The following is a 57671-nucleotide window of genomic DNA, read 5'->3' on the forward strand; positions in this document are numbered from 1 at the left end:
GATAGCTGATAGCTGATAGTTAAATATTAAAACCAAAAAAGCCAAGCGTTTCGCAACGGTTGGCTTTTTCAGATTTAGTTTAAGGCTAGCCAATTAGGCTAGCGTGCTGTAATTAGGTCAGGTTCATTTCCTGAATGATTTCGTGGGCAATTTCCGGAGTTGTACTGACCGGCTTTTCGTGTAGTTTGGCTTTCATTTGCCCTTTACGATGTTTCAGTGATGCATCAAGTTTTTTTGCAGCATTTGCAATTGCTGGGTACATCACCTCGTCTTCACCTTTTACTGATAAACGCGCGCCTTCATAGGTTGTGCTGATCTCAGCTTGGTGTTTGTGATGTTCTTTTGAAAGAATAATATCAAGTGATATTAATGATGGAAAATGGCTAGCAATTTTCGAGAATTTCTCGTTGATATGAGCTCTAACAGCCTCAGTAACGTCAACATGATGACCAGAAATATTAATCTTCATAGGGTATCCTTTTTTCTTGTTACCTCATAATCAGTATTGGGGGCGAATTGAATTAACACAAGCAAAAATTGCAGATATTTAGTAATTGATTGTAACCATAGATGATTTAGATCATGCGTTGCGGATAAAATATGCAAAAGCCCGCAGAACACGGGCTTTTTAGAGAGGTTAACAACTGTTCACTAACTGTACGAACAACAGTAATCTGCAAACTCGCTCACTTTTACTTGAAAGCTCACATTCGCATCAACTGTAAATGACTCCCCTGCTTGCATCGTTTGCCATTCGCTCTCACCGGGTAATAGCACTTGCCAACTGCCACTGTTAAGCTCCATCAACTCTTTTTGGCTTGTTGCAAACTCAAACTCACCCGGTTGCATAAAGCCTAAGGTTTTCGTGCTGCCATCAGCAAATACCACAGTACGGCTAGACACTTTACCGTCAAAATACACATTGGCTTTTTTCAGCACACTTACATTATCAAACTGAGACATCCTCACTCCTGTTGTTTTGTTATTAAGCTACAGACAGTGCCAGTTGTCGGTTTAGCATTCAAGGGGGACTGAGTGAGAAATAATCAAGTCGGGTTAGCTGTAAGCCGTAAGCTGTCAGTTTTGAGCTGCTCGTGCAATTGTGGTAGGTCGTGCTTTAGCGCGTCAATGAAGCTTTAAACTTTGCTAATGTGCCAACAAAAACCGTTCGGTTACCATTAACATCAACACTTATTGCTTTATGCAAGCAGATTCAGGGTAACGTCCAACTATATAGCCAAGTTTTGGCAATTTCACATAAGTTGTTTGTTAGAGCTATAAATTTTCTGCCATAGCCCCAAAACTATTCCATTTTTCCAAAACAACTGAATGTAATAAGTTAGAAACTGAATCTATAGATTGACCAACTAAAATCGAAGCAGAATTAAATCCCTGTAGGCTGGAGCTTACTTCAATTTGCATACTTCCTTGCCCAAATACATGAGCAATGCCATCAACCTGATTAGAGTATCCCTGAAATAGTCCTCTCAGCATACCTCCAAAGCCTGAATTTGTTTCCAACACATTTAGGTGAGATATAGCTAAAACAGTCAACTCGTTAAGTAATCCAAAGGTTGTATTAAGCTCATTAATTATGCTCAATTTAATAAAGCCAGAAGGAAACTTACTTGAGAGGTATGTTTGACTTTCTACTTCAGAGAAACCAGATTGTAATAATAAAAAATGAGCGTTATCCCTTAAAACATGCTCAATCTCATTAAGAACTTTATGAATTTCTATTTGGACTTGGGGAACATCTAGAGCAATGATAGCTCTCAATGATGCTTTTCTATCACCATTAGGGTTAGATATGATTGGCGCTATATCGCTTAAAAATAATGTATTGAATTTTGAAATTAGAGAGCCTAAGTTTTCTCGAAATTTCAGAGCAGACCAAACCTGATTAGAATTCATGCACAAACTATCCTTGTATCCCTAACATGTTTATATAGAACCAATCACTTGTTTTATAACAATAATTTACTACAAAGTAGATAACAATGCTTACAGTAATTACTAAAGCCAATGAGGGCAGGCCAAGGGGTATTACTTCTGCTCTTGCATCACCAAAATCACACGCCCCCCAATGTGTTAAGCTGCCACTTAACTCTAGGCATCTATCACGTCTTAGAAAGTCCAATAGCTTGAACCCGACAAGCAAACCTATTAACGAAGAGATTGAAGAGATTATTCTTTTATGTGATTTTTTCATGATGAAACACACCAACCTAACTATTGGGGGTTAACCTTGATTCGTTGTTTGTACGCCTAAGCCATACAAGGTTTAGCGGATATTACATTTAAGCAATACCACGAATGATATCCAGTTTATTTTCTGGTGCATCAACAGACATAAAATTAGGAATAGTCGATTCGGTTCTTCTTGGCCGTTCAAGAAATTGTACTGGCCATTCAGTGATCCTTTCTTCTTTCACATGCTTATACTGGCCTGTTGATGGCTCATCTATATATTCACGCTGGAGAATTAATGCTAGTGGCTCTTCAGCTCCAGGTATGTCATTACTACATTCCAGTGCTTCTTCGTAAGTGTCGAAAGCATAGTAATAATCGCTCCCCTCTTCTAAATCAGGAGCATCGTTATGAGAGTGGCACCAAACTCGATATTCTAGTACCTCATCCCACACGTAACCACCACCAGATTTTGCCAAACCAGCATATTCGCCGACTTTATTAGGGTCCAACACTTTTGGATAACTTTTCATAACCATCCTTGAGCAGAAAATATAAGTAAAAAACAAATAGGCGTTTTATCGCGGCTTTTTTTGCTTGTTTTATAGCCTATTAATATCAAAGCTATTAGTTAATAGCTAGACACAATTTCCGCGCGAAATAAATTTCACGCCTACGGTGAGGGGTTTTTAAAGCTGATGGCTGACGGCTGAGAGCTAAAACCGTTGGGTTTCACTCCGTTCTACCCAACCTACGGGGCATAAAAAAGCCCGCGCTGTGGTTTTACAGGGCGGGCTTTTAAATTTTAGCGGCTAAAGCTTAGAACAAAGCGTTTGCTTTGTTTACGATGTTTTCAACAGTGAAACCAAAGTGCTTGAATAGCTCATCAGCAGGAGCAGACTCACCGAAGGTCGTCATACCTACTACTGCGCCATTTAGGCCTACATACTTGTACCAGTAGTCTGCGATACCCGCTTCGATTGCTACGCGGCGCGTTACGCTTGCAGGTAGTACGCTTTCTTTATAGGCAGCGTCTTGCTCATCAAATAAATCAGTTGAAGGCATAGATACCACGCGTACTTTTTTACCTTGTGAACGAAGTTCTGCAGCGGCATCTTGTGCAAGCTGTACTTCAGAACCTGTTGCAATAAGGATAAGCTCTGGCTCACCGTCACAGCTAAGTACGTAACCACCTTTTTTCACATCGGCTAACTGCTGTGCAGTACGCGCTTGTTGCTCAAGGCCTTGACGAGTGAAAATCAGTGACGTTGGGCCATCTTTACGCTCAATTGCTTGTTGCCATGCAATCGCTGACTCAACTTGGTCACATGGACGCCAGTTCACTAGGTTAGGCGTTAAACGCATACTTGCGATTTGCTCTACCGGTTGGTGCGTTGGACCATCTTCACCTAGACCAATTGAGTCGTGCGTGTATACAAAGATGCTTGGCTGCTTCATTAATGCGGCCATACGTACTGCATTGCGTGCGTATTCCATAAACATTAAGAATGTAGCACCGTAAGGAATAAAGCCTTTATGCAGTGCAATACCATTCATAATCGCTGACATACCAAATTCACGTACGCCGTAGAAAATGTAGTTACCACTTGCATCGTTTGCTTCTAAGCCTTTTGAACCATCCCAAAGCGTTAAGTTAGAACCAGCAAGGTCAGCAGAGCCACCCATGAATTCTGGTAGTAACGGACCAAACGCGTTTAATGCATTTTGTGATGCTTTACGTGTTGCTGGGTTTGCTGGGTTTGCTTGTAGCTCTTCGATGTAAGCTTGTGACTTTTCAGCCCAATCAGCTGGTAATTCACCATTGGTACGGCGAGTAAACTCAGCAGCAAGTTCAGGGTATGCACTTGCGTAAGCGGCAAACTTTTCGTCCCAGCTAGCTTCTAGTTGCTTACCTTTTTCTTTGCCATCCCACTCACTGTAGATATCAGCTGGAATTTCAAATGCATCACCTGTCCAACCTAGGAACTCACGAGATGCTTTGATTTCGTCTTCACCTAGTGGTGCACCGTGACAGTCATGGCTACCTGATTTGTTAGGTGAACCGTAACCAATGATTGTTTTACAGCAAATTAATGATGGCTTATCGGTGATGCTACGCGCTTCTTCGATAGCGGCGCGAATTGCATCTGGGTTATGACCATCTACATCGCTTACTACGTGCCAGCCGTATGCTTTAAAGCGCGCTGGCGTGTCATCGCTGAACCAACCTTCTACTTCACCATCAATTGAGATGCCGTTGTCATCCCAAAACGCAACTAGTTTACCTAGGCCTAATGTACCCGCTAATGAACAGGCTTCGTGTGAAATACCTTCCATTAAACAGCCATCGCCCATGAATGCATACGTGAAGTGGTCAACAATATCGTGACCTTCACGGTTAAACTGTGCAGCAAGCGCTTTTTCGGCAATTGCCATGCCCACAGCATTTGTGATCCCTTGACCTAATGGGCCCGTAGTAGTCTCAATACCCGGTGCATAACCATATTCTGGGTGACCCGGTGTTTTTGAGTGCATTTGACGGAAGTTTTTAATTTCCTCTAGTGGTAAGTCATAGCCACTTAAGTGCAGTAGAGAATAGATCAGCATTGAACCGTGGCCGTTAGAAAGAATAAATCGATCTCGGTCTGCCCACTCTGGATTTGTTGGATTATGCTTTAGATAATCGCGCCATAGTACTTCTGCGATATCTGCCATGCCCATAGGGGCCCCAGGGTGACCAGATTTGGCCTGTTGTACTGCGTCCATTGATAAGACGCGAATAGCATTTGCAAGTTCTTTGCGTGATGGCATGAATTCTCCTACCTTTATGTATTTGCGCTGGTTGTTTATGAAGCCCCATTCTTACTTATTGTAAGGGTACAGTGCAATTAAAAATCCGCATTAAATGCACCAATTATGGGCGTTTATTAAGAACAATACGTTATTAGTAATTTTAAATGGACGTCTAGGCGTAAAATTACTATGCAAACATATTTGTTTTAGATAAAATACGCCCCTTAATTTTTTAGCGCTATTACCGACGTTTGTGAAGCGCAATATTTGTGAGCAGAAATACAATGGCAAAACATTTATTTACTTCTGAATCTGTTTCTGAAGGTCATCCGGATAAAATCGCGGACCAAATCTCTGACGCGGTTCTAGATGCTATCTTAGAGCAAGATTCTCATGCCCGTGTTGCATGTGAGACTTACGTTAAGACTGGTATGGTTATGGTTGGTGGTGAAATCACTACTAGCGCTTGGGTTGATATCGAAGAAATCACACGTAAAACAGTACGTGAAATCGGTTACACACACTCAGATATGGGTTTCGATGCTGACTCTTGTGCAATCCTAAACACTATCGGTAAACAATCTCCAGACATCAACCAAGGTGTTGACCGTGCTCGTCCAGAAGACCAAGGCGCTGGTGACCAAGGTTTAATGTTCGGTTATGCATGTAACGAAACTGATGTTTTAATGCCTGCACCAATCACTTATTCACACCGTCTAGTTCAGCGTCAAGCTGAAGTTCGTAAGAGCGGTGAGCTTAACTGGTTACGCCCAGATGCTAAATCTCAAGTAACATTTGCTTACGAAAATGGTAAGCCTGTTGGTATTGATGCAGTTGTTCTTTCAACTCAACACTGTGATTCAATCTCACAAAACGACTTAGTTGAAGCGGTAATGGAAACGATCATTAAGCCAGTTCTTCCAGCTGAGCTTATCTCTAGCGCAACTAAGTTCTTCATCAACCCAACTGGCCGTTTCGTAATCGGTGGTCCTATGGGTGACTGTGGTCTTACAGGTCGTAAAATCATCGTTGATACATACGGCGGTATGGCTCGTCACGGTGGTGGTGCTTTCTCTGGTAAAGATCCATCAAAAGTTGACCGCTCAGCTGCATACGCTGCACGTTACGTTGCTAAAAACGTGGTTGCTGCTGGCCTTGCTGACAAGTGTGAGCTACAAGTTTCTTACGCTATCGGTGTTGCAGAGCCAACATCTATCAGCATCGAGACATTTGGTACTGGTAAATTAGAAGAAGCACGTCTAATCGAATTAGTACGTGAGCACTTCGACCTACGCCCTTACGGCTTAATCCAAATGCTTGATCTTGAGCGTCCTATCTATCAACCGACTGCGGCTTACGGTCACTTCGGTCGTGATGAGTTCCCTTGGGAGCGTACAGACAAAGCAGACGCACTTCGCGCAGCTGCTGGCCTGTAATAGGTTAGATAAAATGAAAGAAGCGCCTTTCGGCGCTTTTTTTATGTCTGATTTAAAGGTAGGTTACTATTTTTTCGTAAACAGCCACACCCCATACCAAAGCAAGAATAAGCAGTGACAATGTTACTGCCGCAGAGGCCATATCTTTAGCACGACCCGATAACACATGGTACTCAATCCCTACTCGGTCAGTCAGCGCTTCTATCGACGAGTTAAGTAACTCGACAATTAACAATAATAAATAAGGAATAAACAGTACTAGCCAATGATTTAATGACTGCGCAAGTACGACAGATAAGGGTAATAAACACACGCCTAGATAAATTTCAGAACGAAATGCAGACTCTTCTTTAAATGCCGCTTTAAAACCTTTAATAGAACATTTTGTTGCTTTTAAAATACGCCCAAAGCCCATGCCATTTGGCTTATTAACTAAGGGAATTTTTGGCTCTTTCATGGTAACCCTTCAAAATCGCAATTACAGCGATGATATGTGTAAATCTAAGCGATGTCACCCGATGATGAGCTAATTTAACGGCTGACACGTGCCGGGAATGCTGCGTGTATTCGCTCTAGAAAACTGATTGTTGGTTAATTGTTCTCTCAGTGCTTGCAGAGTTTTATAAACACTTTTTAACGACACTTTGTTACTTAACCAATGCGGAATGGAACCGCTTGGATCAGCATAGGCTTGATGGCTCACTAACAAGTTACTTTGTTGCTGTTCTAAGCGCCAATAAGCGGTGAGATCTTTGATGCGTACAAGCCCTGCAACTTCGGCTTTTGCATAAGGCTGACTTTTGATTTGTAACTCGGTTTTGTGCTCATCTAAAGCGTGATAACAAGAATAACTCACCAAGTCACGGTCTGACACCGGCCAAGGTGAATTAAAATGAGTATAAACAAGGGTTTCTGAGGGACTTAAGCGCTCCATTAGCGTCACGCTTTTGACATTCTCAAGCCAGTTAGCAGCGTTGTCGGTATCACTGAGCAATGCCATAAAGTCACTGGCTTTGGCATTTTTCACCAGCACAGAAGCTTTAATTTCAATAATACCGGTTTCATGCTTTTTATAGCTTACGGTGATGTCGTCTTGCTGTTTGTAGGTTTGCCATTCAATAGGGTTAGCCCAGGCTGATATACTCAACCAAGCTAACCCCATCCATAGGCAAAAGCGCATTTACTTACAGCCAATAGGGATCAGTATTAAATGAAGCGTGACGGCTTTGCTCCATTGCACTGACTAAAAACTCTGACTTTTGATCAAGCCATGCTTGAATTTTTGCCAGCTCTAAATCGTCTTGTCCTGCGCATAACTGCTTTAGATACTCAAGCGTACTTAACTCGTAAATACCATGAGAGATATCGACCCATGGCATACGAAACTCGTTTCTGTCTTCTTTATCGAACAAAGCACCTAAACAGTTGCCACTAAGCAATGAGTTTTCTAAGCGAGTGCGCAGTGATAAATAGTCTTTATCGGTAAATACTTGCTGCTCAGGGATAAGCTCATGCATGTCGTGCCAATCTTTGGCAAATAAACGCTTAGCAATATCGGCAACCGGTTTTTCTGCTGCCTGAAACTCAGCTTGCCCCCATGATTTACGCCATTGCTTTTCAATTAACCACGTTGTTAATTGCAATAGTAAGCGGTTATATCGGGTGCTATGGAACAGAGTTTCGATATCTTCAATGCTTGGCTGTAACTCTTTTAAGTCATTAATAACTTGCGTGAGCTCAGGCGCACTGTTGATTTTTTTGTAGTATGCGTGACGCTTTGATGTATAGGTTTTTAGTTGAATTGCGTTTTCAACCCACGCTAATTCGCTCAATAACCACTTTAACTCTGTGCGCAATGAGTCGGTGTCGTCTTTACTGACAATGTCATCAAACAGCCAAAACGTATGGCGAATTAAACGAATACCGTCTGTGACACGCTTAAGAGTTTTTAGACTAGGTTTAATGAAGTAACAGGCCTCATGTTTTTGCACAAATCGAATCGCGTAGTTGATACTTTCTACCAGCGCTTGCTCTTGTGTGGCATCGCTTTTTAGCGGCACAAAACCAATTGATTTACTTGCTTTTAATGGTTTGTCATCCGCAAGGCGATAGCCCCGTGCTGCTTTAGAATAAAGCCCTAAGCGAACATGGCTTTCACTAACCAATTTATCAGCCAGTGCAAACAACTCACTACGACTACCTTCGATTAGTTCGATTTCAAGTTCAGAAATTGGCTCAACCTGACCCGATGCCGCAACTTCACCTTTATCTAACACCACTTCAATTTTTGCACCGTTATTAGTTTCAATTAACCAAGTACGGCGAATAAAGTTAGTGCTAAAAATTGGGTATAAATTCTCTGCAATAGCACCCACTTGCATACCATGAGGCCAAATAGCAGCATCAAATGCGAGTAAATCTGGGCGGTTACCTGTTAGTGGTAAGTTGTATTCTGGGCGTTGATGTAAGCCACCAACGACTTCGCCAGCAAGCTTAATCGTTTGCTCACACTGGTTGTCACAACAGCGAGTACGTAAGCCAATATCTAAAGCACGTAATTCTCGGCTTGGCGTATCGTAATAAGCATTTTGTAAGCTGCGCGACGGTTTGTTGGTAACGGTTTTTGCAAATTGGGTAATTAATGCGGGGATCAGTGGAACAACGGCATCTGACACCAAAAACTTCAGTTCTATCTCAGTATCCATTCGTTTTGCGGAGTACATTTAAAATAAATAAGTGATCAAAATAAACAAAGCAGCTACTTAATGCAAATTTTTTCCTGATTTTTGCGACCAAGCTCATCCATGGATTACAATATCAGCCTTGCTATTAATAGTTGAAATCCCTACTATCTCTATACATAAAGAAATTATAAATTTAGCCACTTCTAGGCAAGATCACATTAACAAGGCAGATTGATGTTAAAACAGTGTATTTTTGGGTTGCTCCTTGCGGCCACCTCTTTTATTAGCTACGCAGAAGAAGCGCCAAGCAGCGACAGCCAAAACACCGCCTACATAGTCGATAACCTGTACACCTTTATGCATTCAGGTCCGAGCAAAAACTACCGCATTTTGGGTTCAGTTGATGCGGGTACTCAAATTGTGTTGTTATCAGGTGAAGATAACGGCTACTTTAAAATTCGTGACGATAAAGATCGCGAAGGCTGGGTTGAATCAAAATTCATCACTGAAAACGCCGGTATCCAGCAACAATTTCAGGCATTGAATAACGACATGACGGTAATGCAAGAGCAACTTCGTCAGGCTGAAATTGAACTGCCACAACTTCAAGAACAGAACAAATTACTAACAGAGCAAAACGCAGCCCTGAGTGAGCAAATCGAAACGCTAAAAAATACCATTGAATCTGAGCGTAACGCTAAGCAAACAGCAAGTGCAAAAGAGAAACGCCAGCTACTTACTTATGGCGGTGCAATTGCATTTATAGGCTTACTGATAGGTATTATCTTAACGGTGGTGTTATCTCGTCGTAAACGTTACGACGGCTGGGCATAAGCTACTAAATAGTCATTAAAAAAGCACCTGTTGGTGCTTTTTTTGTATCTATATATCGAATCTTAATCCGGTATCTTGTTTAATTTTTTCGATCACCATATAGGTGTGGTGTGTCCCCACCCCCGGAATATCCACTAAATCACCCAATACTTGGCGATATTCATCCATATCTGAGACTCGTACTTTTAATAAGTAGTCATAGCCACCAGCCACCATGTCGCATTCAACAACTTGAGGAATATTTAAAATATATTCGCGAAACACTTTAAATACTGATGTATTCGAAGTCACTAACGATACCTGCACATGTGCTAACAAGCTCTGGTTAAGTTTTGCTTCGCTAAGCTTTGCGTAATAGCCTTCGATGTAGCCTTCTTGCTCTAAACGTTTTACGCGATCGAGACACGGGCTTGGGCTCAGGTTAACCTGTTTTGCGAGGTTTACGTTCGATATTCTGCCATTTTTTTGCAGAGCGTCTAAAATTGCTAAATCGATGCGATCTAACATGCGTAATCTATTCGGACTGGTCATAACAGAATTTTATGCGGCTAAGTTAACGGTATGCCCTGTAAATTATCGTAAATCGAAAAATTTAACCAGCATATTCTGCTGAATTTTAATTAGAATGCACGAATTATATCAATGGTAAGAAATGCAATAAGTTCATTTCTAGACTCCACATACCAGAGGGTTACTTATGCTATTTAATGGCGATTTGACAACTGAATGTCCAATCAGACAAAAGATCCGTGATTTCTACCGTATTGATGAAAATGCGGTGATTGATCACATTTTGCCTTTGGCTGAAGTAGGCGTGAAAGCGCGTAGCCGAGCGTGGGAACGTGCTCGTCAAATGGTTTTAAATATCCGTCGCGATCAGGATGGTCAAAGCGGTGTAGATGCACTACTAAACGAGTTCTCACTTTCAAGTGAAGAAGGTGTGGTATTAATGTGTTTAGCAGAAGCACTACTACGTGTACCAGACAAAGCAACGCAAGACTCACTAATTCGTGACAAACTTGCTAAAGGTGACTGGAGCTCGCACTTAGGTAGCAGTGACTCTCTATTTGTAAATGCATCGTCTTGGGGCCTGTTAGTAACCGGTAAAATGGTTAACTACAGCGACAAATCTAAAGAACAGCAATTCGGTGTTCTGAAGAAAACAATTGGTCGTCTAGGTGAGCCTGTTATTCGTAAATCTGTGAACTTCGCAATGAAGATCATGGGTAAGCAATTCGTTATGGGTCGTACTATTAACGAAGCGATTGAACGTGCTGCTGATAAAGAGCAAAAAGGCTACGTATACTCATACGATATGCTAGGTGAAGGCGCGCGCACCATGAAAGATGCTGAGCGTTACTTCCAAAGCTACATGACGGCAATCCACGCGATTGGTAAAGCAGCAAATGGCCGTGGCCCAATCAAGAGCCCTGGTATCTCAGTTAAAATTTCTGCGATTCACCCACGTTATGAGTTTACTCATCGTGAGCGTGTGATGGCTGAAATCGTACCTAAGCTAAAAGAGCTTGCACTTGCAGCTAAAAGCTACGACATCGGCTTCACTGTTGATGCTGAAGAAGCTGACCGTTTAGACATCTCATTAGATATCATTGAAGCGGTATTCAGCGATGACGATTTAGGTAACTGGAATGGCTTTGGTTTAGCCGTTCAAGCATACCAAAAACGCGCTATTTTTGTGGTTGAATGGGTTGCAGAACTTGCCCGCCGCGTTGGTCGTAAATTAATGGTTCGTCTTGTTAAAGGCGCATACTGGGATACAGAAATCAAAACCACTCAACAAGATGGTTTAGATCACTACCCGGTATTTACACGTAAAGCGACGACTGACGTTTCGTACAAAGCATGTGCTATCAAACTACTTGAAGCGCGCGATGTACTTTACCCGCAATTTGCTACACACAACGCCTACACTGCGGCAACTATTTTAGAAGTTGCTAAAGGTGACCATGAAGGTTTCGAATTCCAACGCCTACACGGTATGGGTGAGTCATTATTCGACCAAATCGTTGAGCAAGAAAAAATTCAATGTCGTGTTTACGCACCTGTAGGTCAACACGAAGACTTACTTGCATACTTAGTACGTCGTTTATTAGAAAACGGTGCTAACTCTTCATTCGTAAATGCGATTGTTGATACCACTAAACCAGTTGAATCACTATTACCAGACCCTGTAGAAACGCTGCAAGGTTTACGTAACAAGTACAACACGCAAATTAAGATGCCAATTGATTTATATGGTGATGAGCGTCCAAACTCGAAAGGCATGGACTTAACTGACATCAATGTTATTACACCATTTAAAGAAAACCTTGATACTTGGTTTGCTGAGCACCGCATTGAATTAAGCGCAGTTCCAGAAGGCTCTATCCCAGTTAAGAACCCTGCAAACCATAAAGAAATCATTGGTCATGTGAAATTACAATCATCAGAAGAGATGACTGCACTTTTAGAAAATGCAGAAAAAGCATTTGAATCATGGTCACAAACACCTGTTAAAGAGCGCGCAAACTTACTACGCCGCGTTGCTGATATCCTAGAGCGTCACCACGATGAGCTAGTGGCTCTGTGTATCAAAGAAGCGGGTAAAGTAACTCAAGACGGTATCGATGAAGTACGTGAAGCTGTGGATTTCTGCCGCTACTACGCTGCACGCGCTGAAGAATTATCACAAGACGAGCGTTTTGAAGCGCGTGGTGTGATCTTATGTATCAGCCCATGGAACTTCCCTCTTGCTATCTTCTTAGGCCAAGTTGCTGCAGCTATCGTGACAGGTAACACTGTTATTGCAAAACCTGCTGAGCAAACAAGTTTAATCGCCCTTCGTACGATTGAGCTTATGCTATCTGTAGGTTTACCAGAGCACGTTGTACAGCCTGTTATTGCTCGTGGTAGCGAAGTAGGTAAAACAATCGTTCCTGATGAGCGTATTCAAGCAGTTATGTTCACAGGTTCAACTGAAACCGGTACTGTTATTTCGCAAACGCTTGCTGCGCGTAATGATATCCAAGTACCGCTTATCGCTGAAACTGGTGGTCAAAACTGTATGATCGTTGACTCAACCGCTCTACCAGAGCAAGTTGTTGACGATGTGATCAGCTCAGGTTTCCAAAGTGCTGGTCAACGTTGTTCTGCACTACGTGTGTTGTTCTTACAAGAAGACGTTGCAGACGGCATCATTGATATGATCAAAGGCGCTTTAAAAGAGCTTCACGTTGGCGATCCTTCACTACTTTCAACGGATATCGGTCCAGTTATCGACGAGAAAGCACTGAAGAACCTAAACGAGCACGTTGAGTACTTAAAAGGTAACGCAACACTTCATTACGAATGTGCGATCCCTGATAACAACGAAAATGGTGCTTACTTCTTTGCGCCTCGTTTATACGAAATCAAAGATTTATCTGTACTTAAGCGCGAAGTATTTGGCCCATGTGTACACATAATCCGTTTCAAAGGCTCAGAGCTTGATAACGTAATTGACCAAGTAAATGGCACTGGCTTCGGTCTAACGATGGGTGTTCATTCACGTATCGAAGAACGTTGTGAATACTTAGCGAAGATGTCACGTGCAGGTAACGTTTACATCAACCGTAATATGATCGGTGCGATTGTAGGCGTACAACCTTTCGGTGGCCGTGGTCTTTCTGGTACTGGTCCTAAAGCCGGTGGTCCAAACTACTTACAACGTCTAGTGAAAGAAAAAGCATCACCAGATAACGTACAAATGACAAACCTAACACCTGATGAGTTAGATACACATAACTTCTCTGGTGCAGCTGAGCAAGTTGCTAAGCTGATGGAAAATTCATTACGCGACGAGAAAATCTGGCGTGCGACACCGCTAAACGACCGTGTTTCTGCTGTACGTCAATTACTTGCGAAAGTAGCAACGGTAGAGATCATCGACGAGCTAGCTGATGACTTAGCATTAACACTAGCTGATGCACGTGCGCAGCTTAACCGCCTTGAAAAACACATGCGTAAGCACACTGTATTACCGGGACCAACGGGTGAATCAAACACGCTTCACTTAGAGCCTCGTGGCTGTGTGGTTTGTTATGCTGATAAGAGTACGTCATTTAACTTCTGGGCAATTTCGATTATCACAGCACTTGCGGCAGGTAACACCGTAATTACTGTTGCATCAGAGTTATTCTACGAAGAAGCGGTTGCGTTCAGAGACAAGTTTATCTCTACAGGTATTGCTGAAGGTGTATTCCAAGTTGCTAAACCTAATCAGTTACAAGCAATTTTAGCGCACCCTCACCTTGCTGGTGCAGTTGTTGCTGCACGTTCATCACGCTTAGGCTACTTCAGCCAGCAGCTAGCACAACGTAAAGGTGCGATTCTGCCAGTGATCAGCTCTGAGTACTACGACACGCTAATTAAACGTTTATTAACTGAGAAAACAATCAGTATTGATACAACGGCATCAGGTGGTAATACATCTCTAATGACCTTAGTTGAAGACGACGAATAATCGTATTCAGTAAGGGAGTTACCATTCCCTGAGTAAATTAAAAGCCCTCGCATTTTGCGGGGGCTTTTTAGTATTAAAGATACCTTTTCATTATTCTTATTTACCGAGGTACAAATTTTCTGCTAGTTTTATAGTATTGTATTTGACTAGAAGTAAAGGCCTTGAAAACACTCCCTATCAATCAACTTAAGCCGGGCATGTTTGTACAAAGCGTGACAAAACAAACAGGCAAGATCCGTATAAAAAACCAAGGTTGGGTAAAAACGCAGGGAAGTATAGATAAACTGATCAAGGCAGGTATATTAGAAATTTCAATCGATCCGGATAAAACACTGACTTTAGACAGTGATAATAAAGTGGTCGAGCAACAAGATATTGCGAAACCTGCGACCAATTCAGAGACCTTTAATCCTTGGCACACCAGCCATAGCGTGTCAGCAGAAATGAGCAAAGCAAACAGCTTATACAACGAAGCAAGAACACTGCAAAGCAAAGCATTTGATGATATCCGCGATGGCAACAAAATTGATATCGCCCCTTTTAAAGACCTCGCAAGTGGTTTTATTGATTCGGTTTTTCGTAACCAAGATGCGCTTGCTTGTATCACACGTATGCGCGAAAAAGATGCCTATCTGCTTGAACATTCAATCAATGTTTCGATTTTAATCAGTATTTTTGCCAAACATTTAGGAATAGAAAAATCGATAATCCAAGAAATTGCCACCGGCGCATTACTACACGATATCGGCAAAATAAACATTCCTGATGAAATACTTAATAAACCAGGCAAGTTAACCGATGACGAATATAAAACCATTCAAGACCACGCTCGCTTTAGCAAAGAAATTTTAGAGCAGTCAGGTTTAAGTGGAATTGCGGTGGATATTGCAGGATTCCATCACGAGCGCTTAGACGGTAGTGGCTATCCGTTTGGTAAAAGTGGTGAAGAGATCAGCTTGTATGTGCGCATGGCTTCGATTGTCGATGTGTATGATGCACTAACCGCTGAGCGGGTCTACAAAGCAGGCATGGAGCCAATTAAGGCATTTAAAATTCTCAAAGAAGGCTGCCCAGATAGCTTTGATGGAGACCTAGTCACTAAGTTTATTCAATGTATTGGTATTCACCCGGTTGGCACCTTAGTGAAACTTGAAAGTCAAAAGTTAGGTGTGGTCACTCACAGTAACCCAACCAGCCCTTTAAAACCTCAAGTTAAAGTGTTTTATCACGCTAAACATGCGCGTTATACCGAAGTGCAGGATATTGATTTGGCAAACAGCCGCTGTCATGACAGTTTAGAATCAGCAGTCAGGCCTGCTGAATTTAATATCGATCTGATCCGCTTTTTTAAGAACGCGATTTTACCTTAATCCCTTAAAGTAAAGACTGGCTATTCAGGCCAGTCTTGTAATGCTTTTAGGGTAAACTCATAGCCATCGTAGCTTAATAAGCTTTGCTCAGGGGTAATTTCAACCACAGATAGCACACCAATGTTATCGCCTTCGTATAATTCTCTACCGTTTAACTTAATCCAACGCTTTGATGATTCAGACGCATAGATATGCGCTTGATATTTAATGGTAGGAATTAGGCTTTGCAGCGCATCGGGTAATAGCTCAATCGGCTCAGCATACGAGGTATTTTTAGTGCTTCGAGTAATATCAACACTGTGTGCGTTATCAACATCTTCAACCGCTTTAGCAAAGGCATCCTTTAAGGTATCTGGCACATCTCTTAACTCATCATTGGTTGATGATTGCGATGCGGGTTGAGTTGGTTGACCATCAAGTGGCTTACCCAGCACCTTATACTTACTTAGATCAATGCCATTGCTGCTCATTTGTTGCGGGTTAATCTGCTGCATTTGCATTGGTTGAGAAAATTGTGGCTGCGATTGATATACAGGCTGATTTTGATACACAGCTTGCTGCTGATATTGCGGCAGTACTTGATAACCTTGATTCGCGTACACAGGTGCTGAATTTACCGGAACTTGCACCCACTGGTATTGCTGTCCTTGCACTGGCACCTGCTGCATCATTTGTTGCTGCCCCATGGCTGGTTGCATCAACTGCCCTTGTGGCGACATTGTGGTTACTTGAGCTGGGTTATTAGCAGCTTGCTGAGTGTGTGGTTGGGCAACTTGATCTTGCTTAGCGGGTTGTTGCGATTCAGGGCTTACTTGAGCCTCAGTCGTAGCGTTTTCTGTGGCTTCATTGCTGTTATTCACAACTTTTGGCTGCTCAGCAAATGGTTTATTTTGTTGTAACCATTTACCAATTGAAAAGCCTGCCATCAAGGTTAAAGTGGCCGCCAATAATAAGCCAAATGAAAAAGCTAAGCGGCGATAGCGTGTAAGTTCTTGTTGTTGTTTGAGCGCAAGCGCTGCTTGGTCGTGGTCAACCGCGGTTTGTTCGTGCTGACCAGACTGTTTAATTGCATCTAATAATAATGACATAAATGAACACTCGTTATATTAGGTAGGATAAACCAATACCCATTCCTAATACGGCTAAAAATGAAACTGGGTAGAGCCAAACATAACTCGGCTCTTTATTTGCTACTGTGGCCATTGGTGTACTCGTGGGTGGCAATGCTTCAGCAGCTGAGCGCATCACAAGCTCACTATCAATACTCAATTTTTGCTGCGAAAAAGCCCCTACTAAACAACGCTCACACAATAAATTGATTAATCTTGGTACACCTTGAGTCACTTGATAAATTGCTTTTAACGCATCACCTGAGAACAAGGCTTGCTCTGTACCCGCTTTAAACAAGCGATGCTTAACATAGGCAAATACTTGCCCTTCCGTTAATGGTAATAAGTGATAACGTGCCGTTATACGCTGAGCTAGTTGTCTTAATTCAGTACGTTTTAATAACTCTTGTAACTCTGGTTGCCCAACTAACACAATTTGCAGTAGCTTTTTGTGATCCGTTTCGATATTCGTCAATAAGCGCAATTGCTCTAGCACATCTGGCGCGAGTAATTGTGCTTCATCAATAATTAAGATGGTATGACCGCCTGCTTGATTATTTGCCTCTAGATGTTTTTTAATAACATCAGTAAGCGTTTTTAATGTCGCATTCGCGCTGTCATACTCAATTTTCAACTCATCACAAATACTGGCAAGCAGTTCGAGCTGTGACAAAGCTGGGTTATGAATTTGTGCCACTTGGGTGTTTTCAGGTAACTGCTCTTGCAGGCTTCTTGTTAGTGTTGTTTTACCTGTACCCACTTCGCCTGTTAACAGAACAAAGCCACCCGCTTCACCTAATCCGTAGGTAAGATGTGCTAATGCCTCTTTATGGCGCTCACTAAGAAATAAATACTCAGGATTAGGGGCAATCGAAAAGGGTTTTTCTGACAAGCCAAAATAGCTTAAATACACCGTGTTATTCCTTGCGTTTAAAATCACGGTCTATAATGGCAAAAAACATCGCTACTTAAAACCTTGTTTACATTTTATTGGTTAAATAACGTAAAATAGCGAAAAGGCAAAATTTTAGGTGTTTTATGCAGGTTTATTTAGTCGGTGGCGCAGTGAGAGATGCCCTACTTGGTCGTGACGTTAAAGAGCGCGATTATGTGGTGGTTGGTGCAACGCCCGAGCAACTGATCAGCCAAGGCTATCAACAAGTTGGAAAAGATTTTCCAGTATTTTTACACCCTAAAAGTAAAGAAGAATATGCGCTAGCCCGTACCGAGCGAAAACAAGGCCAAGGTTACACGGGGTTCATTTGTGATTTCGCGCCTGATGTCACTTTAGAGCAAGACTTAATTCGTCGAGATCTCACCGTAAACGCCATTGCGCAAGCCCAAGATGGCAGCTTAGTTGATCCATTTTCTGGCCAGCAAGATCTTGAAAATCGTGTATTACGTCATGTCTCCGATGCCTTTAGTGAAGACCCTCTACGCATATTGCGAGTAGCGCGTTTTGCTGCTCGTTATCATTACCTAGGCTTTACTATCGCCCCAGAAACCCTATCACTATTAACCGAGATGGTTAAAGCCGGTGAACTGAGTACCCTCACCGCTGAGCGCGTTTGGTTGGAATGCGAAAAATCCCTCAGTGATGGCGCATTTAGCGAGTTTCTAAATGTACTTGCCAGCATCAACGGCCTGCATGTGATTAGCTCTGAGCTTGAAAGTAAATGGTGTGATGAGCTTTACCATACGTTTCAAGCGCGTTTTGATTATGCTAACAAACTACATATTAATGATACTGCGTTGTTATTTAGCCAAGTTACTTTATCGCTTTCAAGCGATGAGATAAAAACGATAGCTAGCAACATTCGCTTACCTAATGAAGTACGTGATTTAGCGCTATTTAGCCAAACTCATCAAACAACGTTAAGTGCAGAAAAACCGACTAGCGAAGCCGTTTTTGCTTGCTTTAATCAACTTGATTTATGGCGTCGCCCTGAGCGTTTTGAGCAAGTCTTGAAGTTGTTAGAAATAAGTCAGCAACAACCTGTTAGCTGTTTTGAGTCGCTCACAAAGTCAGCTAAGCAAGCACGAGCAGTTAGTCCGCAGCAATTTATTGCTCAAGGTATCAAAGGCGCAGAAATAAAAACCGCGCTTGAGCAAGCGCGGTTAGAAGTTATTAACAGTTACTTTTCGTAGCGCACCAAACGCAAATAAACATCGGACGTTTTTGCGTGCAGGCTGTTTATGCCTTTATCAAATTGGTACACCCAAGCAAGATCGGTACGACTGATCCCTGAAGTACTGCTCCAATAGTTTTGCAGCTTAGTCGATAAAAATGCCGTTTCGTTGATACTAGGCTGTACACAACTATGCTCTAAGATACTTGCTAACTCTTTTACATTTGGCACATGCCAATCAGTGTAATCAGCAAACGTTGCGTTTTCGGCCCCGCGTAAAGCTTCGCCCCATGTAAGCTGCTGGCTCGTGCCCTCGCAAGTATCCGTGTCACTATCATAACTTTGGCCAAACGTACAACGTTGCCACATAAGACCCGTTTCGCTGTCACTTACTGTACCATCCTCATTGATAGTAAAGCGGCTATCAGGCGTCGTCTCTGTGACAGCGCTATAACATACTTGCGCAGCGGCATAACTCGATTGCAGAGCGATTACGGTAAGTGCTGTGATTAAAGATAAGTTTCGCATATTACTCTCCCGGCGTTCTAACTAAGCGCACAAAGGCAGTGTTACTTTTTGGATACGCTAAATCATTCGCACTACTCATATCAATAATATAAGCTTGCGACAAACTTGTTCCATCTGCCGCGGTTTGCGAAGTCCAATAAGGCATAAACGAGCTGCCATCTGTACTTAGTTGCGTGTCGCTCGGTTGATTTGGAAAAAAGTCACTGTTAAGTATCGAAGACTCACCTTGCTTGGCATAATCTAATAACCCTAATAATTCGGTGTAAGTTGGCACACGCCAATTTGTACCACCGCAAAAATCGCTGCTGTTTACATCATTAATGTAAGTTTGCAGGCCACAGTCACTGGTGCTTGGGCAAGTAGAGCTCGCAGCCCCTTGTGCACTGCCCGTTTGCACACCACTTGAACCATTTAAATACCAGGTATAATGGTTTGTTGCTGCACGATCGGTTGTTGACGGCGGTAATGTTGAACTTGCTTCTTTTACTTCCCAAATAAGGCCCGTCACGTTATCGCGTACACAACTAAAGCTAGTCGCATCATCAGGAAGTTCGTCGGCATATTCATTCATTTTGGTAAAATCAAACGCCAAGTCACCCTGACCGACTTTATCTAGTTGATTAGCGACACTGTCACGGCCTATGTCTGCGTCTTGGCTTGGGAAGTCTTCGCTGCCGCAATTAATTTTTTGCGAGTTGTTATAGCAATCGCTCATACCGGTATCGTTAATTAATCCCAACGGTTTTGGACTTATATCGATAATTACCGTATCTGTGTCGCTACGTGATTTACTGTCTGTCACGGTAACTTCAAAGCTAAGCTCTGAATCAGTATCGACATCAGGGGCTACAAACGTCGTGATACATTGGTTCTGGTTTGCCAACGTCACTGTTTCGCCTGTTAACTGCTCCCAAAAACATGATTTTGTTGCCGTCACTATTTCACTATTGCTGGCATCAAGGGTTACGGTATCAAACTCGATAACCTGCTGATCTTCCCCTGCATCAGCAATAATTACCTCAACCGTTTTGTTTAAGGTGAACGACGCCTCAGTACTCGCCGAGCCACCTTCATCATCGGTTACAGTCAAGCGCCATGTCATTGCTGTATTTGATTCAAGTAATGGGTGAGTAAAACTAATTGTTTGATTTGTATAACTATCAGCGGTTAAATCCGGGCCATCTAGTTGCGTCCACAAATAACTGTCAACCGAGCCATTTTCATCGATATCAGCAGATTCTTCGCCGCTTAATGTGATCACATCATTGTATTGTGATGGCAACTCTTCTGGCGCAGTTTGGGTAATAACAGCAACCGGGAGTTGGTTATTGGAAGTGATAAAAATACTGACTTGATCGGAAACAAGTTGCCCATCATCGGTTTGATAATTCACTTTCAACACAAGCTCTGAATCGAGCTTAATATCAGGAGCGGTAACCGTTTGTTCAGCACCCTCAGCAGGAAAACCTTCTAATGCTGGGCCACTGACTCGCTCCCAAGTGAAGGTTCCATCGCTTGGAGAGCCTTTTGCAGATACAGTAAACTCACTTTTTTCAATGATTTGCTGATCTGTGCCCGCATTAACGGTTGCAGCGGTTGTGCTCGAGTCACTCGAACCGCCACCGCCACCACAGGCTGTTAATGTCGTTAATGCAACGAGGGCAAGAGGCACTAATCTCATGTTTACCACCTTAAAATGAAAAGTCGGTTAAGGCCGACTGCCAAATAAGCTAATAACAAGCAATTAAAGTGCCAGACTAGGAGTTATAAATAACTTTCTTGGTGGATACGAACGAAAAGCTTTGTGCCGATTTTACTGTAGTCGACTTTATACTCTCGACCATCTAGGGCTTGGATAAACAGTAAACGTTTTTCTTCTGCGAACACATCTGGACTGGTTACATAAACCATCTCTAGATAGCGCTCTTTCGCTTCACGACGGTTTTTTGGCAGATCTTCTTTGAAAGGCTCAAGGCCATTTTGGGTCACTTTAATACGTGGATGGTTTTCACCATTCACTATCACTAAATCAAGTTTTTTATCTTTATGTATAATTGTGTTTCGACCGCTTTTAATAAAAGAACGTTCTTGACTCATAGCCTTTTCCTACTACTTTCTGCCACCTAAAGCTTACATTTTCTGCAAGCGAGTCTCTATAAACTCATTAGGATTCAGTTTCCAACGATTCAAATCAGCACTAAATTGCCAAATATCAACATCAAGTACATTGGCAGGCAGTAATAAATCGTATCCTGTCAATTGCCTTAAATGCTGCGTACGATTGGCAAACATGGCAATCAATCCTTTGTAAAGCTGACCACTTGGGGCAGTGTAGTCCGTCTCTTCTATTAACCATTCTGATGGGCAATCACCATTTTTGCAATATTTTTGAATAACTTGCATAAATAAATGACGTTGCTCTATTAGTAATCGTCCGGCAATTCTTGGGTGAATCTGTGTTAAAAATTCATCTATGTTATTGAGTTTAATACCAACTGCGTTTAACTCAAGGTATTCTAAGCCCTGTTCCACTTTTGGTATACCACTATGATGAAAATTAGCACGCTTTAGCTGCCAATTCCCAACTTTGTGATGATAAATAAGTAAATTCTGAGTAAATGTTAGGCTAAAGTATGGCTCTTGCGTTTTTAAAAAGCCAATAAACAGTGCAGCAATACAGCTTGTTGCTAAAAAGATTTCAACAAGGCTAATTTCGCCAGGTCTCAATATGTTAACCAGCATAATAATGATCAGCCCAATACCACCTACAACCAAAAACTCACTGCCATGGCGAGATGCTTGAGCGCGCACACTAAGTGCAGGACATTTCTTATCCATAAACAGAAAAATAAAAAATAAACATCACAATTGTGACCAAAACTATCTTTCTAAGCGTTAAACAATAATTACACTTTGGCTCTTTACTCATACTAAAACCTCTTTTTTAGTCACAATAAAGGAACAAACTAGCCGAACTTTTAACTTTTACGCTAAATGCACAAATATATGAGATACCTGACATACGGTGCACGTACTAATTTTGTACACTACACTCAACTAATTTTCTGGTAACACAATGATGTATTCTACACAATCTGGCAAAGCTCTTTTTCCATTTATTATTACCCTTTTGCTAGGGTTATGTATTTATTTGTATTTACCTTCAAGCCAAGGTGAGCAGAGCAACTTTGGTAATAGCGCAACTCAAGTGACAGCACATACGGTTGTCGCCGAAGAAAATGCAGTGCTGATTGAAGCAATTGGTAGTGCTCGTGCTAACCAAGCGATTTACTTGCGTAGTGCACAAAACGATTATGTTACCGATATTTTTTTTAACGATGGCGATTTAGTAAATAAAGGCCAAAAGCTTGTTCAACTGCAGTCGCAAGAAGAAGAATTAGCAGTAAAAGAATTAAGCATTAATTTACGAGAAGAACGCCGCCAACTTGAGCGCCTCACTGAGTTATCTCGCTCACAAGCCACTGCTAAGTCGTTACTAGAAGAGCAGCTATCACGTGTTGACGCAACCGAAGCACAACTTGAAAGTGCAAAAACAAAATTGGCCGAGATGACGATTAAAGCGCCTTTTTCAGGTTTGCTTGGTAAGCGTGAAATTTCAATTGGTACCTATGTAAATAGCACAACCAACATTACGACACTTGATGATATCAGCATTATCAAAGTTGATTTTAAAGTGCCAGAAAAATACTTAGCGCAACTGCAACTCGGTATGAAAGTGATGACGCAAAATGATGCTTACCCAGAAAAAACTTTTACCGGTAAAGTCACTCACATTAGCTCGCGCATAGACTCAATTACCCGTAGCGTTGAAGTGACTGCCAGCTTTATCAATAAGAGCGGTTTATTACGCCCTGGTATGCTGTTAAACACTGCCTTAGAGTTAAGCTCAAGCCAAGCACTTATGGTGCCTGAGAAAGCCGTGATCCCGCAACAAGACAAACACTATGTGTTCCAAATTGAAGATGGCGTTGCAAACAAAGTCGAAGTGCATGTGGCTGGTCGTCACAATGGCTGGGTAGCCATTGATAAAGGCCTTGAAAATGGCCAACAAGTTGTGACTGAAGGCATCATTAAGATCCGTACTGGCAGCAAAGTAAGTATCAAGGGCTAAACCATGAAAATTACTGATACTAGCGTTAAGCGCCCGGTCTTCGCGATCGTAATAAACCTATTATTACTCACCTTTGGCTTGGTGGCATTTTCTATGCTGCCACTGCGCGAGTACCCAGATATTGAAACACCGATTGTTAGTGTTAGCACTGAATACACAGGTGCTAGCGCAGAGATCATTGAAACGAAAATAACCCAAGTCCTCGAAAACCGTATTTCGGGTATCGAAGGCATTAAAAGTATTAACTCATCGAGCCGAAATGGCCGCTCAAATATCACCATTGAATTTAATATTAGCCGCGATATTGATGCCGCATCAAACGATGTACGTGAGCGTGTAGCCCGTGCCCTTGATAGCTTACCTGAGCAGGTTCGCCCGCCAGAGGTGTCTAAATCAAACAGTGATGAAAGCCCAATTGCTTGGTTCGTACTAAACAGTACCACCATGGATTCATTGCAGTTATCTGATTACGCGCAGCGTTTTATTGTTGACCGATTAGCCGTTGTTGATGGTGTCTCAAACGTGCGCGTGGGTGGCGAGCGTAAATACGCAATGAAAATCTGGTTAAACCGTAAAGCAATGGCTGCGCGCGGTATTACCAGTAGTGATATTGAAACCACTTTACGTACTGAAAACGTTGAATTACCTGCCGGTGAAATCGAATCTATCGACCGCGATTTTACAGTGCGTACTGCGCGTAGTTATAAAGATCAACAAGACTTTCGAAACCTAGTGATCAAACGGGGTGAAGACGGCTATTTAGTGCGTTTAGGTGAAGTGGCTGATGTGCACTTAGAAGCCGCGGACGACGAAAGCTTATTCCGTGGTAATGGCCGTAACATGATTGGTTTGGGTATCGTCAAACAAGCCAAAGCTAATACCCTAACCGTGGTTGATAATGCCCGCGCAGAGCTTGAAAAAATTAAGCGTAACCTGCCAGAAGGCACCACCATTCAAGACAGCTATGACTCTTCAATTTTCATCAAAGAATCGATTGACGAAGTTTATCGCACACTCGTTATTTCAATGGCGCTAGTTGTCTTAGTTATTTACCTGTTTTTAGGCAATATCCGCGCAACGCTAGTGCCTGCTGTAACCGTACCTGTGGCGCTAGTGGGTAGCTTTATGTTCTTGCTCGCTATGGGTTATTCAATCAACTTACTGACTCTTCTAGCCCTTGTGCTGGCAATTGGTTTAGTGGTGGATGATGCGATTGTTATGCTCGAGAACATTCACCGCCGTATCGAATTAGGCGAACCACCACTACTTGCTGCATTTCGTGGTGCCCGTGAAGTTGGCTTTGCGATTATAGCAACGACCCTCGTATTGATTGCGGTATTCGTACCACTGGTGTTTATGGATGGCCGAATCGGTGCCCTCTTTACCGAATTTGCTATGGCAGTAAGCGCTGCGGTGTTCTTCTCTAGTATTACTGCGTTAACGCTTTCTCCAGCGCTTTGCTCAAAAGTGTTGAAGTCATCAGAAAAAGAAAGCAAGTTTAGCCAGTGGATGGATAGAAGCTTTAACAAAATCGAAAACGCTTACCGTAACTCACTCACCTCAAATATGAGCCGTAAGTGGAGCTTACTACTGACTATGATTTTGGCCGGTGTTGCCAGCTTTATGCTATTTCAAAAAGTGCCATCAGAGCTTACGCCAAAAGAAGACCGCGGTACTTTCTTTATCATGATGAGTGGCCCTGAAGGCGCAAGCTATGAAAATAACGCTGCAAACATGGCTAAAATTGAAGAACGTTTAATGCCTTACTCTGAGTCTGGTGAATTGAGCCGAGTGCTTGTTCGTGTGCCGGGCTGGGGTGGTCAAGGTGGTGTTGCTATCATAGGTATGGCTGACTGGGATAAGCGTAAGCGCTCAACCTGGGAAGTGATGGACGAAATCAGCGGTAAAATGACTGAAGTGACTGATGTGCGTGCGTTTGCCATTATGCGCCGTGGTATTGGTGGCGGCGGTTCATCTCGTCCGATTGAATTTGTACTGCAAGGTAACGATTACGACCAGCTAGCCGATTGGCGAGACCGTATTATTAAGCGTGCTGAGAAAAACCCAGGCTTGGTAAGAATCGATCATGATTATAAAGAAACGTTCCCGCAGTTTTTAATCAACATTGATAAAAACAAAGCCGCTGATTTAGGGGTTTCTGTATCGGATGTGGGTCGCACGCTAGAAACCATGTTAGGCCAACGCCGCGTAACGACCTTTATCGACCGCGGTGAAGAATACGATGTGATTTTAAAAGGCACCAAAGAAGACTTTGCTAACCCGACTGATATCTCAAATATCTATTTAAAATCACGTAGTGGCGAATTAGTACCGCTAGATAGCTTAATTAGCTTAAAAGAAGAAGCCACTGCATCGCGTTTAAACCGTTATAACCGTATGCGCGCAATTACTTTAAGTGCGAACTTAGCAGATGGTTATACCCTAGAAGAAGCACTTAACTTCTTAAATCAAGTTGCAGCAGAAGAAAACGACATCGACGGTGCAATTGACTACAAGGGTGAATCACAGCTGTTCTATGAAGGTGCATCGGCGATGACCTATGTATTCATACTGGCACTGACTGTAACCTTCTTAGTACTTGCAGCCCAGTTTGAAAGCTTTATTCACCCATTTGTGATCATGCTTACAGTACCGCTTGGTTTAGTGGGTGCATTATTTGGTTTGTGGTACACCGGACTTACTCTGAATATTTACAGCCAAATTGGTATCGTAATGCTGATAGGTTTGAGTGCGAAAAACGGTATCTTGATTGTTGAGTTTGCGAACCAACTGCGCGATAAAGGTGTGGAGTTTAACGAAGCGATTACCCAAGCTGCGACACAACGTTTACGCCCAATTATTATGACCTCATTGACCACCGTGATGAGCTCAGTACCGCTGGTACTTGCAAGTGGCCCAGGTGCAGAAAGCCGTATGGTAATTGGTGTGGTGGTATTTACTGGTGTTATTGTTGCAACCTTACTGACCTTATTCGTCGTACCTGCTGCATACAGCGCACTTGCCCGAAATACCCAGTCGCCTGAGTACTTACAGAGCAAGTTAGAGCAGCAAGCAAAAGACAAGCCGTTAGAAGAAATTTAAACGAGCTTGAGCTTTAACAAAACGCCGTCTTTACGGCGTTTTGTTTTTTCGGCTATAGTCAGCAAAACGGTAAGGAAGTGAAATATGGATAACAACATACAAATAGCCACTTTTGGCGGCGGCTGCTTTTGGTGTATTGATGCCGCATTTAGACGCGTAAAAGGCGTGCTTAATGTCAGCTCTGGCTATGCCGGTGGTGAGATTGAAAACCCAAGTTATCAACAAATTTGTACCGGCTTAACGGGTCACGCTGAAGTGGTTCAGCTCGATTTTGACAGCAGTATTGTAAGCTATAACACCCTGCTTGAAATGTTCTTCACTTTACACGATGCCACACAGTTAAACCGCCAAGGTAATGATGTCGGCACCCAGTATCGAAGTGTTATTTATTATCATGATGAAAAGCAAAAAGCAGAATCTCAAGCCATGATTGATGCTTTACAAAAGCAAATTCGAGAGCCGATAGTCACCGAGCTGAGCCCTCTTACAAACTTTTACCCTGCAGAGCAGTACCATCAAGACTATTACAATGAAAACCCAAATCAAGGTTATTGCAGTATTCTGATTGCCCCTAAGCTTGCTAAGTTCGAACAGTATTACGCAGATAAACTAAAATGAAAAAAGCCCGCTAAGTAGGTAGCGAGCTTTTAGACGCAGAACTAATAATAACGCTGAGCGTGTTTTAACTTAAAAACGAATGACATCAACGGGCAAATTAATGTCAATTACTCGCTTTAAGCAAACAGCTCAGTTGACCTTAATGGCTATTAGAACTGATAACGGGCACCTACAAACAGGCGACGCTCGGCCGTGTTGTAGTAATAAAATTCGTCGTTGATGTGATCACCATCTAGGTCTGTACCATAGGCATCAACGGCGTTGTACTCTTTATCGAATAGGTTTTCTACACGTAGTGACACAGTTAAGTTATCAGTCGCTTGGTAGTGACCAACTAAATTCCATAACGTATAAGAAGGTAAGTGCGTTAACTTGCCATCACGATCACCACGGTATTGCATATCGATACCAGCATCAAAATCACCCCATGCTTTGTTTAATGACCAATTCACAGTGTGGTTTGACACATAGGTTAGAGACTGACCTGTCTCAGTATCTTCCGCTGAAAGGTAGGTAAAGTTAAAGCTGTGATCAAAGCCAAACACTTGGTTTTTAAAGCTAAACTCAACACCTTCGTGGCGAGCTTCGTTTATATTAGTTGGGATCCACTGCCCTGATGCATTTGGTGCCCAAGCGATTTTGTTGTCGATTTCGCTGCGGAAAATCGCAATATCAAGGCTGATATCATTCACATTGAGTGATAAGCCAAGCTCTTGGTTATCTGATGTTTCAGGGTTTAACTCTGGGTTACCTGAGCCTGGGTAATATAGGTCATTAAATGTTGGAGATTTAAAACCTGTGCTTTGACTTACGCGGAATGTCGCGATGTCATTTAAGTGATAGCCAACAGCTGCAGTGTAAGTTGTTTCATCACCAAACTGCTGATCATCATCTTGGCGAACGGTTAGGTTTGCCAGCACGTGTTCGTCGTCATAATAAGCGCCAACAAACGCAGCGAACACTTCACGGCTGTCTTTTAAGTAAGTACCCGAGTTAGTGTTCACTTCATCTTTATACCAATTAAAACCGCCACTAAGAGTCAGTGCTTGATTGAAAAAGTATTGGCCATTGTAATCGATTTGCTCACGCTCAGTTTCAAACTTATCAACCACCGTTGCACCAGTGTAATCAATACGTGAGTCATCTGAACTATCACTTGATATAGCGATATCAATGGCGTGGCTGTGTTTTTCGAAAGCCTTTTTCCAACCTAGTGAAGCTTGGTAATTTTCGAACTCGCCTTTTTCTACGTTGCTGTCTGCAGGGCTATAAGCGCTATCGTATTTTGCTTCGCCTTCTGAGTATTGTGCTTGCGCTAAAAACTCACCTAACTGCTCATTTTGATAACCAAGATTAAAGCCAAGGTTTTTGTTCTCGTAGCCGTCTTCATCAGGGGCTAAGCCTTGCAAAACATCAAAACCATCTGTTTTTTCATAACCGGCATTAACGGCAACATCAACACCCGCAAACTGACCACCTGTCGCTACTTGATACTCTTGATAAGAGTCTGAGCCAAAAGTAACATCTAAGGTCGTATTTTGTGCTTTGCGCGTAATGATATTAATCACACCAGCTAGCGCATCTGACCCATATACAGCAGCACGTGAGCCTTTGATTACTTCAACACGCTCAATACTGTTTAAAGGAATATTGCTAATACTTTTATAGCCAAGTGTTGCAGAGCCTGTACGTACACCATCAATTAAAATAAGTGTATGACGAGAACTTGCACCACGTAATGAAACACCTGAGCTTTGCCCAAAACCACCATTGGCATTAATTTGAAAGCCTGCTTGCGTTGCCAGTAAGCTTGGTAAGTCACGCACATAACTTGCTTCAATATCAGCGCGGTCAATGACAGTAACACTGGCTAATACATCATTAATTGATTGTTCGAATTTATTGGCAGAAACTGTGATGTGCTCGATTGATTGCTCGTCAGCAGATACAGAAAAAGACAACGTAGCAGCAACCGCTACGCCTAACGCAGATTTATTTAGCATGATATCCCCTAGCCTGTGCCCACCGCACACGCGAATAGTAAGTTACTTCAAGGCCGGTCTCCGGACTCTGTACATGCATGGCATCTACATTACCGTTGCGGGGGCAGTGTTGGCATTGTTTTCTCCCTGAAAACGCACCGACTTCCCGATTATCTTGCGACTATTTCACCCTTTGAAATAAAACGTATCTGAAGATACAGCAAGCACCTCGAAAATAGGCCGTTATTGTGATGATTTTGGGGAAGAAAGTCAATGGACGGCTATACCGCTAAAGACAAGTTTTAAGTCTAAAGCTTCAAGCTGTAAGTGGAGACAGATCAAAAAAGCCAATCAGCATGGTGATTGGCTTTTATAAAACAATAATTACCAGAAGTACTCATGAGGTTTTGAGTTTCCTAACGGAAAAACAATTCCTTCTGGGTCAGCACCATTCAGCACAAGCTTACAAAGAGCTTTATTTAAGCGTCTTCTTGGCTTAGTCATTGTCATTTTCACCCACCAACTTGGTGTTTGTTGGTAAAAATAAGTACTGTGTGGACCTGTGTATTTTCTGTTTATTTTACCGTGTTTATTACGGTCAATTGTTTTGTTTTTTACTGACATAAATATCCTCTAGCTGAAAATAGCTAGAAGATATCTTTTTCTCTGTAACCTAATATTCGTCTCAAAATACGCTCCTTGTAAAGTTCAGAAACTTGCAGGCTTATAGCTTAAAGCTATAAACACAGTGTATTAATCGCGGAAGTTTTTGAACTGGAATGGTTGACCTAAATCAGCAGTACGAACAACTTGCATTGCTTCTTGTAAATCATCACGTTTTTTACCAGTTACACGTAATTCTTCACCTTGAATCGCGGCTTGTACTTTAATTTTTGAGTCTTTGATTAACTTAACGATTTTCTTCGCTACGTCTTTTTCGATACCTTGCTTAAGAGCAACATCACGCATTACGTATTTACCGCTACGCGACTCATCTCTTAATTCTAGGCTAGATACATCTAAGCCACGCTTTGAAATTTTCGCAGCAAGAATGTCAAAAAGTTGCATTACTTGTTGTGGTGCTTCAGCTTTTAACTTAATTACTTTGTCACTTAGTTCGATTGATGCATCAACACCACGAAAATCAAAACGCGTCTCTAGTTCACGCTTTGCATTATCTACTGCATTCTGCGCTTCGTTCATTTCTACTTCAGAAACAATATCAAATGAAGGCATGGGGTTCTCCTAACATAGTCTTTTTTAAATTCATTTATGGTTGGCAATTATAACGCTTATTTGTCGATTCTTTCTATTTTTATCCGATTTGTTCAGGTGCGATGCAAAAATTGTTTGATATACTGGCCATTCAATTTCGGCATTTTTAGGGTTTATTGTGACAAGGCGTGTTTACCAAGTTATCTTTTTAGCCAGCATTATTGGCTTTACGATTTTGTTTGCCAAAGAAATTAAAGGGGTGAGCAACCTCTTCCCACACGTAGATAAAGTGGCGCATTTTGGTATTTTCTTCATATTAGCCATGGTGATGGATAAAGCCTTTAAATTACCACTCATGGTGCAAATTTTACTGTTAGCTGGATATGGAGCCGCCATTGAATTTATGCAAGATATGCTGCCTTACCGTCAAGCCTCGGTTGGTGACTTTATCGCTGACTTTATTGGTGCCATCAGCTATTTTGCTATAAAACTTGGTTTTCATTTAGGTAGTAAGCAACGTAATGGCTAATGTTTTAATAGTTGGAGATGGTGCAATTGGCTTATTGTTTAGCCATTTTTTATCTGCACAACATGACATCACATTACTGACCCGTAAGCCAACCCTGACCACACGTTTTTATCAAGCAAGTAATGGTAAATCACACCCTATCAAAGCCCGTCTCATTAATCATAAAGAGCTTGGTCATTCAGCGCCCTTTGATTTAGTGTTAATCACCGTTAAAGCATTTCAAGTTCAAGCGGCCTTTAAGCAAATAAAACCTTATCTCAATGAAAACTGCCAAATCGTTATTTCTCATAATGGTATGGGTAATGTTGATGAACTTAATGCCCAGCTTTTGAACACGCAAGGATTAGCGTTTTTAACAACGCGTCTAGCTGGTTTTAAAACAACACCTTATAGCGTAAACCACACTGGAAATGGTGAAAGTGTGCTAGGCGCATGTAATGCGGCTGCAAGCGAAAAGCTCAACGAACTTAAGCAGCAGTTTAGTTACTTACCGCATTTTTCTGTGAGCGATGATATTCACTCGCTGCGCTGGCAAAAACTACTAGTGAACATTGCCATTAATCCCTTAACGGCAATTCATAACGTTAAAAATGGCCAGTTACGCGCGCCACAATTTAGCACGCGCATTATTAATTTACTTAGTGAGGCGTGTTTGGTAGCCAATAAACAAGGTGTTGATGTAAAACTCAGCGAGGCGTTGGACCAAGCCTATTCTGTGATGACAGCCACCGCTGAAAACTTTTCTTCTATGCAACAAGACATCAGCCATAATCGAGAATCTGAAATTGATGCAATTTGTGGCTATGTGTGTGAGCAAGGTGCTAAGTTAGGGATAAAAACCCCCTATAATCAAGCAATGCTAAGCATGATAAAAATTAAAAGTTAATGGGCTGCTAGCTACTAAGAGAAAGAGTAAAGAATAAAGCTACAAGGGGAAAGGGGAAAGTTTCAAGGGGAAAGTGGAAAGTTCTCGTAATGATTTCAGGCATTAAAAAAGCGCGAACATGTCGCGCTTTTCTCACTATCCCTTACGGGCGATACACTTTTACGTTGCTAAAGCCTTCTTCGTGAAGGATCAGTGCTTGTAGCTGGCTCATCACACCTTTAGCACAATATAAGTAATATTCTTTATCTTTTGGTAAGTCACCAAATTTAGTCGCTAAACGGAAGAAAGGTAAATGTACAACTTCAATACCTTCAAGCTCAAGTGGGTTTGCGTCTTCTTCTTCAGGTGAGCGAATATCAACAACAACCGCTCCTTCAGGTAAATCAGATACAGACTCTGCTTCTTTCACTTCTTGCTTAGCTTCGGTGTCGATATCGCGAATATCCATCACTCGTGCATTTTCAACAACTGTATTTAGCACGTCGAAATCAAACTTAGCTTCTTCGGCAAGAATGGTTTTGATTTTAGCTTTAACCGTTGGCTTTTTAGAAATTACACCACAGTATTCAGGCATACTTTCTGCCATCTCAGCCGTACCAATTTTACGCGCAATATCAATAATATCTTGCTTATCGTGTTGGATTAACGGGCGAATGATTAAAGTTTCCGTCACACGGTCAATTACACTTAGATTAGCCAGCGTTTGGCTTGATACCTGACCAATACTTTCGCCAGTTACTAGCGCTTGTACACCTAGTTTTTCTGCAACTTGGCTACCGGCACGCATCATCATACGTTTAAGTACAACACCCATTTGGCTGTTTTCAACGTTCTCTAAAATCTCAGCAACAACAGGTTCAAAATCAACAGTAACGAACTTCACTTTGTGAGTAGAGCTGAACTGTTTCCAGATATAATAACTCGCCTGCTTAACACCGATTTCGTGCGCAGCACCACCTAAGTTAAAGAATAAGAAGTGAGTACGTGCACCTTTACGGATCATTTGATAGCTGGCAACACCAGAGTCAAAACCGCCCGACATAAGCGATAATACATCTTCTTGTGTTGGTAACGGGAAGCCCGCCATACCTAAGTGAGTTTCAGTAACGATATACGCTTTATCATCACGCACTTCTAAACGTACTGTTACTTCAGGGTGAGATAATTTAACGCGCGCACCTTCAACATGCTGGTTTAAACCACCACCTACGTAGCGCTCTACGTCGCTCGATGTGAAGTCATGCTTACCAGAACGTTTACAACGTACACAGAATGTTTTACCCGCAATCGTATGGCCAATTAGCTCAAGTGCTTTTTGATAAATATCGTCGATTGAATCGAAGTCTGTTTCAGTAACTTCAATAAACTGTACGATACCTGGAATACGCTTTAAGCCATCGATAATATCTAAACGAACTTGCTCAGAGTCGAGTAAGCTAACAACAGAGATATTATCCCAGTTGTTTCTTACCTGAACTTTTTCGTCAACACGACGCAAAACGATCTTAATGTTATTTTCTAATAACTTGGTAAAACGTTTACGAACAGATTTACTCTTGATCGCGATTTCAGGGTGTAATTTGACGATAAATTTAAGCATAGTTCACTCTTAGACTGTGGATTTCACACGCCCCAAGGTTAAGCAACCTCAAGGGCGCGCGATTATAACAAAAATTATAGCGTCTAGGAAATAAACTGCTTTGTAGGATTAGTGGTCGTTTTGCTCAGATTCAGCAAGGGCTAAATACTTTGCCCTTAATTGATTTACTTGTTCTAAGTGTTGCTCGGTGCAGTGGGCTTTTAATAGCAGCAATACCTTTAAAATACCGTTATAAATATCTGCTCTGGCAAGTTCACCACTTAAGCGACGAGCTTTGATATAAGGCGTCCAAAAACTCACGGTCATTTTTAGCATATGCGCAAGTTCTGTGACATCTTCGTCTTCAATGCAAATGATACCGCCTTCACGCAATGCAAACAGCACATCTTTGACTTGCTCTAAAAGCTCAGCTTGAAACGCAATGTAGCCTTTTTTCAGCTCTTCATCACGAGATAAAATATCGCCTAAGTTGTCGTAGAAAAACTGAAAACGCCACATAAGTTCAAATAGCGAATCAAGATAGCCCGCTAGGTTTTCTAGTGCGTCGTCACCGGGAGTCAGTGGCTTAAAGTGAGTGTGTAAATGATCGCTATACAAAGCAAATATGTGACGAATAATATCTTCTTTATTTTTAAAGTGATAATACAAGTTACCTGGGCTTATCCCCATATGCGAAGCAATATGGTTAGTTGTTATGGCACGCTCACCATGGCGATTAAATAACTCGATGCTGGTGTGTATGATTTTGTCCTTTGTGCTCATAGCTTATTTACTCTGTTTTTTATGATTATTACGGTCCCCAGCCGAGCAGTATAAACAAATGCGCAGCAATTAAATACTACCTTGAAAAATATTAACCTCAATCGGTTTAGTACCTTATATAGGTGAAGGATTCTAATCCGATACGCGTATTTTCGAAGCTGCATCGTCGAGAAAACACTGTTAATATAGCAAGCAAATTTATAAATCGCTGAATGTTATGAACGTTACTGCAATCTATCCGGGCACTTTCGACCCACTTACAAATGGCCATACAGACTTAATTCATCGCGCGGCAAAAATGTTCGATAAAGTGATTGTTGCCATTGCGCATAATCCAAGTAAACAACCCTGCTTTACCCTTGATGAGCGCGTAGAACTTGCTAATAAGATTTTGGCGCACCTTGATAATGTGAGTGTGATTGGTTTTTCTGGCTTATTGGCTGATTTAGCTCGCGACCACAAAGCCGAAGTGCTTATTCGTGGAATTCGTGCGGTGTCTGACTTTGACTATGAATTTCAGTTAGCGAATATGAATCGTCGCCTAAACCCAGATCTAGAAAGTGTATTTTTAACACCGGCAGAAAAAAATTCATTTATTTCATCGACACTCGTCAAAGAAGTCGCACGCCATAATGGCGATGTAAGCGAGTTTGTTGACCCAGTCGTAGCCAAAGCCTTACAGGATAAAATTCACGGATGAAATTAAAAAAGTTCATTAGCTTAACTGCATTACTAATGATCTCTGCGCCAAGTGTTGCTGGACCATGGATAGAAAGCGACGACCCATTGCTTCGCGCTTCAATCGAAATGCTCTTTAACCAAGGCATTATTAAACAGCCAATTAATAGCTATCCATTAATGTGGCAAGGTATCGCACGCGACCTAGACGTTACCAATACCAGCCAACTTGACGAGCAAAGCTTATTTGCTTATCAGCATGTAAAACATGCTCTTGATAATGCAAAACAAAAAACCAGCTCAGGTATTCGCCTAAACTACAACAGCGAACCACTCACTCAGCAAGGTTTTGGTAAACGCCACCAGCAAGAAAGCGGTGTAAATAGTTATGGTTCAATCACAGGGAAGCGTGTTAGCGCTAAAGTGAGTGTAAATTACGCCGATGACGCCCTTGATAAACAGCATGTTACTTATCAAGATAGCTATTTAGCCGTACTCCTGGGTAATTGGTCAATCAGTGCAGAGCAAGTTAGTCATTGGTGGGGGCCAAGTAACGATAACGCCCTACTACTATCAAATAATGCAGCGCCAATGAAAGGTGTGCGCTTCAGCAGAGCAAATACGCAATATGTAGGCCCAAGTTGGCTGTCGTTTATCGGTAATTGGCAGTTAACGGGTATTTACGCCAAACAAAAGCCATATCTAAATAATTCAGATGACGGTGACTTTTGGGCACTCCGGTTTGCAAGTACGCCATTAACAGGCCTTGAAATTGCGATTAACAGTGCAGGCTCTGATTATTTAACTAACCTCGAAATCGATCCTATTACACTCGAAAGCAGTGAATCAACACATCGTTTAACGAGTTTAGATGTTAAGTATTCAACCACTTTAGCGGCGCAACCTGTGGCATTTTATGCTGAAGTAATGGGTCGAAATGAAAGTGGTTTAGCACCGAGTGAGCCATTTTATACACTAGGCGTAGAAAGCTATTTTGGCTCGAAAGAAAGTCTATTAAAAAGCTACTTTGAATACTCAAATACAGAGCAGAGCTGTGATCAAATTAGCGATTGCGTATATGGCTCTGGCAGCTATACACAACGCTCACGCTTAATTGGTAGCTCAACACCGCTACAAAGTAAATCGGCTATCCTTGGCGCCTATTACCACACTCTAAATGGTTATGGTGGCCATGCGAAGTTACGTTGGATTGAAAGCGAAACCACACACGCTGAGCTCGCATCAGATACGAGTCAGCTGCAGTTAGAGCTTGGTTATCAGCAATCTGTGTTTAATGGTCTGTGGAAAGTGACAGGGCTTATTTCAAAAGATGAAATAGGTGATGAGTCAGAAACAAACACAGCCCTTAGAACTAGCTGGGAATACCGTTTCTAACCAATTGGGGTCAAGCTGTTTCAGCTTGGCCTCGAACTTTCCTGTATAGCTTCACAAGCCCTAAAAAGTCTTTATTACTGAAAAGTGCGATGAGCATCATGATATCCATCAGGTTCACTGTGATACTGTAGACATCCCAGAACCACCAGCTTCCTGTATAGACGTAATTAATATCGAAATATATGCCTAAAAACAGTGATGAGTTAACTATAAGCCCTGTGTATATATAAAGTTTAGCAGGAGCCTGAGTAAGATTTCGCTTACGTGCAATCAACCACACAATGAGTAGTATTATTAAATCAGATAGCGCCCAAATCACATAAGCAAAGCTTGAATCTAACATATCGTAGCCAAGCGCCACATTAAGTAGTGGGTCACTCATCATGTAGGAGATAAACAATGCAAGTGAAATCCACATCACTGTTTTATCACCATTCGGTGCTGATGATTTCTTTACCATGTTATAAAGAAACGACATCAAGAAACCCCACATAATAAATGCTGCGAGGTACACTCCAAAATTGTCTTGGATTAGTTTAAGCATGAAGTAAGTCTTAAAATACGGCGAGTTTCATTAAGCGTTAGTAAGGTGTTTAGATTTATCTAAAAATGACAGTCTAAATTTATATTTCATATAGCTGCAAAGTTTATGAAAGAGTAGAAAGTCACGATTCGTAATCAATGCAATGAGCATCAGTATATCAATGGTATTTACTCCAAACGAATAGATACTCCAGAGTGCCCAAGGTGTTCTGTTTTCGAGAACTACAATATCTAAAAATATGCTAATCATCAAAATTGCGTTTAAAAACAATCCCAAGACAATGTAGTAGATCGCATTAAAAGCGCCTATTTTTGCATAGTAAATCCACGCTAAAATAGTTGTTATGGTTAGCAGGTCGAAATAAAACCAGTTTAGATAGCTATAGATAGATAAGTTAAAAATACCACTTAGAAAGTATGAAACCATCATTATAAACGCCAAGATAACCAAGCGTTTATCAGGTTTATTAATGTGGGTCACTAAATTTAAAAGAAAAGCCATTAAGAACCCCCATTCAATGAAGGATCCTATCAAGTCACCAATATTTTCGGTTATATACATTTACTAAGCTTGTGTTCTAATTTCTTTTGGCTTTATTGACTCAGTAATAAAGTTTTTTAGTTTATGGAGGCCCAAAATATCACGGTCTACAATAAGCGCAATTATCATTGTTAGATCTATGATATTTACACCAAAAGAATAGATGTCCCAAAAAAACCAAGGTTGAGTGTTTCCGTAAACATAAAGGTCAATATACATTAGGACAAAAAGAATTGAATTAAGAGATAAGCCTACAACAAGGTATAAAAATGAGGGTGTTGTTCTTCTCATAAAGAGATAAGCAATTGTTAGACAAACAATCGTTACAATGTCGTAAATCGCCCAATCAAGGTACGTTGCAGGGACTGGTGATAACCAAGTAAAGAAGTAGTCGCCTGTTAAGTAAGATGTTGCCATGATAAATGAACTGAGCAATAAGGTAGTTTTTCTTTTTATACCTAAACTAAATACAAAGGTATTGAAGAAAAATGCCATCAACAAGCCCCAAACAGCAAATGCTGATAATGAAAAAACACCAAAAAGCTCAGTCAAAAACATTGAATACCCGTCATCTACTCTTCTTTCTTTTTATTTGGGAATACAGCACCGCCACCACGTTGAAGGTCTGCGTCACCAGATAAAGCCAAGGCTTCACTTGATAAAGTTACTGTATCAGATTGCAGGGTTTTATTACTAGTAGTTTGTTCCAAAGCAGGCTTTGTTTGTTGCATTTGGCTGTAAGCTTGCATTTGCAATTGGCTATTGTTTGAAATTTGCATAAGTTAATTCCTTTAAGTTAATTGTTTTTTCAGTACAGCTTACAATAGCTTGTAAGCTGAGTTAAGCGCTCTCATTTTTTTGACGCTTTTTTATACTTCATCGCGACGTTGCCACCGCACTGATAATAAAAGCAATTAACGATCCAACTTTTATATATTTTGATCTTTTTGATCATAAAATTCAGCAAATCTAAATTTCAGGCATAAAAAAACGCACAGGGGTAACCGTGCGTTTTTCCTATCCAGGGAAAATTAAGCCAGGTGTTTACACGGGATCACCGCGCTATTACTCGGCTTTAAAATATATTCCATTGCCACTTCATCGCAATTATCTTTACGAAGGCAAAGCTCACAATCTTTGATCACTTTTTCTGGTAAGCTGTCTTTGCTACAAAAACTAAATCCTTGGCTTGCAAAGAATTCTGGCACTCTTGTCAGAACAATTACCCGACTAAGCGCCAAGCTTTTGGCTTTTTTAAGCAAATGTTCAACAAGCTGACGCCCCTGCCCGGCAATTCGCGATTCAGGGTTCGCCCCAAGTGAGCGGATTTCAGCAAGACCAGTGTCGTAAATATAAAGCGATGCACAGCCAGTAACTTGGTTTTCAACCTCAGTAACAGCAAACTCATTGATTGAGTGAATCATGTCGCTCTTAGCCCGTGGTAGGTTTTCACCTACCGTTGCCCAATGCTGAATAAGCTTAGCGATTGACTCAACATCATTTAAGGTTGCGTCACGTACCGCTATTTGCTGTTTTTTTTTGCGTATTTAATGGCGCTTGTTACTTGCTCAAGTGACGTACCACCCAGCGCTTGTCTTGCTTTAATACACGCGTCTATTTCTAATACAGGATATACATCTGATTCGAAAATGCTATGCACAGACTTAAATTGCTCTAAACTTAAATCTTCTAAGTTATTCCCTTGTGCAATAGCCATTTGCACGAGCGTACCAACAATGTGATGACCTTCTCTAAATGGAATACCTTTAGCCACTAAATAGTCAGCAAGCTCAGTCGCATTTGAGTGGCCGCCTTTTGCTGCCGCTAATGTTCTCTCTGCATTAACTTTAATACCTTTAATGCATGCCTGCGCCATATGAATACATGCCAGCCAAGTTGGCATCGCATCAAATAAGCCTTCTTTGTCCTCTTGCATATCTTTATTGTAAGCAAGTGGTAGTGCTTTAAGTGTCATCATCATGGCACTGAATGCACCAAATACACGGCCCGTTTTACCACGAATTAACTCAAGAGCATCCGGGTTTTTCTTTTGTGGCATAAGAGAAGAGCCTGATGTTACCCCATCAGAAAGCTCAATAAAGCCCGCTTCACCCGAGTTATAAAAAATTAAGTCTTCTGCCATGCGCGATAAGTGAATCATCGAAATTGATGCGCAGCTTAATAGCTCAACCACAAAGTCACGGTCAGATACGGCGTCAAGGCTATTACGTGTTGCGCCGGTAAAACCTAACCCTTCGGCAAGAATTTGCCTATCAATTGGGTACGCTGTTCCAGCTAAAGCACCACTACCAAGTGGACAATAATTCATACGGTTTTTGGCGTCGGTTAAACGGCTTTCATCACGCTCAAGCATTTCAACATAGGCCATACACCAATGACTAAATAACACAGGTTGTGCGCGCTGTAAGTGTGTGTAACCCGGTAAAATAGTACCTAGCTCACGCTCAGCTAAGGCAATAAACTCACCTTTGAGCTCTGCAATTGCCTCAAGGATATGCTCAGCAGTATCACGACACCACAAGCGGAAATCGGTTGCAACTTGGTCATTACGACTACGACCGGTATGAAGTTTTTTAGCAAGGTCGCCCACTTTATCAATCAGTGCTGATTCAACATAAGAATGAATGTCTTCATGCCCTGCTACAGCGACTGCTTGTGGGTTTGCTTTAACCTCATCTAGCAACTTATTAAGTGCTGCAACGAGGTCATCGTATTCTTGCTGATTAAGTACGTTAACTTGTTTTAACGCCCCTGCCCAAGCAACTGAACCAATAATGTCTTGCTCTGCAAGTTGATAATCAAAAGGAAGTGAATCGTTGAATTGTTTAAACGCTTCATCTGGACCCGTAGAAAAACGTCCGCCCCATAGTGCCATTGAACTGTCTCCAAATTCGGCTATTGCCCTGCTCGTGCAGAGCAATAATTAAATTACTTTTTCGTTAGTGCTGAGATTCTGCTTGATAGCGAGAATAAACGAATGAAGCCTTCAGCATGTGATTGGTCATATACATCATCTTCACCGAAGGTTGCAAAGTCTTCGCTGTATAAACTATTCGGTGATTTTTTCTGTACCGCAGTGACTTGGCCTTTATAAAGCTTAAGCACAACTTCACCCGTTGCTAACTTAGACAGTGATTCAGCCCCAGCAAGAATCGAGTCTTTTAATGGCGTAAACCAACGACCGTCATACACTAGGTGAGAGAACTCACCACCAAGCACTTCTTTCCACTTACGGCTTGATTTATCTAACACAAGCTCATCAACCGCTTGAAGAGCTGCCATGATCACAGTGCCCCCTGGTGTTTCATAACAACCACGCGACTTCATGCCAACTAAACGGTTTTCTACGATATCAACACGACCCACACCATGTGGCGCAGCAATGTTATTTAATTTAACTAAGCAGTCATATGGTGTTAGTGATTCACCGTTTACTGCAACCACTTCACCTTCAACAACGTTTAATGTTACATATTCAGCTTCATTTGGCGCTTGCTCTGGCGAGTTAGTCCACGTCCATACTTGATCACTTGGTTGGCACCATGGATCTTCAAGCTCACCACCTTCATGAGAAATGTGCCAAGCGTTAGCATCACGGCTATAAATTTTTGTCGCTGAAGCAGAGCATGGAATATTTCGCTCAGCTAAGTAATCAAGTAATGATTCACGGCTTGATAAGTCCCACTCACGCCATGGCGCAATCACTTTTAGATCCGGTGCAAGGGCTGCGAAACATGACTCAAAACGTACTTGGTCGTTACCTTTACCTGTACAACCATGTGAAAGCGCATCAGCACCTACTTTACGGGCAATTTCAACTTGCGCTTTAGCAATAATCGGACGTGCCATAGACGTACCTAGTAGGTAAGTACCTTCGTAAATAGCGCCTGTTTTTAAAGTTGGGTAAATATAGTCACTGACCATTTCGTCTTTTAAGTCTACGATATGACATTCTGACGCACCTGAAGCAATAGCTTTTGCTTCAACGCCTTCGAGCTCTTCTGCGCCTTGGCCTACATCAGCAACAAACGCGATTACTTCACAGCCGTAGTTTTCTTTTAACCATGGCACGATTGCCGATGTATCAAGACCACCAGAATAGGCTAGTACGACTTTTTTAATTGAACTCATTGGTGTTCCTTAAACAAAATTTGGATTTAATAATGTGACAAGTAGAGCGTTTTGCGCATGCATACGATTCTCTGCTTGTTGAATAATTTTTGATGCTGGGCCATCCATTACCTCAGAGGTAATTTCAAACTCACGATGCGCTGGCTGACAGTGTAGTACAGTCTGCGCACCTGTTTTCTCTAATAGGGCTTGGTTAAGCTGATAAGGCATATATTTAGCTTTTACCTGCTCAAGCGGTGTTTTATCACCCATTGAAACCCAGGTATCAGCATAGACTGCATTTGCGCCAACTGCCGCCTCAATTCTGTCACTTACCATAACAGACGCACCATTCATTGCTGCAATTTGCTCTGCTTGCTTGAGAATTTGTGAATCTGGCGAACTGCCTTTAGGACAAACTGCAACAAAATCAGTGCCTAAAGTGGCAGCTAATAACATTAGAGAGTGTGTGACGTTGTTACCTTCACCTAAGTAAGCAAGCTTTAGTTTGCTAACATCGCCATGCACTTCTTGCAACGTTAAAAAGTCAGCAAGCGCTTGGCATGGGTGATATAAATCACACAGGCTATTAACGACAGGCACCGATGAGTACTCAGCAAGTGTAGTCAGTGTTTTGTGTGCATACACGCGAGCAACAATGCCATCAGCCCAAGCGGAGATATTAAGAGCAAAGTCTTTAACTGATTCACGAGCACCCATGGCACCATTTTGTGAATCTAAATAAACCGCATGACCGCCTAATTTATTAATACCAATATCGAATGATAAACGGGTACGTAAGCTGGGTTTTTCGAACAAGGTAACCACTGATTTGCCCGCTAATGCTTGGCTAAAATCAGCTGGATTTGCTTTAATTTTTTGCGCTAAGTTAAGTAATTTAAGGGCGCCTTTTTGGTCTAATTCAAGACCATTTAAGAAATTCTTTAACATGAAATACCTATGGTGTAATTTTCGTTCCTACATGCTCGCCTTTTAATAAAGCGACTAAATTCTCTGGCTTAAGCCAGCTTGAGATATACACACCACGTCGTAAATGTTGGGCAGCAAGAAGGCTGGTCTTTACTTTGACCTCCATCCCGCCCTGAATAACTCCTTCAAGGATAAGTGTTTCGATTTGCTGCGTATTAAGTTGATGTAGTGGCTGCTTATTGGCATCAAGTACAGCTTCTACATCAGTCATAAAAATAAGTTCTGCATCAAGCTCTTTAGCGATAGCCGCTGCGGCTTCATCTGCATTGACGTTGTACCATTGACCATCTTCCCCAAAGCCAATAGAGCTCACTAGGGGTAAACGACCTTGTTCAAGCAAGCTAGGTAGCACGCTGTCACAACTACCTGAACACTGACCTACTTGCGCCAATACTTTAAGTTTTTCAGATACCAGTACACCCGCTTCATAAAGGCTTAGACCCACAGGTTTGTGACCTGCGCTGATTGCTTGGCTCATTAATTGTTTATTGGCACAACCTGCAAGGGCACCAACAATATAAGGCATTTGCTCATTTGGGCTGATACGTAAGCCTTGATGTTTTGCAGTTACAAAACCTGCGTCTTGTAACCAAGCATCCACTAAGGCACCACCACCATGAACAATGACAAAGTTATCTTGTTCAGAGGCTAAAACATCAAAAAGCGCTTTTGCTGCATCTGCGCTATTTAACACAGCACCACCGACTTTAATGATCCAAGTTTTCATTACAGCGCTCCTACTAAACCAGTGTGGTGAGGTTCACCCATGGCTAAATTAATACACTGTAATGCTTGTCCTGCCGCGCCTTTTAGCAGGTTATCAATCGCTGACATAACGATGAGTTGCTCACCTTTTTGTTGCCATGCAATATCAACAAATGGCTGTTTAGCGACGCCTTTGATGCTTGGAATTTTATTGCCAAGTAAACGAATTAACGGCTCGTTAGCTAACACTTGATACGCCGCGCTCACTTGTTCTGCTGTTACGCCCGGTTTTAATTGCACATAAATAGTTTCTAAGATTCCGCGAGGAAAATTACCTAAATGTGGGGTGAATAGCACAGGGTGACCAAGGTGCTGCTCAATCTCAGGTGTGTGTCTGTGATTAAACAAACCATAAGGAGCAAGTGACACTTCGCAGAAATGCGTATTAACACTGGCTTTTCTGCCAGCACCTGTAACGCCTGATACCGCATTAACAATGATAGCTTGATCAGCTAATAAACCCGCTTCTTTAAGTGGTTTCAAAGAATTAAGTGCTGCTGTTGGGTAACAACCCGCTACAGCAACAAGGTTTGCTTTACTGATCGCATCACTATTCCATTCAGCTAAACCATATGCAGCTTGTGTTAAAAGCTCAGGATGTTCATGTGCGAAACCGTAATAAGTTAGGTAATCCTCATTCCCAGCTAAACGGAAGCCACCAGATAGGTCGAATACTTTTTTACCCATGGCTAAAAATTGGGGAGCAAGATCAACACTGACCTTGTGATCTGTACACAGGCACACATAATCAGCATTATTTTCGATATCTTGGAAAGCCTCAGCTGTTAGAGGTTGTAGTGGATACTCTAACAATCCAAGGTGCTCAGGGTATAAATCGCTTAATAATTTATCTTTATCTAAACTCCCTTCAGACACATAACATGCTTTTAGGGTCAGTTTTGGATGCTTAGCAACTAAACTTGCTAGCTCTGCGCCGCTATAACCACTTGCGCCAATAATCACTACATTCATTGCTTACTTTTACCTATTAAATCTGTTTATCGATACGCCTAAAATTACTCGCTGAATTGCGAATAAAAACACTGTCTAAAGTAATGAAATCAGGTTATCGTCGTTTCGTGTTCATCGTACAGCTTTACTAATATTTATGCTTAAAAAGTGAATTGATATTCATCATAAATACTTTTATATTGTTATGCAATTAGATTGAATAATTATTTTTGGATTTTTTATGTCGCTACCCTCTTTTTTATCTATGTATCAGCAGCTGATTGCTGCCCCTTCAATTAGTGCAATTGAAGATTCTTTGTGCATGAGCAATAAAGGGGTTATCACCTTGCTCGCAAACTGGTGCGAAAGCCTTGGTTTTACTTGTGAAATCACGGAGCTTGAAAACGGCAAAGGCCGTTACAACTTATTAGCTAAACGTGGTGAAGGGGATGGCGGTTTAATGCTTGCAGGTCATACCGATACGGTGCCATTTGATGATAGCCGCTGGAATTACGATCCGTTTAAGCTCAGCGAGCATGACAATAAACTATATGGTTTAGGTAGTATTGATATGAAAGGCTTTTTTGCCTTTGTATTGCAGGCAATTAGCGAGCTTGATGCTACTAAGCAAACAGAGCCACTATTGATCCTAGCCACAGCCGATGAAGAAACCACGATGGCCGGTGCACAGCAAATTTGCCGCCACCCAGATTTAAAACCAGCGCGCTGTATCATTGGTGAACCAACTGATATGACACCAGTATTTACTCATAAAGGCCATATGAGTACAGCGATTCGTGTGATTGGTCGCTCAGGCCATAGCTCTGATCCTGAGCGTGGTTTAAACGCCATCGAAGTCATGCATAAAATGATTACAAAGTTGTTAATCATTAAAGAAGAATTAAAGAATAAATATTCAGTTGACCACTTTAAAATTCCGTACCCTACTTTGAACCTTGGTCATATTCATGGTGGCGACAATGCCAACCGCATTTGTGGCTGCTGTGAAATGCACATTGATATGCGACCTTTACCTGGTTTAAGCGTGCAAGAACTGCAAGCGATTTTGCTAACTGCTGCAGAAGAAATTAATGCCCAATACCCAAATGCTGTAAGTGTTATCGACATGCATGAACCTATCCCAGCATTTAGTGGTAGCACTGATACAGCACTTGTAAAGCTGGCCGAAAAAATCTCAGGTCAACCTGCTGTCGCTGTAAACTATTGTACAGAAGCTCCTTTCATTCAACAGCTTGGCTGCGAAACCATTGTTATGGGACCTGGCTCAATTAACCAAGCCCACCAGCCAGATGAGTTTTTGGCGATGGAAAAAATAAAACCTTCGCAAGCGATTATCAGTAACATGATCAAAGCAAGCTGCTTTAGTGAATAGGAGCATCACGCTCCCTTTGTTATTCCATATACTTACTTAAATATTTTTTAAATACCGGGTCGGTTTTCGCCAGCTCTTTTTGCTCCGCTAAAATATCTTTTAGAATCGCTTTAGAGGTTAATGGGTTAGCTAAAACAACGCGAAAAACCACGGTAGGTTGATGGTCATATTTTGCAGGTGTTAAACGAGTACGGGATACAAAAGAACGACCCGCTTCACGCTGGCGTTTTTGCATGCTTGCAGTAAAGCGATTCAACGACGCGTAAATATCTAATTTCGTTTCTTCGTCAGCCTCATTCAGCTTTGCTTGGATCTCTTTTGGAACATAACGGTAGGTTAACAGGCAAAGCTCTGGCTCTGAGATTAACTCAAAGTCTTCATCTTGCTTGATCATGTTGGCAAAAGTGCGTGCTTTCACGATGCTACGGTCAATCAGCATCTCATAGCCTTTTCGGCCAATAACACGTAAGCAAGCATGTACTAACATTGCCATACCAGGGCGGCTGCCCTCAAGTGTATGACTCCCTAAATCCTTCGAGCCTTTACGAAGAATATATTCCGCATGATGCTCAATAGCATCCGTTGCGGCAGGGTCTTTAAATAACACCAGACCTGCCCCCATTGGCACATACATTTGCTTGTGTGCATCAATGGTAATTGAATCAGCGCGCTCAATACCGCTTAAAAGGTGGCGGTAATTTGAAGAAAGTAAGGTTGCACCGCCCCATGCAGCGTCGACATGAAAATGACAGCCAAGCTCTTCGCTCAAATCAGCCATCTCATTTAGTGGATCGATACTACCCGTTTCAGTTGTCCCAGCAACACCCACAAGCGCCATTACTTTAATACCAGACGCTTCAAGCTCATGAGCCTTTTTGCGCATCGCATCGACATCAACTTTATTATTTTCGCCAGTAGCAATGGCAATGATGTTATCGCGACCGATGCCCAGTAAATCAACGGTTTTACCTAATGAGTAATGGCCTCGCTCAGATACAAGTACAGCTAAGCCTTTGTAACCATAGTGCAGCATTCCAGCGATTAACCCCTGTGCAGCAATGCCTTTATAATCACCATCGGCTTTTAATAAACGGTTGCGGGCAATCCATAAAGCGGTAATGTTAGCGACAGTGCCACCTGAACAAAATGCGCCTAATGAGGTTTTCGCACTGTGCATCCATTTACTGTAAAAACTGTCATTTTCACCATAAGCAAGATGATGCATCATTCCCAATACTTGTCTTTCAAGTGGTGTGAATGCTTTTGAAGTTTCAATTTTTACTAGGTTTTGGTTTAGACCGACCATTAACTTAGATAGCGGTAACACAAAGTGCGGTAACGCTGAGGTCATATGGCCAATAAAACTCGGCGCAGCGGTATGCACAGAATGAGCAACTAACTGCTCCATAATGTCTTGAGCGTAATCAGAAACAAAAGTTGGCTCTTCTGGAATAGTGGCCGTTTGAAAGTCTTTTTCAATTTCGTGCAAAGGCTTTTCAATCGCTGCAATGTTCTCATTTAAGAACCCAGCTAAATTGCTAGAAATTTCAGATTCGATTTTACTTAATGTCGAGTCTGGTGCTTCTGGCACCGTAAAAATACGAATCAAGCTTTCTTTAGAGGCGACGGCACAACGCTTTTGATCCATCCTAATACCCATAATTAGCAGCTAAAAATGCACCCGATGATGGGACACCTTGGTGAGCACTTTTGCAGCACTGTTTCTACGAAATTGGCTAACTTTACTGGAATATCACGAAAATGTCTCGCATAAAGCAAAAAAGCCCTAATTTCGATGACAAAAAAGTGATCAGTTAATGAAATTTGCGGGCATTTTCTACTATCAGCCCCGCATTTTTTGAGTATAATCAAATGATAACTGCTAAGGGAACCTCTATGCCCAAAGGAATGCAAAAAACCAGCTGGCTGCTATATGGCTTCGCCGCATTTTTTATAAGCTTATTTGGCTATATCTATTACACCTATGAAACCACCCGCAGTGAGATCATGGAAAATATCGATAGCAAATTGCTTAATGCTGCGGTCAGTGTCAAACATATCCTCGGTGATGACTACCACAATATAGTGAATGCAGGGTTACCAGTCTCTGCGGCAACCTATAAAGAAAAAAGCCGTGCTCTATCTGAGTATGCAAAACAAATGCAATTAGCCTATGTGTACGCAATGGTACTGCGCGACGGCAAAGTGTATTTTAGCGCCTCGAGTTACACGCAAAAAGATCAAAACAATGGCCGCGTTACCCAGTTTCTAGATGCCTACCCAGAAGCAACTGAACTTAATAAAGAAGCCTTTTTTTCGACTGAACCAGTCTTTGAGATCTCAAAAGATCAATGGGGCTATTTTAAAAGTATTTTTGTGACTTTTGTCGATAATAATGGCCACACTTATATCACTGGTGCCGACATAACCATTAGTGATTTGAATCAGCAGCTGCAGCATAGTGTTACACGCGCAATGATCACCGGCTGCTTCTTTTTCTTTATCGCTGCACTTATTGCAGGGCTGTATTTTTTACAACTGAAACGCTCGCTCTCTACGGATGCCCGTACCGGCTTTGCGAACCATGTTGCGCTGGAATACTACATAAAAAAAACCACTAAACACCGCATGGAACTGGCCGTTATTGCCATTAATGAGTTAGAAGACATTAGCAGTTTTTATGGCACGCAAGTGAGCGATAAAGTAATGGCAAACCTACTTGGCTATTTTCAATCACGAATGCCAGGCGAAGGGTTTGTTTATCGTTTAGCAACCAATAAAATTGCGCTATTAAGAACGCATAGTGATGAGCGCAATATCGATGATGTAATAACGGCCTTTAACCATGCAATTCCAGCACTAAAAGAACCTTATATTTACGTGAGCTTGTATGCAGGTATCGCCACTGGTAACAAGCAAATGCTGATTGAAAATGCCCATGTTGCGCTGCAACAAGCAAAGCTAAATAACCAGCGTATTGTGCGTTATGAAAATGTCTTTAAACAAGTTGAAGAGCGATTTAGAAGTAACGTAACCCTTGCCAAAGAAGTAAAAGAAGCTTTCGATAACAATCGCATTGTCCCTTATTTTCAAGCTGTCTATGACAACCAGAGCAAACAGATTGACCATTATCAATGCCTTGCCAGAATGGCCAGTGCCACGGGCCGTATTCATGCACCAGATTACTTTATGATGGTATTAAAGCGCTCACGGATGGACGGCCTTTTAAGACGTACCATGTTTACCCGTTGCATTGAACAATTTAGAAAAACCAATGTGCGCTGGAGCATTAATATTACTGCGCAAGATATTCTCGATCCTAGTTTAAGCGAGTTTTTAGAGTTACAACTAAGGCGCTACCCGCAGCCCCATAATATTATTTTTCAGTTTTATGAGCGTGATGCTATCGCTTACTTTAGTGAAGTAAAAACGTTTATTAATACCCTAAAAAATAAAGGCGCTCAGGTTATTATTAATGAATTTGGCGCGGGTTTTTCAAACTTGCCCCACATCAGAAAGCTCGAAATTGATGGCCTAAAACTTGATAAAGGATTGGTCAGCCAAATTCATATCAATGCCGATAACTATCTGTTTATTGAGAACTTGGTGAAATATGCTCAGCAACTTAAACTTGAAGTGATTGCTGAGCAAGTTGATAACGAGCAAATAGCAGACGCACTAGCTCGCGCGGGTGTGACTTTAATGCAAGGGAGTCACTTTGCACCACCGACTCCCTATATTCATTAAAGGTTGATCACCAAACGGTGACTTTGTTGACCACTGGCCCAATATTTACGTTCGAATGGGGTAATTGCAGTATCGCTTTCGTATAGTTCAACATCGCACTTATGCCCTGCAAGCTCTAATGAGCGGGCAAATTCCTTAACGTATATATCCCAGTTACTTCTAAGCTCTAAGCGACCGCCTAATTTAACGATATACGGAAAAATTGCAGCGCCGTGCCAGCGTCTTTGCAAGTGCTTTGCTTTTGGCCAAGGATTTGGATACAACAAATAATGATGACTAGGTTGCCAGTTTGCAGCCACGGCTAAACGCCAAAAGTCGTTTAAATCAGCTTGTACTAAAATGTACTGCCCTGCATCCGTTTGCTTGTACTCGATATCATGCTTGTCTAAACGATGTGATGATTTATCAATGCCAATCACCAGTGCATCGGGGTGACGTTTTGCTAAGTTAGCGGTGCTTTCACCCACACCACAACACGAATCAAGAATGAGCGGCCCCTTAAACGCCTGCACCTTCTCGTTAACCTGATCAAAAGCCGCTTGCGTATGCTCTGCAATCGGCTTTTTAAATTCAGCACTTAAGTGCTTTAAAACAATTTCGTCTAGCTTTTCATGTAAGCCAGGTTGATTCGATACAATACTTCTCGAATTTGCATCCGTCATTAATGTCTAAGCCCCACACCACGTTTAATAAGGGTTAATGCTAACGTAAATAAACCTACAATAAATAAACCAAGTACACCAAATGCTACCGATAAATCGACATCAGACACACCTAAGAAACCATATCTAAATGCATTCACCATATAAATAATTGGATTCACTTGCGATACGCCTTGCCAAAATTCTGGCAACAAGGTGATAGAGTAAAACACCCCACCGAGATAAGTCAGCGGCGTTAAAATAAAGGTCGGGATAATACTAATATCATCAAAACTATTAGCATAAATTGCATTGATAAGACCGCCTAACGCAAACACAGCCGACGTTAAAATAACCGTTGCCATAATCACAAAAATATTATGAATTTGAATATCAACAAATAGCAAAGAAACACAGGTAACAATTAAACCAACCAGCATGCCTCGTGTCATGCCACCGCCCATATAGCCAAGTACAATGATGTAATTGGGTACTGGTGCAACTAATAGCTCTTCAATGCTTTTTTGAAATTTAGTCGAATAGAAACTCGAAGCAACATTCGAGTAAGAGTTGGTGATCACCGACATCATAATCAGACCCGGGACAATAAACTCCATATAAGTAAAGCCACCCATATCACCGATACGAGAACCAATCAGATTTCCAAAAATCACAAAATACAGGCTCATCGTGATTGCAGGAGGAACTAAGGTTTGCACCCAAATACGTAAAAAGCGAATACACTCTTTGATCCAAATACTTTTTAGCGCTACTCCATATCTAAACATTATTCGCCTCGCCCTTGTTCTAATAAGCCTACAAACAGCTCTTCTAATCGGTTTGCTTTATTTCGCATACTCAGCACACTATTACCTTGTTCAGTCAGCGCACTAAATACTTGGTTTAAACCCTGAGACTTCGCCACTTCAACTTCTAAAGTGTGATCATCAGTCAGTGTGTATTTGTAACCGTCGATGCTAATTGGCTGCACAGGTTGCTTTAAATCCAGTACAAAGGTTTCTTTATCAAGCTTGGCAAGTAACGCTTTAATGGTGGTGTTTTCAACAATCACACCACTGTCGATAATCGCGATGTTTTTACATAACAGCTCAGCTTCTTCTAGATAATGGGTAGTCAAGATGATGGTCACACCTTGCTTATTAATCTCGCGAAGAAAATCCCACATAGAGCGGCGTAGCTCAATATCAACACCGGCTGTTGGTTCATCTAAAATGAGTAACTTAGGTTCATGCATCAGTGCACGAGCAATCATTAAACGGCGTTTCATACCGCCTGAAAGGGTGCGTGCTTGCTTATCTTTTTTCTCAAGTAAACCTAGCTGCTTTAAGTATTTTTCAGCGCGTTCATGCGCTAGCTTTCTTGGCACACCGTAGTAACCCGCTTGGTTAACCAAAATTTGATTTAGTGTTTCAAACTGACTGAAATTAAATTCTTGCGGCACTAAGCCTAGTTCAGACTTAGCGGCTTCAAGGTCTGTATCAATGTCGTGACCAAACACCTGAACCCGACCAGCACTTTTGTTCACTAACGATGAGATAACACCAATGGTGGTTGATTTACCTGCACCGTTTGGTCCAAGTAAAGCAAAGAAATCGCCTTGCTGAACTTGTAAATCAATGCCTTTTACGGCTTCAACACCATTTTTATAAACCTTTTTTAGGCCTTCAATATTTAATGCGATCGTTTTTTCGCTCACTGTTTGCCCTCTCCATAACCCCAACGTTTCGTCAAAGTATGTTCAATGTTTAAATGATCTAAAATTCGCGCCACCATAAAATCAACCAGATCTGAAATCTGCTCTGGTTGATGATAAAACCCCGGAGCTGCAGGCATAATGGTTACGCCTAGCTTTGCTAGCTTCAGCATGTTCTCAAGGTGAATTTCGCTAAATGGCGTTTCACGCGGGACTAAAATTAATTGCCCACGTTCTTTAATCACCACGTCAGCAGCGCGTTCAAGTAAGTTATCTGACGCACCGACCGCAATTGCAGACACTGAACCTGCACTACACGGACAAACCACCATTTTTTTCGGCGCAGCTGAGCCTGATGCAACAGGACTAAACCAGTTGTCTTTACCAAATACTTTGAGTTGCTCAGGGGCAGCGTTAAAAAGTGTACTAAGCTGCTCTGTCGCTTTGTCTTCGTTGCCTGAAAGTTTAATATTCGATTCAGTATCAAGCACCACTCTTGCCGCACTTGAAATCAGTACATACACCTGAAACTGCTGTTCAAGTAATACCTCTAGTAACCGTAAGCCATAGGGAGCACCTGAAGCACCGCTAAAAGCTAACGTTATTTTATCTTTAAATTGCATACAGTTAAGCTCCGTATACGGGTTAGTTTTGTTCAAGAGCAGAGATTAAACGCTGATGAATACCTTCAAAACCACCATTACTCATAATTAAAATATGTTGTGACGGCGCACTGTTGCCAACAACCTGAGTAATGATTTCCTCAGTGCTTTTCATGCAATGCATACCAGCTTTGTCTGCATATTCTTTAAGCGACCAGCTTAAATTTTCTGGCTCAAATAAATACACATCATCTGCTGCATCGAGTGAATCAATTAGGGTTTGTTGATGCACGCCCATTTTCATAGTGTTTGAACGAGGCTCTAAAATAGCAATTATCTTATCAGTGCCTACTTTTGCACGTAGCCCTGCTAAGGTTGTTTTAATTGCCGTTGGATGATGGGCAAAGTCGTCATACACTTTTATCGAGTTAATGTCGGCTTTAAGCTCCATACGGCGCTTAGGAGAGATAAACTCAGCTAAGCCTGCAATACTGACAGATACCGCGATACCGACGTGTCTGGCTGCTGCAATGGCCATAATGGCATTTTTGACATTGTGCTCACCCATGGCTTGCCAGCTGACAACACCTTGCACTTGTGAATTTAATAGCACTTCAAACTCGCTACCATCAGCTTTAAGTAAACGGTAATCCCAATCACCCGAGAGTGTTTCGCTCTCGCTCCAAAGGCCACGTTCAATCACATCTTGTAGTGCTTCGTCTTGGCTTGGCCAAATCACTTTGCCACTACAGGGTAATGTACGCATCAAGTGGTGAAATTGTTTCTTTATTGCGTTTAAATCTTCAAAAATATCAGCATGATCAAATTCAAGATTATTTAGAATTAAGGTGCGCGGTAAATAATGAACAAATTTACTGCGTTTATCGAAAAACGCCGTGTCGTATTCGTCCGCTTCAATAACAAAAAATGGCGTTTCGCCAACACGGGCAGACACCCCAAAGTTTTGTACGATACCGCCAATCAAAAAGCCCGGTTTCATTCCTGCGTATTCTAGTAACCATGCCAGCATACTGGCTGTAGTCGTTTTACCATGGGTACCTGCAACAGCTAAAACCCACGAGTTTTGCAATAAATTATGCTTTAACCATTCTGGGCCTGAAGTATAAGGCAAGCCTTTATCTAGTACGTATTCAACGCAAGGGTTGCCTCGACTCATAGCATTACCAATGACGACCATATCTGGCGCGGGTTCTAGTTGGGCAACGTCATAACCTTGGGTGAGTGTAATACCTAGCTCTTCTAATTGCGTGCTCATCGGCGGGTACACATTTTGATCAGAGCCTGTCACGGTGTGACCTAACGATTTAGCGATTGCGGCAATTCCCCCCATAAAGGTGCCACAAATTCCAAGAATATGAATATGCATCTACTGTCCTGAGCAAAATGAATAAGAGATAAGTAAGGCGTTATAATGCCAAATATAAGCTTTACTTACCATTACTACACGGCAATAGACTTTTGCCAAATAGCCAACATAAAAAAACACCTCAATCTGAGGTGTTTTTCGAATTAAGGTGAATACTTATTTTACAGCATTAAGAACGCAAACAAACCTACACCTAATAGTAAGCGGTAGATAACAAATGGCATCATGCCCATGCGCTCAATCACTTTTAAGAAAAAGAAAATACATGCATAAGCCGACACAAATGATAAACCTGCGCCTAGTAAAATAGCATGCCAATCAATTGCCTCGCCCGCTGTTGCAAGCTGATACACATAATATGAACCTGCTGCGGCAATCACAGGGATTGACATTAAAAATGAAAAACGTGCAGCGCTTTGCTTGTTTAAGCCCAGCATTAAACCCACAGTAATGGTAATACCTGAACGCGATGTTCCAGGGAAAACCATAGCGAGAACTTGCGAAAACCCTAACAATAACGCGCTAAAAAAGTTTATTTGGTAAATATTCTTAACTTGCTTTGCTTTTACGTCGGCATACCAAAGTAACAAACCAAATACGATGGTTGAGGTGGCTATAACCCATGCATTACGCGAGTAGCTTTCAACAAAATCTTTGAATAGGTAACCAATTAATAATGCAGGTATAGTCGCTACAATAATCCACCAGCCTAAACGACTATCATCGGTTGCTCCTTGTGAGCCAAATGATTTAAACCAAGCGCCGAGAATATCCACCACTTCTTTACGAAAATACAGTACCACCGCACCTAACGTACCTACGTGTACCGCAACATCAAATGCTAAGCCTTGGTCATGCCAACCTAAAACTTGTGAGGGTAAAATTAAATGAGCTGAGCTCGAAATAGGTAAAAACTCAGTCAATCCTTGAATTAAGGCTAAAACAATTATCTCTATAATACTCATGGGTTAGAAAACTCCACCTTCCATAGTTTTTGTTGTGGGTTGTTATAATTATTCCATAACTCAGCCAAAGTTAGCTTAGCTACAGGGTGAAAAAAGTCGGGAGCTATTTCAGCAAGAGGCTGTAATACAAACGCATTTTTGGTTATTTCATCCCGCGGTAACTGCGCAGGCGAATCACAGATAATGTCATCATAAAACAATAAATCAAGGTCTAATGTGCGCGGGCTAAACTTTTTATCCTCGCGGGTACGGCCATTCTCAAGTTCAATTTTTTTCAGTAGTTTACAGAGTTCAGCTAATGGCATATCGGTTTTTGCTGCAACCACTGAATTATAAAAATTGTTACCTGCAAACCCCACCGCTTCACTTTCATAAACAGACGAGTGTATAAAGTCAGGAAAATAAGGCTTTAAGGCAATAAGCGCTTGTCGAAGATAATGCTCTTTGTTGACATTAGAGCCTAGGCTAATAAATATTTGCGCCATGTTAGTTTGCCTTACGACGGGTGATCTCAACTCCCACAGTTTGCGCTTGTGGCACTGCGGCTGGTTTACTAACACGAATAGTCACTTGGTTGGTCGTAAACTCAGCCAGGATCAATGCAGCTAATTGCTCAACTAAAGTCTCAAGCAGCTCAACAGGTTTTGCTGTTGTGTGCTCAATCACTCGCTCACTCACCTTGGCATAATCAAGGGCTAAATTAATATCATCCGTTGCCGCTGCGGCTGAAATATCACATAACATTTCAATATCAAAATACAGGCTTTGTTTACTTTCTTTTTCAAAATCATACACGCCAATGATGGTGTCTACGTGCAGTTGTGATATATATACCTTGTCCATTGATACTCCAAGTGACATAAATATTAAAAACAATACTCATCCTAAACGCTTATTGATTTCAATAATGCGCTGTATAAGCTGTCATAGTGTTTTAATATATAAAAATTACCCCTACAATAACGGATAGATGCATTGCAATATGGTGCTTACATACTACTCGATGAGAGCGGCAGATGGTTTTGCCGCCAATGATAGCCCAAAAGTGCAGATTAAAAAATAAGGAAGCGCGTGTTAGAAGTTTTAATGTTAGTTTTAGCTTACATACTGGGATCGGTCTCTTCCGCTATCCTTGTATCACGGCTGTTTAAACTACCAGACCCACGCAGTCATGGATCGAATAACCCGGGTGCTACAAATGTTTATCGCCTTGGTGGTAAAGTCCCCGCTGTTTTAGTTCTTGTCTTTGACATTTTAAAAGGAACCATTCCTGTTTGGGGTGCCTACTTTTTAAAAATAGACCCTCTAATGTTAGGTTTAATTGGTGTGGCTGCCTGTTTAGGCCATATGTATCCACTGTTTTTTAGTTTTAAAGGTGGTAAAGCCGTCGCGACCGCTTTTGGCACGTTATTACCGATTGGTTTATCGCTAGGTGGGATGTTGATTGCAACGTGGATCTTAATTGTTGCTATCACGCGTTATTCATCACTTGCGGCTCTGGTTACGGTTTCATTAGCACCTCTTTATACGTGGTGGATAAAACCTTTGTATACCTTGCCTGTTACCTTTTTAACCATACTGATAATTTTCCGTCACAGAGCAAATATTACTCGCTTGATGGCAGGGGAAGAACCTAAAGTAGGGGCTAAGAAAAAAGCCCCTGAACAAGAATAGCGAGCAGTTATAAGGCTTCGAGTGAATCAATAGGCCAGCGCGGCTTAGTTTTCATATCGAGGCTTGCAAATTGACCGGCTTTCAAACGCTGCATACCAGCGTAAGCAATCATTGCACCGTTATCTGTACAAAACTCTGTGCGCGGGTAATACACGCGCCCTTTCATGCCTTGCATTACTCGTTCAAGTTGAGCACGCAGTTGCACGTTAGCACTCACACCACCAGCAATCACTAAACGTTTGATACCGGTTTGTTTTAATGCACGTTTGCATTTAATGATTAAGGTATCAATAACTGCTGTTTGGAATGCATGAGCAATATCAGCTTTAGTTTGTTCATCATCATCGCTATCACGAATCGCAAGGGATGCCGCTGTTTTTAAACCACTAAAGCTAAAATCTAAGCCTGGTTTATCAGTCATCGGGCGCGGGAAAACAAAACGCTCAGGCGACCCTTGCTCTGCAAGTTTTGCTAAACGTGGGCCGCCAGGGTAATCAAGACCTAATAACTTCGCGGTTTTATCGAATGCTTCACCTGCGGCGTCATCAACTGACTCACCTAATACTTCGTATTCACCAATGCCTGATACTTTAACCATCATAGTATGACCGCCTGACACTAATAGTGCGATAAACGGAAATTCCGGTTTGTCCTCTTCAAGCATTGGCGCAAGTAGGTGACCTTCCATATGATGTACAGCAACGGCTGGAATATTCCAACCATAGGCCAATGAGCGACCAATAGAAGTACCCACAAGGAGCGCCCCAACAAGTCCAGGGCCTGCGGTGTAAGCAATACCATCTAAGTCTTCTGGGCCACAGCCCGCTTGTGCAAAGGCGGCATCAATTAAAGGTAAGGTTTTACGCACGTGATCCCGTGAAGCAAGTTCAGGTACCACACCGCCGTAATCAGCATGTACTTTTACTTGGCTATACAGTTGATGTGCTAATAAGCCTTGTTCATCATCATAAATGGCAATACCTGTTTCATCACATGATGATTCAATACCTAAAATTCGCATCAATTACTCCGCCAAGAAAAAACAAACGCGCATTTTACAGCGAAAACACGCATTACTAAATATTAAATTGCAATACCAATGTTGGTTTGACCGTCAGATACCGCCAGCTGCTTAAGCTCTTTTACGTTCTCTG

The 57671-nt window shown here is 41.8% G+C and carries 54 protein-coding genes, 1 pseudogene and 1 riboswitch (1 of these 56 running past the window's edge); of the genes and pseudogenes, 15 read left to right on the forward strand and 40 right to left on the reverse strand.

What is annotated here, in order from left to right:
• Positions 1 to 112 precede the first annotated feature (112 nt).
• From hpf to tkt, 5 genes are all read right to left on the reverse strand, one after another.
• On the reverse strand, positions 113 to 469 hold the full coding sequence (gene hpf, locus CWC28_RS07245) for a ribosome hibernation-promoting factor, HPF/YfiA family (protein ID WP_063703227.1): 357 nt from the start codon (positions 467 to 469) through the stop codon (positions 113 to 115).
• A 182-nt stretch (positions 470 to 651) separates the two neighbouring features.
• On the reverse strand, positions 652 to 963 hold the full coding sequence (gene ppnP, locus CWC28_RS07250) for a pyrimidine/purine nucleoside phosphorylase (protein ID WP_063703225.1): 312 nt from the start codon (positions 961 to 963) through the stop codon (positions 652 to 654).
• A gap of 312 nt (positions 964 to 1275) precedes the next feature.
• Positions 1276 to 1914, reverse strand: a complete 639-nt coding sequence (locus CWC28_RS07255) for a hypothetical protein (RefSeq protein ID WP_138624932.1) — start codon at positions 1912 to 1914, stop codon at positions 1276 to 1278.
• A 386-nt stretch (positions 1915 to 2300) separates the two neighbouring features.
• Complete coding sequence (locus CWC28_RS07260) at positions 2301 to 2723, reverse strand: GCN5 family acetyltransferase (protein ID WP_138624933.1); 423 nt, start codon at positions 2721 to 2723, stop codon at positions 2301 to 2303.
• A 286-nt stretch (positions 2724 to 3009) separates the two neighbouring features.
• Positions 3010 to 5001 (reverse strand): transketolase, encoded by a 1992-nt coding sequence (gene tkt / locus CWC28_RS07265; protein WP_138624934.1) that lies wholly within the window; start codon positions 4999 to 5001, stop codon positions 3010 to 3012.
• A gap of 266 nt (positions 5002 to 5267) precedes the next feature.
• On the opposite strand from tkt, the gene metK reads away from it, so the two are divergent.
• Positions 5268 to 6419: a methionine adenosyltransferase gene (gene metK, locus CWC28_RS07270; RefSeq protein ID WP_063703215.1), complete on the forward strand. Its 1152-nt coding sequence runs from the start codon at positions 5268 to 5270 to the stop codon at positions 6417 to 6419.
• Between the two features lie 52 nt (positions 6420 to 6471).
• Here the strand turns inward: metK and CWC28_RS07275 are convergent, their stop codons facing one another.
• The 3 genes from CWC28_RS07275 to CWC28_RS07285 all read right to left on the reverse strand — a co-directional run bounded on the left by CWC28_RS07275 (position 6472) and on the right by CWC28_RS07285 (position 9124).
• The gene (locus CWC28_RS07275) at positions 6472 to 6876 is read right to left on the reverse strand and encodes a diacylglycerol kinase (protein WP_063703212.1); all 405 of its coding nucleotides are present in this window, start codon (positions 6874 to 6876) and stop codon (positions 6472 to 6474) included.
• 69 nt (positions 6877 to 6945) lie between these two features.
• Positions 6946 to 7599, reverse strand: coding sequence for an START domain-containing protein (locus CWC28_RS07280; RefSeq protein WP_063703210.1), 654 nt, complete (start codon positions 7597 to 7599; stop codon positions 6946 to 6948).
• 4 nt (positions 7600 to 7603) lie between these two features.
• Positions 7604 to 9124: a CYTH and CHAD domain-containing protein gene (locus CWC28_RS07285; protein WP_063703208.1), complete on the reverse strand. Its 1521-nt coding sequence runs from the start codon at positions 9122 to 9124 to the stop codon at positions 7604 to 7606.
• A 213-nt stretch (positions 9125 to 9337) separates the two neighbouring features.
• Here CWC28_RS07285 and CWC28_RS07290 point away from each other — a divergent pair, with 213 nt between their 5' ends.
• A complete protein-coding gene (locus CWC28_RS07290) occupies positions 9338 to 9937 on the forward strand; it encodes a TIGR04211 family SH3 domain-containing protein (RefSeq protein ID WP_063703206.1) in 600 nt (199 codons plus the stop codon).
• 48 nt (positions 9938 to 9985) lie between these two features.
• Here CWC28_RS07290 and CWC28_RS07295 read toward each other — a convergent pair whose 3' ends face one another.
• On the reverse strand, positions 9986 to 10468 hold the full coding sequence (locus CWC28_RS07295; RefSeq protein ID WP_054551119.1) for a winged helix-turn-helix transcriptional regulator: 483 nt from the start codon (positions 10466 to 10468) through the stop codon (positions 9986 to 9988).
• A 166-nt stretch (positions 10469 to 10634) separates the two neighbouring features.
• Between CWC28_RS07295 and putA the strand changes: the two genes are divergently transcribed.
• The gene (gene putA, locus CWC28_RS07300; RefSeq protein WP_063703204.1) at positions 10635 to 14438 is read left to right on the forward strand and encodes a bifunctional proline dehydrogenase/L-glutamate gamma-semialdehyde dehydrogenase PutA; all 3804 of its coding nucleotides are present in this window, start codon (positions 10635 to 10637) and stop codon (positions 14436 to 14438) included.
• A 161-nt stretch (positions 14439 to 14599) separates the two neighbouring features.
• A complete protein-coding gene (locus CWC28_RS07305) occupies positions 14600 to 15808 on the forward strand; it encodes a cyclic di-GMP phosphodiesterase (RefSeq protein WP_063703201.1) in 1209 nt (402 codons plus the stop codon).
• Positions 15809 to 15828: 20 nt separating this feature from the next.
• Here CWC28_RS07305 and CWC28_RS07310 read toward each other — a convergent pair whose 3' ends face one another.
• Positions 15829 to 16896, reverse strand: coding sequence for a general secretion pathway protein GspB (locus CWC28_RS07310; RefSeq protein WP_138624935.1), 1068 nt, complete (start codon positions 16894 to 16896; stop codon positions 15829 to 15831).
• 13 nt (positions 16897 to 16909) lie between these two features.
• A complete protein-coding gene (locus CWC28_RS07315) occupies positions 16910 to 17830 on the reverse strand; it encodes an ExeA family protein (RefSeq protein WP_105181277.1) in 921 nt (306 codons plus the stop codon).
• Positions 17831 to 17955: 125 nt separating this feature from the next.
• Between CWC28_RS07315 and CWC28_RS07320 the strand changes: the two genes are divergently transcribed.
• Entirely contained in the window at positions 17956 to 19065 is a 1110-nt protein-coding gene (locus tag CWC28_RS07320; RefSeq protein ID WP_138624936.1) for a tRNA nucleotidyltransferase/poly(A) polymerase-related protein, read from the forward strand.
• Here CWC28_RS07320 and CWC28_RS07325 read toward each other — a convergent pair.
• The 4 genes from CWC28_RS07325 to CWC28_RS07340 form a co-directional block, all read right to left on the reverse strand.
• Entirely contained in the window at positions 19053 to 19574 is a 522-nt protein-coding gene (locus CWC28_RS07325; RefSeq protein ID WP_063703194.1) for an Lcl C-terminal domain-containing protein, read from the reverse strand. The two genes, CWC28_RS07320 and CWC28_RS07325, sit on opposite strands and share 13 nt — an antisense overlap.
• Position 19575: 1 nt before the next feature.
• Positions 19576 to 21255, reverse strand: coding sequence for an Lcl C-terminal domain-containing protein (locus CWC28_RS07330; protein ID WP_138624937.1), 1680 nt, complete (start codon positions 21253 to 21255; stop codon positions 19576 to 19578).
• An 83-nt stretch (positions 21256 to 21338) separates the two neighbouring features.
• The gene (locus CWC28_RS07335) at positions 21339 to 21671 is read right to left on the reverse strand and encodes a hypothetical protein (protein WP_063703190.1); all 333 of its coding nucleotides are present in this window, start codon (positions 21669 to 21671) and stop codon (positions 21339 to 21341) included.
• Between the two features lie 33 nt (positions 21672 to 21704).
• Positions 21705 to 22412: a DUF2982 domain-containing protein gene (locus CWC28_RS07340; protein WP_138624938.1), complete on the reverse strand. Its 708-nt coding sequence runs from the start codon at positions 22410 to 22412 to the stop codon at positions 21705 to 21707.
• 241 nt (positions 22413 to 22653) lie between these two features.
• Here CWC28_RS07340 and CWC28_RS07345 point away from each other — a divergent pair, with 241 nt between their 5' ends.
• From CWC28_RS07345 to msrA, 3 genes are all read left to right on the forward strand, one after another.
• Positions 22654 to 23706, forward strand: coding sequence for an efflux RND transporter periplasmic adaptor subunit (locus tag CWC28_RS07345; protein WP_063703532.1), 1053 nt, complete (start codon positions 22654 to 22656; stop codon positions 23704 to 23706).
• A gap of 3 nt (positions 23707 to 23709) precedes the next feature.
• On the forward strand, positions 23710 to 26808 hold the full coding sequence (locus CWC28_RS07350; RefSeq protein ID WP_063703184.1) for an efflux RND transporter permease subunit: 3099 nt from the start codon (positions 23710 to 23712) through the stop codon (positions 26806 to 26808).
• An 84-nt stretch (positions 26809 to 26892) separates the two neighbouring features.
• Positions 26893 to 27426 carry a peptide-methionine (S)-S-oxide reductase MsrA gene (msrA, locus tag CWC28_RS07355; RefSeq protein WP_054560929.1) on the forward strand — a complete coding sequence of 178 codons (534 nt, stop codon included), beginning with the start codon at positions 26893 to 26895 and terminating at the stop codon, positions 27424 to 27426.
• Positions 27427 to 27575: 149 nt separating this feature from the next.
• Here msrA and CWC28_RS07360 read toward each other — a convergent pair whose 3' ends face one another.
• From CWC28_RS07360 to CWC28_RS07370, 3 genes are all read right to left on the reverse strand, one after another.
• The gene (locus CWC28_RS07360) at positions 27576 to 29429 is read right to left on the reverse strand and encodes a TonB-dependent receptor domain-containing protein (protein WP_138624939.1); all 1854 of its coding nucleotides are present in this window, start codon (positions 29427 to 29429) and stop codon (positions 27576 to 27578) included.
• A 34-nt stretch (positions 29430 to 29463) separates the two neighbouring features.
• Positions 29464 to 29619, reverse strand: a riboswitch (cobalamin riboswitch).
• Between the two features lie 173 nt (positions 29620 to 29792).
• On the reverse strand, positions 29793 to 30032 hold the full coding sequence (locus tag CWC28_RS07365) for a hypothetical protein (protein WP_130050669.1): 240 nt from the start codon (positions 30030 to 30032) through the stop codon (positions 29793 to 29795).
• 129 nt (positions 30033 to 30161) lie between these two features.
• Entirely contained in the window at positions 30162 to 30644 is a 483-nt protein-coding gene (locus CWC28_RS07370) for a YajQ family cyclic di-GMP-binding protein (RefSeq protein ID WP_063703177.1), read from the reverse strand.
• Positions 30645 to 30801: 157 nt separating this feature from the next.
• On the opposite strand from CWC28_RS07370, the gene CWC28_RS07375 reads away from it, so the two are divergent.
• Both CWC28_RS07375 and CWC28_RS07380 read left to right on the forward strand, forming a co-directional pair.
• The gene (locus CWC28_RS07375) at positions 30802 to 31152 is read left to right on the forward strand and encodes a VanZ family protein (protein WP_063703175.1); all 351 of its coding nucleotides are present in this window, start codon (positions 30802 to 30804) and stop codon (positions 31150 to 31152) included.
• Positions 31145 to 32038, forward strand: a complete 894-nt coding sequence (locus tag CWC28_RS07380; RefSeq protein ID WP_138624940.1) for a ketopantoate reductase family protein — start codon at positions 31145 to 31147, stop codon at positions 32036 to 32038. Before CWC28_RS07375 ends, CWC28_RS07380 begins: the two co-directional genes overlap by 8 nt.
• 142 nt (positions 32039 to 32180) lie before the next feature.
• Here CWC28_RS07380 and thiI read toward each other — a convergent pair whose 3' ends face one another.
• Together thiI and CWC28_RS07390 are read right to left on the reverse strand one after the other, a co-directional pair.
• Positions 32181 to 33638, reverse strand: coding sequence for a tRNA uracil 4-sulfurtransferase ThiI (thiI, locus tag CWC28_RS07385; protein WP_105174856.1), 1458 nt, complete (start codon positions 33636 to 33638; stop codon positions 32181 to 32183).
• Between the two features lie 108 nt (positions 33639 to 33746).
• Positions 33747 to 34400 (reverse strand): TetR/AcrR family transcriptional regulator, encoded by a 654-nt coding sequence (locus CWC28_RS07390; RefSeq protein WP_105174857.1) that lies wholly within the window; start codon positions 34398 to 34400, stop codon positions 33747 to 33749.
• Positions 34401 to 34617: 217 nt separating this feature from the next.
• On the opposite strand from CWC28_RS07390, the gene coaD reads away from it, so the two are divergent.
• The gene (coaD, locus tag CWC28_RS07395) at positions 34618 to 35100 is read left to right on the forward strand and encodes a pantetheine-phosphate adenylyltransferase (RefSeq protein WP_063703162.1); all 483 of its coding nucleotides are present in this window, start codon (positions 34618 to 34620) and stop codon (positions 35098 to 35100) included.
• A complete protein-coding gene (locus CWC28_RS07400) occupies positions 35097 to 36473 on the forward strand; it encodes a capsule assembly Wzi family protein (RefSeq protein ID WP_138624941.1) in 1377 nt (458 codons plus the stop codon). Before coaD ends, CWC28_RS07400 begins: the two co-directional genes overlap by 4 nt.
• Positions 36474 to 36483: 10 nt before the next feature.
• Here the strand turns inward: CWC28_RS07400 and CWC28_RS07405 are convergent, their stop codons facing one another.
• From CWC28_RS07405 to argC, 9 genes and pseudogenes are all read right to left on the reverse strand, one after another.
• Positions 36484 to 37017: a hypothetical protein gene (locus tag CWC28_RS07405; protein ID WP_138624942.1), complete on the reverse strand. Its 534-nt coding sequence runs from the start codon at positions 37015 to 37017 to the stop codon at positions 36484 to 36486.
• Positions 37018 to 37047: 30 nt separating this feature from the next.
• Positions 37048 to 37518, reverse strand: a complete 471-nt coding sequence (locus CWC28_RS07410; protein ID WP_138624943.1) for a hypothetical protein — start codon at positions 37516 to 37518, stop codon at positions 37048 to 37050.
• A 63-nt stretch (positions 37519 to 37581) separates the two neighbouring features.
• Entirely contained in the window at positions 37582 to 38115 is a 534-nt protein-coding gene (locus tag CWC28_RS07415; RefSeq protein WP_138624944.1) for a hypothetical protein, read from the reverse strand.
• A 14-nt stretch (positions 38116 to 38129) separates the two neighbouring features.
• Positions 38130 to 38336 (reverse strand): hypothetical protein, encoded by a 207-nt coding sequence (locus tag CWC28_RS07420; protein ID WP_138624945.1) that lies wholly within the window; start codon positions 38334 to 38336, stop codon positions 38130 to 38132.
• A 252-nt stretch (positions 38337 to 38588) separates the two neighbouring features.
• Positions 38589 to 40453: pseudogene (gene argH / locus CWC28_RS07425) on the reverse strand (argininosuccinate lyase).
• Between the two features lie 53 nt (positions 40454 to 40506).
• A complete protein-coding gene (locus tag CWC28_RS07430; protein WP_063703147.1) occupies positions 40507 to 41709 on the reverse strand; it encodes an argininosuccinate synthase in 1203 nt (400 codons plus the stop codon).
• 9 nt (positions 41710 to 41718) lie between these two features.
• A complete protein-coding gene (locus CWC28_RS07435; RefSeq protein ID WP_063703145.1) occupies positions 41719 to 42639 on the reverse strand; it encodes an ornithine carbamoyltransferase in 921 nt (306 codons plus the stop codon).
• Positions 42640 to 42646: 7 nt separating this feature from the next.
• The gene (gene argB / locus CWC28_RS07440) at positions 42647 to 43405 is read right to left on the reverse strand and encodes an acetylglutamate kinase (RefSeq protein ID WP_105174865.1); all 759 of its coding nucleotides are present in this window, start codon (positions 43403 to 43405) and stop codon (positions 42647 to 42649) included.
• On the reverse strand, positions 43405 to 44415 hold the full coding sequence (gene argC, locus CWC28_RS07445) for an N-acetyl-gamma-glutamyl-phosphate reductase (RefSeq protein ID WP_138624946.1): 1011 nt from the start codon (positions 44413 to 44415) through the stop codon (positions 43405 to 43407). Before argC ends, argB begins: the two co-directional genes overlap by 1 nt.
• 220 nt (positions 44416 to 44635) lie before the next feature.
• On the opposite strand from argC, the gene argE reads away from it, so the two are divergent.
• Positions 44636 to 45787, forward strand: coding sequence for an acetylornithine deacetylase (gene argE / locus CWC28_RS07450; protein WP_138624947.1), 1152 nt, complete (start codon positions 44636 to 44638; stop codon positions 45785 to 45787).
• Between the two features lie 19 nt (positions 45788 to 45806).
• Here the strand turns inward: argE and panP are convergent, their stop codons facing one another.
• The gene (gene panP / locus CWC28_RS07455; protein WP_063703134.1) at positions 45807 to 47435 is read right to left on the reverse strand and encodes a pyridoxal-dependent aspartate 1-decarboxylase PanP; all 1629 of its coding nucleotides are present in this window, start codon (positions 47433 to 47435) and stop codon (positions 45807 to 45809) included.
• Between the two features lie 248 nt (positions 47436 to 47683).
• Here panP and CWC28_RS07460 point away from each other — a divergent pair, with 248 nt between their 5' ends.
• Positions 47684 to 49534, forward strand: coding sequence for a bifunctional diguanylate cyclase/phosphodiesterase (locus CWC28_RS07460; protein ID WP_105181293.1), 1851 nt, complete (start codon positions 47684 to 47686; stop codon positions 49532 to 49534).
• Here CWC28_RS07460 and trmB read toward each other — a convergent pair.
• From trmB to folB, 8 genes are all read right to left on the reverse strand, one after another.
• A complete protein-coding gene (gene trmB / locus CWC28_RS07465; protein ID WP_063703125.1) occupies positions 49531 to 50196 on the reverse strand; it encodes a tRNA (guanine(46)-N(7))-methyltransferase TrmB in 666 nt (221 codons plus the stop codon). The two genes, CWC28_RS07460 and trmB, sit on opposite strands and share 4 nt — an antisense overlap.
• Complete coding sequence (locus CWC28_RS07470; RefSeq protein WP_063703120.1) at positions 50196 to 50963, reverse strand: ABC transporter permease; 768 nt, start codon at positions 50961 to 50963, stop codon at positions 50196 to 50198. Before CWC28_RS07470 ends, trmB begins: the two co-directional genes overlap by 1 nt.
• Positions 50963 to 51892: an ABC transporter ATP-binding protein gene (locus CWC28_RS07475; protein WP_138624948.1), complete on the reverse strand. Its 930-nt coding sequence runs from the start codon at positions 51890 to 51892 to the stop codon at positions 50963 to 50965. The genes CWC28_RS07470 and CWC28_RS07475 overlap by 1 nt, the downstream gene beginning before the upstream one ends.
• Positions 51889 to 52512, reverse strand: coding sequence for a flavin prenyltransferase UbiX (locus CWC28_RS07480; protein ID WP_062568736.1), 624 nt, complete (start codon positions 52510 to 52512; stop codon positions 51889 to 51891). Before CWC28_RS07480 ends, CWC28_RS07475 begins: the two co-directional genes overlap by 4 nt.
• A gap of 22 nt (positions 52513 to 52534) precedes the next feature.
• On the reverse strand, positions 52535 to 53878 hold the full coding sequence (gene mpl, locus CWC28_RS07485; RefSeq protein WP_138624949.1) for a UDP-N-acetylmuramate:L-alanyl-gamma-D-glutamyl-meso-diaminopimelate ligase: 1344 nt from the start codon (positions 53876 to 53878) through the stop codon (positions 52535 to 52537).
• Between the two features lie 161 nt (positions 53879 to 54039).
• Complete coding sequence (locus tag CWC28_RS07490) at positions 54040 to 54843, reverse strand: undecaprenyl-diphosphate phosphatase (RefSeq protein ID WP_063703109.1); 804 nt, start codon at positions 54841 to 54843, stop codon at positions 54040 to 54042.
• Positions 54840 to 55328 carry a 2-amino-4-hydroxy-6-hydroxymethyldihydropteridine diphosphokinase gene (gene folK / locus CWC28_RS07495; RefSeq protein WP_063703107.1) on the reverse strand — a complete coding sequence of 163 codons (489 nt, stop codon included), beginning with the start codon at positions 55326 to 55328 and terminating at the stop codon, positions 54840 to 54842. Before folK ends, CWC28_RS07490 begins: the two co-directional genes overlap by 4 nt.
• Position 55329: 1 nt before the next feature.
• Positions 55330 to 55686: a dihydroneopterin aldolase gene (folB, locus tag CWC28_RS07500; protein WP_063703105.1), complete on the reverse strand. Its 357-nt coding sequence runs from the start codon at positions 55684 to 55686 to the stop codon at positions 55330 to 55332.
• Between the two features lie 228 nt (positions 55687 to 55914).
• Here folB and plsY point away from each other — a divergent pair, with 228 nt between their 5' ends.
• Positions 55915 to 56517 (forward strand): glycerol-3-phosphate 1-O-acyltransferase PlsY, encoded by a 603-nt coding sequence (gene plsY, locus CWC28_RS07505; protein WP_063703103.1) that lies wholly within the window; start codon positions 55915 to 55917, stop codon positions 56515 to 56517.
• Between the two features lie 7 nt (positions 56518 to 56524).
• Here the strand turns inward: plsY and tsaD are convergent, their stop codons facing one another.
• Positions 56525 to 57538 carry a tRNA (adenosine(37)-N6)-threonylcarbamoyltransferase complex transferase subunit TsaD gene (gene tsaD / locus CWC28_RS07510; protein WP_063703101.1) on the reverse strand — a complete coding sequence of 338 codons (1014 nt, stop codon included), beginning with the start codon at positions 57536 to 57538 and terminating at the stop codon, positions 56525 to 56527.
• 62 nt (positions 57539 to 57600) lie between these two features.
• Positions 57601 to 57671, reverse strand: partial view of a YjaG family protein gene (locus tag CWC28_RS07515; protein WP_063703099.1) — the final stretch only. Its footprint extends 520 nt past the window's final position; the window shows 71 of its 591 coding nt (coding positions 521-591); its start codon lies off the right edge, out of view — the gene reads right to left on this strand; its stop codon occupies positions 57601 to 57603.

This window comes from Pseudoalteromonas sp. S4492 (genome assembly GCF_005886115.1).
Taxonomy (GTDB): domain Bacteria; phylum Pseudomonadota; class Gammaproteobacteria; order Enterobacterales; family Alteromonadaceae; genus Pseudoalteromonas; species Pseudoalteromonas gelatinilytica.

What these genes read in the sequence shown, in the direction of transcription:
- hpf (WP_063703227.1), bottom strand. Translation starts at nt 469, where the DNA reads ATGAAGATTAATATTTCTGGTCATCATGTTGACGTTACTGAGGCTGTT.
- ppnP (WP_063703225.1), bottom strand. Translation starts at nt 963, where the DNA reads ATGTCTCAGTTTGATAATGTAAGTGTGCTGAAAAAAGCCAATGTGTAT.
- CWC28_RS07255 (WP_138624932.1), bottom strand. Translation starts at nt 1,914, where the DNA reads ATGAATTCTAATCAGGTTTGGTCTGCTCTGAAATTTCGAGAAAACTTA.
- CWC28_RS07260 (WP_138624933.1), bottom strand. Translation starts at nt 2,723, where the DNA reads ATGAAAAGTTATCCAAAAGTGTTGGACCCTAATAAAGTCGGCGAATAT.
- tkt (WP_138624934.1), bottom strand. Translation starts at nt 5,001, where the DNA reads ATGCCATCACGCAAAGAACTTGCAAATGCTATTCGCGTCTTATCAATG.
- metK (WP_063703215.1), top strand. Translation starts at nt 5,268, where the DNA reads ATGGCAAAACATTTATTTACTTCTGAATCTGTTTCTGAAGGTCATCCG.
- CWC28_RS07275 (WP_063703212.1), bottom strand. Translation starts at nt 6,876, where the DNA reads ATGAAAGAGCCAAAAATTCCCTTAGTTAATAAGCCAAATGGCATGGGC.
- CWC28_RS07280 (WP_063703210.1), bottom strand. Translation starts at nt 7,599, where the DNA reads ATGCGCTTTTGCCTATGGATGGGGTTAGCTTGGTTGAGTATATCAGCC.
- CWC28_RS07285 (WP_063703208.1), bottom strand. Translation starts at nt 9,124, where the DNA reads ATGGATACTGAGATAGAACTGAAGTTTTTGGTGTCAGATGCCGTTGTT.
- CWC28_RS07290 (WP_063703206.1), top strand. Translation starts at nt 9,338, where the DNA reads ATGTTAAAACAGTGTATTTTTGGGTTGCTCCTTGCGGCCACCTCTTTT.
- CWC28_RS07295 (WP_054551119.1), bottom strand. Translation starts at nt 10,468, where the DNA reads ATGACCAGTCCGAATAGATTACGCATGTTAGATCGCATCGATTTAGCA.
- putA (WP_063703204.1), top strand. Translation starts at nt 10,635, where the DNA reads ATGCTATTTAATGGCGATTTGACAACTGAATGTCCAATCAGACAAAAG.
- CWC28_RS07310 (WP_138624935.1), bottom strand. Translation starts at nt 16,896, where the DNA reads ATGTCATTATTATTAGATGCAATTAAACAGTCTGGTCAGCACGAACAA.
- CWC28_RS07320 (WP_138624936.1), top strand. Translation starts at nt 17,956, where the DNA reads ATGCAGGTTTATTTAGTCGGTGGCGCAGTGAGAGATGCCCTACTTGGT.
- CWC28_RS07325 (WP_063703194.1), bottom strand. Translation starts at nt 19,574, where the DNA reads ATGCGAAACTTATCTTTAATCACAGCACTTACCGTAATCGCTCTGCAA.
- CWC28_RS07330 (WP_138624937.1), bottom strand. Translation starts at nt 21,255, where the DNA reads ATGAGATTAGTGCCTCTTGCCCTCGTTGCATTAACGACATTAACAGCC.
- CWC28_RS07335 (WP_063703190.1), bottom strand. Translation starts at nt 21,671, where the DNA reads ATGAGTCAAGAACGTTCTTTTATTAAAAGCGGTCGAAACACAATTATA.
- CWC28_RS07340 (WP_138624938.1), bottom strand. Translation starts at nt 22,412, where the DNA reads ATGGATAAGAAATGTCCTGCACTTAGTGTGCGCGCTCAAGCATCTCGC.
- CWC28_RS07345 (WP_063703532.1), top strand. Translation starts at nt 22,654, where the DNA reads ATGTATTCTACACAATCTGGCAAAGCTCTTTTTCCATTTATTATTACC.
- CWC28_RS07350 (WP_063703184.1), top strand. Translation starts at nt 23,710, where the DNA reads ATGAAAATTACTGATACTAGCGTTAAGCGCCCGGTCTTCGCGATCGTA.
- msrA (WP_054560929.1), top strand. Translation starts at nt 26,893, where the DNA reads ATGGATAACAACATACAAATAGCCACTTTTGGCGGCGGCTGCTTTTGG.
- CWC28_RS07360 (WP_138624939.1), bottom strand. Translation starts at nt 29,429, where the DNA reads ATGCTAAATAAATCTGCGTTAGGCGTAGCGGTTGCTGCTACGTTGTCT.
- CWC28_RS07365 (WP_130050669.1), bottom strand. Translation starts at nt 30,032, where the DNA reads ATGTCAGTAAAAAACAAAACAATTGACCGTAATAAACACGGTAAAATA.
- CWC28_RS07370 (WP_063703177.1), bottom strand. Translation starts at nt 30,644, where the DNA reads ATGCCTTCATTTGATATTGTTTCTGAAGTAGAAATGAACGAAGCGCAG.
- CWC28_RS07380 (WP_138624940.1), top strand. Translation starts at nt 31,145, where the DNA reads ATGGCTAATGTTTTAATAGTTGGAGATGGTGCAATTGGCTTATTGTTT.
- thiI (WP_105174856.1), bottom strand. Translation starts at nt 33,638, where the DNA reads ATGCTTAAATTTATCGTCAAATTACACCCTGAAATCGCGATCAAGAGT.
- CWC28_RS07390 (WP_105174857.1), bottom strand. Translation starts at nt 34,400, where the DNA reads ATGAGCACAAAGGACAAAATCATACACACCAGCATCGAGTTATTTAAT.
- coaD (WP_063703162.1), top strand. Translation starts at nt 34,618, where the DNA reads ATGAACGTTACTGCAATCTATCCGGGCACTTTCGACCCACTTACAAAT.
- CWC28_RS07400 (WP_138624941.1), top strand. Translation starts at nt 35,097, where the DNA reads ATGAAATTAAAAAAGTTCATTAGCTTAACTGCATTACTAATGATCTCT.
- CWC28_RS07405 (WP_138624942.1), bottom strand. Translation starts at nt 37,017, where the DNA reads ATGCTTAAACTAATCCAAGACAATTTTGGAGTGTACCTCGCAGCATTT.
- CWC28_RS07410 (WP_138624943.1), bottom strand. Translation starts at nt 37,518, where the DNA reads ATGGCTTTTCTTTTAAATTTAGTGACCCACATTAATAAACCTGATAAA.
- CWC28_RS07415 (WP_138624944.1), bottom strand. Translation starts at nt 38,115, where the DNA reads ATGTTTTTGACTGAGCTTTTTGGTGTTTTTTCATTATCAGCATTTGCT.
- CWC28_RS07420 (WP_138624945.1), bottom strand. Translation starts at nt 38,336, where the DNA reads ATGCAAATTTCAAACAATAGCCAATTGCAAATGCAAGCTTACAGCCAA.
- CWC28_RS07430 (WP_063703147.1), bottom strand. Translation starts at nt 41,709, where the DNA reads ATGAGTTCAATTAAAAAAGTCGTACTAGCCTATTCTGGTGGTCTTGAT.
- CWC28_RS07435 (WP_063703145.1), bottom strand. Translation starts at nt 42,639, where the DNA reads ATGTTAAAGAATTTCTTAAATGGTCTTGAATTAGACCAAAAAGGCGCC.
- argB (WP_105174865.1), bottom strand. Translation starts at nt 43,405, where the DNA reads ATGAAAACTTGGATCATTAAAGTCGGTGGTGCTGTGTTAAATAGCGCA.
- argC (WP_138624946.1), bottom strand. Translation starts at nt 44,415, where the DNA reads ATGAATGTAGTGATTATTGGCGCAAGTGGTTATAGCGGCGCAGAGCTA.
- argE (WP_138624947.1), top strand. Translation starts at nt 44,636, where the DNA reads ATGTCGCTACCCTCTTTTTTATCTATGTATCAGCAGCTGATTGCTGCC.
- panP (WP_063703134.1), bottom strand. Translation starts at nt 47,435, where the DNA reads ATGGATCAAAAGCGTTGTGCCGTCGCCTCTAAAGAAAGCTTGATTCGT.
- CWC28_RS07460 (WP_105181293.1), top strand. Translation starts at nt 47,684, where the DNA reads ATGCCCAAAGGAATGCAAAAAACCAGCTGGCTGCTATATGGCTTCGCC.
- trmB (WP_063703125.1), bottom strand. Translation starts at nt 50,196, where the DNA reads ATGACGGATGCAAATTCGAGAAGTATTGTATCGAATCAACCTGGCTTA.
- CWC28_RS07470 (WP_063703120.1), bottom strand. Translation starts at nt 50,963, where the DNA reads ATGTTTAGATATGGAGTAGCGCTAAAAAGTATTTGGATCAAAGAGTGT.
- CWC28_RS07480 (WP_062568736.1), bottom strand. Translation starts at nt 52,512, where the DNA reads ATGCAATTTAAAGATAAAATAACGTTAGCTTTTAGCGGTGCTTCAGGT.
- mpl (WP_138624949.1), bottom strand. Translation starts at nt 53,878, where the DNA reads ATGCATATTCATATTCTTGGAATTTGTGGCACCTTTATGGGGGGAATT.
- CWC28_RS07490 (WP_063703109.1), bottom strand. Translation starts at nt 54,843, where the DNA reads ATGAGTATTATAGAGATAATTGTTTTAGCCTTAATTCAAGGATTGACT.
- folK (WP_063703107.1), bottom strand. Translation starts at nt 55,328, where the DNA reads ATGGCGCAAATATTTATTAGCCTAGGCTCTAATGTCAACAAAGAGCAT.
- folB (WP_063703105.1), bottom strand. Translation starts at nt 55,686, where the DNA reads ATGGACAAGGTATATATATCACAACTGCACGTAGACACCATCATTGGC.
- tsaD (WP_063703101.1), bottom strand. Translation starts at nt 57,538, where the DNA reads ATGCGAATTTTAGGTATTGAATCATCATGTGATGAAACAGGTATTGCC.